The following is a 56,471-nucleotide window of genomic DNA, read 5'->3' as shown; positions in this document are numbered from 1 at the left end:
ATTGAGCATCACAAAGCAGCCCGTGCCGTAGGTGCTCTTCACCATGCCCGGCGCAAAGCAGGCCTGACCAACCGTCGCCGCCTGCTGGTCACCAATTAATGCCCCCACCGAAATTGCGGCGCCAAATAATTCCGGGCTGGTAGTACCGAAATCGTCGGCGGAGTTTTTAACTTCAGGCAACACTGCGGCAGGAATATTCAGCAACGACAGCAGCTCATCATCCCAGCAGTGTCGATGGATGTTGTATAACAGCGTACGCGATGCGTTGGTGGCGTCGGTTGCGTGAACTTTCCCCCCCGTGAGACGCCACAACAGGAAAGTGTCGATCGTACCAAAAGCCAATAGCCCGCGTTCCGCCTTTTCTCTGGCGCCGGGAATATTATCCAGCATCCAGCCCAATTTGGTGCCAGAGAAATACGGATCGAGCAATAGACCTGTACGTCGCGACACCATCGCTTCCACACCCTCTGCGCGCAAACGCTCGCATTGAGCTGCGGTGCGACGATCCTGCCAGACAATCGCCCGCCCCAAGGGTTTGCCGGTATCGCGCTCCCACAATGCTGTGGTTTCTCGCTGGTTAGTGATACCGATGGACGCGATCTGCCGCGCCTCAATGCCCGCCGCCGCCAGTGCCTGACGGCAAACCGCGAGCGTTGACGCCCAGATATCTTCCAGCTCGTGCTCAACCCAGCCATCTGCGGGAAAATGCTGGGCAAACTCCTGCTGCCCCAAGCCACAGATGGCACCCTGTTTATCAAAAACGATAGCGCGTGAGCTGGTTGTGCCCTGGTCGATAGCCAGCAGGTAGTCAGTCATTGTTGTTATCCGTGCGGTATTGATAACCGAACGATAGCACTATTGCGCGGGCGACGGGAGACACTGACCAACAGGCGCGGTCTGCTCGGAAACACACCGTACCTGCCCGACAGCGAAAACGTTAGCTCAGGACAGGGTTCCGCCGTCTACTCGGATATGCTCACCGGTAATATGCGCCCCATCTTCAGATGCCAGCATGGCAATGACACCCGCCACTACCTTGGGTTCTTTAGGCCCGGTAAGCGAACTGATTCTTCCCAGTAAGGCCATATCGGCATCTGCCGGGAAGGTGACATTTGCTGCCATATTGGTCGAAATATCACCAGGGCAAACACAGTTCGCGCGCACACCACGCTTGGCATACTCCACCGCAATTGTGCGCGTCATCGACAACACCGCACCTTTACTAGCCCCGTAAGCCGTGCCCCAAGGCAGACCACTGAGCGAAGCAGTCGAGGCGGCATTCACAATATTACCTTTGGTTTTGAGCAATTCCGGCAACGTCGCCTTACACAGTAGAAACGTGCCGGTCAGGTTGACATCAATAACCCGTTGCCAATCCGCCAGCGCAAGCTCATGGCAGTTATCAAAGCGTAACACGCCCGCCATATTGACCACCGTATCCAGCTGACCGTAGGCACAAATGCATTCGGCCACGCAGTTATTCACGTCTGTTTCTGAGCTGATATCGAGGCGATGGGCAATCGCTTCCCCACCCTGCGCCCTGATTCTTTCAGCGACTGCGCTTAGCGCTTCTTCATTGATATCCGTGCAGAAAACCTTGCCACCTTCTTCAGCAAGACGATAGGCAGCAGCTTCGCCAATTCCCGACGCCGCACCAGTCACCAAAATCACCTTGCCATCAAATCGTTTCATCAAGCCTTCTCCAGATTGTGAATAACTACCAAAAAAACGTGATCACCATGCCCCTCGCTGTGAAGCGGGTCAACCATGCTGAGTTTAATCTCTTGTACTTTTGCGCTGGCGATAACAAAAACCAAATAAAGGAGAGCCCAATGTCCCTGTCCATGCGTCTTACCCTGGCACTCAGCGCCGCGTTGCTCATGCCTGCAGCCGTTATGGCAGCAACCCCGCACTGCGCTTTTCCGGGCGCACGCGAAATACCGGCAGCCTCCCTCTATATAACGGACAGTACGGCTTTTGACTCTTACCGATTTGTATGGATTGAAGATATCTCCTTTAACAATCCCGAATCACTCAGCCATCAGGAACAAGGCACGCTGCGCAAACTTATTCGTAGCGCGATCGAACAGGAGTGGCTCGAGCGTCTCGGCTGGCGCAGCGCCAACGCACCTGGCGATGCCGTAGCCAGCCTCAGTATCAATGTTGAAGATCTGACAACCGATACTGGCCAACTCCACCTACACACGCGCCTGCGCGACAGTGTGTCTGGCGAGCAACTCATGGCACAATGTGACGCGGAGCTCGCACTCGACAGCGAACACTACCGCCACACCACAGCCACTTCTCTGGCCTGGAACGGCCTAAGGCAGCAGGTGAGCCATTGGGGCGCCGGGCTCGGCTCCCATCTCATGACCGTGTACTGACCGAAATTGCCAATAAAGCTGCCTTGATTCACCCTTGAGTTTAAGGGCCGCTCCGCTAAGCTTTCAGCATTGAATTTGTGATGATGGCATACGATCGGCCCGCGCCTTCTTTTTTCCTCAAGGTATTGATTCCCTGAGCTTTAAAAATGTAGTCGGCGGGGCGATCCCAGTAGGAGATCCCCAATGGACACGCTCGAATCCTTCCGCCAGGAAGTCCGCGAGTGGCTTGAAGCCAACTGCCCGGAATCCCAACGTAAACCGGCCAGCCGTGAAGAACAGGTATGGGCCGGACGCAATCAGACCTTTCCCAGCCAAGATGCCAAAATCTGGTTCGAGCGGATGCGCGATAAGGGTTGGACCGTACCCGATTGGCCAAAAGAGTATGGCGGCGGCGGCTTGAGCGACGCCGAAGCCAAAGTGCTCAAAGACGAGATGAAAAAGCTCGGCTGCCGCACCCCCCTGCTGGATATCGGCATCTGGATGTTGGGTCCTGCCCTGCTCGAATACGGCAACGAGGAACAGAAGCAGGAACATATTCCCAAAATTGTTCGCGGCGAGATTCGCTGGTGTCAGGGCTATTCCGAGCCGGGTGCAGGCTCTGATCTAGCCAGCCTGCAGTGCAAGGCGGAAGACAAGGGCGACCACTTTCTGGTGAATGGCACCAAGATCTGGACCACCAACGCCGACAAATCCGACTGGATTTTCTGCCTGGTACGCACTGACCCCAACGTAAAAAAGCAGGAAGGCATCAGCTTTCTCCTGATCGACATGGAAAGCGATGGGGTCAGCGCCACACCGATAGAACTTATCAGTGGTGAGTCGGAGTTCTGCCAGACTTTCTTCGATAATGTGAAGGTTCCCAAAGAAAACCTCGTCGGCGAACTGAATAAAGGCTGGTCAGTGGCTAAAGCTCTGCTCAAGCACGAGCGCAAGCTGATGTCCGAACAGGAAACGCCGGCCGGCACCCAATTGACGCCAGTGCAGGCAGCTCTGGATTACGTGGGCACAGATGCCAGCGGAAAAGTGGCCAACGCCGCCTTGCGCGAACAATTGGTTAAGCACGAAATGAAATACCGGGCTCTGGGGCTCACCCATTTCCGCTCCTTCGAAGAAAAGATGAGCGGTGCCGGGGAAGGCAACATACCTATGATCATGAAATACGTAGGCACTGAGTGCACCAAAGAACGGGAAGAAACCCTGCTGGCCATGCTGGGCACTCAAGGCTTGGGCTGGGAAGGCGAAGGCTTTAACTCGGATGAATTGCTTGCCACACGCGGCTGGCTATTTTCCAAAGCCCTGTCCATCGCCGGCGGCAGCTCGGAAGTACAGTTGAACATTATCGCCAAACGCGTATTGGGTCTGCCCGACTAAGCGCAGACAGCAGGAGTTAAAACAATGCCTCTGGTACTGAATGAAGAACAGCGTCTACTCAAAGACACTGCCAAGGAATTTCTCAATAGCAGCGCACCCGTATCCGCCCTGCGCAAGCTTCGCGACGAGAAAAACGAAACCGGTTACGACAGCGCGCTGTGGAAACAAATGGTCGAACTGGGCTGGGCCAGCATGGTCCTGCCAGAAGAGTACGACGGCCTCGACTTTGGCTATATGGGATTGGGGGCTGTCATCGAAGAGACAGGTCGCACCCTAACCGCCTCCCCTTTGTTTTCCACGGTGGTACTCGGTGCCTCAGCCATTGTGTTGGGCGGCACTAACGAGCAAAAGCAAACCCTCCTGCCCGCCGTCGCAAGTGGTGAAAAAACCCTCGCACTGGCCGTTGATGAAAACAGTCATCACCGGCCGGCCAACACTGCCCTGAAGGCCAATGCAGACGGCAATGACTTTGTACTGACCGGCACAAAAGTAACCGTGGTCGACGGCCATACGGCGGATCAGATTATCGTCGCCGCCCGCACCGCAGGAGAAGCCGGCAGTACCGACGGTATCAGCCTGTTTATCGTCGACGGAAGCGCCCCTGGACTGACACGGACCCGGCGCTGGATGGCCGACAGCCGCGCCACTGCAGAACTGGTTTTCAGCGACGTAAAAGTTCATAAAACACGGCTGCTGGGTGAGCTGAACAAGGGCTGGGATATTCTGGATCCGACCCTTGATCGTGGCCGTATATGCCTGGCAGCCGAAATGCTGGGTGGTCTGCAGGAATGCTTTGAACGCACCGTTGACTACCTGAAAGAACGCGAACAGTTCGGCGTAAAAATCGGATCGTTTCAGGCCCTGAAACACCGCGCAGCACATATGTTCACCGAAATTGAGCTAGCGAAATCCGTGGTACTCGATGCTTTCACTGCCATAGATGACGAGCGCGCCGACCTCCCCCAGATGGCCAGCTTTGCCAAAGCCACCGTCAATGATCTGTATTATCTGGTGAGCAACGAAGCCGTACAAATGCACGGCGGCATTGGTGTGACCGATGAACTGGAAATAGGCTTCTTTCTGAAGCGTGCGCGGATGGCGATTCAGTTATTAGGCGACAGCGGTTTCCATCGAGACCGCTATGCCAGTCTGAGCGGTTACTAAACGCTGAGCACCCCTTCTCTCAATTAAGAAGAAGGGGTGCGACAAATTGCATGCTAAAAACTGCGCGCCTTCAACTTTACGCGCCTGGCAAACGATAAATCGGCAAATGCCGCTGTCTGTTTTACGTCCGGCTTTATCTCGTGTTTACAGGCGCGACACTGGTAACGACTTCCCTTCAGAAAGTTAGCAAACCGCTGAGCACCAAATTCAAACTGCTGGCACCGACAGACAAACGGGTATGTCTTACGCTTACTCTGCTTGCGTACTTCTGCGCCCGTCGTATCAAAGGCTGCGGAGGCCTTCGGTGTTGCACCCAGCGCCGACGCCACCTGCTTCCATGCCTTATCATGCCCTCGCGAACGATACATCCTGCTGGCAACGATATGCGCCATTTCGTGGGCAATCGTGTCGTAGACAAAATCCCACTCGGCGTTATTAGCGAATATCACCTTGTTGATTTCAATCAGGTTTTTATGCGGAGTTGCGCGGCCCGCCATGCGTGCACTGCGTAGATCAAAAGACAGTTCAGGTTTTCCATCGCGGTATTGCAGATGAGTTACCGCTCGCGCATAAGCCTCATCAAAAGCTCGCCGAATATCGGCATGGAGTTTTTCCGGGAGCGGCTCACGGTAGTTTGCTGCGGCCATCAGAGCTGTGGCTTTTTCGGCATGTCCTGACGCAGGCGCTGCACAACCGCAGTGACCTTCCCTCCTTTTTGTGCGATCTCTTCGTCGCTAAGATCACACAGCTCATGGGGAAAAACCAACCAGTCATCGGTTTCATGCAGATAATAGTCAGGCTTGAGTTCGGTTTTATTTCGAGCGGGTTTAAACCAGGGCATAGCCACTCGAATATCGCCGTGTTGCCCAGAGCCAAAATTATTGCGAATTTCAGCCAGTACTGCTTTGATCGTCAAGCCAGTATCAAATACGTCATCCACAATTAACAGCTTGTTGTCAGTGGTGAAATTGTTAAACACGTAGTCAAGGTTGTGCACCTTTACCCGGCGCTCGCGCTGATCCACTCCACTGTAGAGCGAGGTTCGAATGGCGATATGATCCACCGCTATGCCGCAGTATTCAAACAACTCCTGCACCGCCACACCCACCGGTGTGCCGCCACGCCACAAAGCAATAATGCAGTCTGGTCGGAAATCACTCTGGATAACGCGCGCGGCCAGCTCGTAGGCATCGTCGAGCAGGCTCTGCGCACTGATAAAATGCTTGTTCATACCTATTTCCGGAACTGCTTGAAGTCCGGCTGACGCTTTTCCAGAAACGCCATAACCGACTCGATATTTTCTGGCGACCCGGCCAACCGCATCATTTCCTCCTGCTCCCGATCATTAGCTGCATGCACATTGTTCACATGCACCTGCCGCATCAGTCGCTTGGTTGCAACCAGCGACGAGATCGGCCACTGAGCAATTTCTCGTGCCTTGCACATCGCCTGGTCAAGCAGGCCGTCATCACTGACTTGCGCGGTAGCAATACCCACTTCACAGGCTCGATCTGCATTGATCCATTCAGCGGTATACATCAGTTCGGCCGCACGGCGCGCACCAATCACCTGCTGCAGGGTATAGCTACTGCCCCACTCCGGCACCAGCCCGAGTTGAACGAAAGGAAAACGCATGCGCAGGCTGTCACCAACATAGACCACATCAGCATTTAGCAACAGGGTTGCGCCGCCACCTACGGCAACGCCCTTGGCTGCGCAAATCAATGGCTTGTCAAAGTCCAGTAGTGCACGGGCGCTGGAGACAAAGGGGTGCTCACTGTCGCCATCAGCGTTAGCCATATCATTTAGATCAACACCTGATGAGAAATCCTTACCGGCACCAGTAATGACCACGCAGGCCACCTTCGGGCTATCCTTCGCGGCATTGATGGCTTCGCGAAAGGCAACCCATTGTTCTTTGTTAAAAGCATTCTTCTTTTCCGGACGATTCAGGGTAATCAGCAATACGCCGTCTTCATCCAATTGCTGTAATATCGTGTCAGACATAAGGTGTAGTTCTCGGGCTAGTCGTTAATAAAGTTTACGGCCGCGGCCAGATCAGCCCGACCGGTAACGCAGTTATTCGCAGGGTGATTCTGGTCTTCGTAGCCGAAGGAAATGCCAAACAGCAGTTTATTGCTTGAATCTACGCCCAATTCTTCTCTGATCTGGTCAGCAAAAAAGCTGAGCGCAGTTTGCGGACAGCTCGCCAATCCATGCGCTGACAGGCTCAACATCAGGTTCTGGGCATACATGCCCAGGTCAGCCGCTTCGCGAATACCAAAATGTTCCGGCAAAAACAGAAATGCCACATGTGGTGCACCAAAGAACTCAAAATTGCGGTAAAACGCTTCTCCACGGGCAGCCTTATCCTCACGCGATATTCCCAGCGCGTCGTAGAGCTGCTTAGCGGCATCATACTGACGCTCTTTGTAAACACCCTCGTATTTCCCATCATAGGGAAAGTCCATTGTCATTTTACCCTGCACAAAATCACTACTGATTCTAGCTTTGAGGCGCTCCTTGGCAGCGCCGCTGACCACCGCCACGATCCAGGGCTGAGTATTACAGTTAGACGGGGCCTGCTGGGCAGTTTCAAATACGGATGCCAACACAGTGTCTGCTACTGGCTGTTCGAGGAAAGCGCGCACTGAGCGCCGCTCACGAACCAGCGCCTGAAATTGCGCTGCAGAAAAAGTCTCACTTGGGACTGTCGCCGCCTTACTCATATCGAATGGCTCCTGCCTGTTTATAAGATTCTATGTCACCTCGACCAAGGCCGGCCTCAGCTAGAATGCTGTCTGCATCTGCACCTGCCGCACAAGGCCCTCGCTGTATCGAAGAGGGGGTGCGCGAAAACCGTGGCGCCGGCGCTGATTGCGTCACGCCGTCTATCTCGACATAGTTTTTGCGCGCCTGATTATGGGGGTAGAGAACCGCCTCGTTTGCATCAAGTACCGGCGCAAAACACACATCGGTGCCCTCCATTATGCCACACCATTGATCGCGGGTTTTGGTCTTCACCTTGTCGGCTATGCGCTGCTTGAGCAGTGGCCATTGATCCTTCTCAAACAGGTGCGAGTACCCACCTTGCCCCAGGTCCAGCTCCAGTTTTTCCGCCAATAGCGCGTAAAACTGCGGCTCAATGGCACCGATCGAAATATATTTGCCGTCAGCGCACTGATAGGTATCGTAAAAGTGCGAACCGCCGTCCAGCCAGTTGTCTTCTCGCTCCAGGCTCCAGGTGCCTCCGGCCATATAGGCCTGGGTTGGAGCCATCAGCGATATCACACCATCGGTAATGGCAGCGTCAACCACCTGCCCTTTGCCCGACGTTCTGGCTTCAAGCAACGCCGCTAACAGCCCCATAATCAGGTATAACGAACCGCCACCGTAGTCACCCACCAGATTCAATGGTGGCACCGGACCGCCTGCTTTGCGACCAATGGCTGCGAGGGCTCCAGTGACGGCAATATAGTTAATATCATGGCCAGCACTGTGTGACAGCGGGCCCTCCTGCCCCCAGCCAGTCATCCGCCCGTAGACCAATTTCGGGTTCCGCTCGAGGCATATTTCCGGCCCGAGCCCGAGCTTTTCCATTACCCCTGGCCGAAACCCTTCAAACAGTGCATCGGCGCCTGCAATCAGAGTCAAGGCGAGATCGATCGCCTCCGGCTTTTTAAGGTCAAGTGCAATACTGCGCTTCCCGCGCGCACTAATATCAGAGGGCGTCGCTGCGCCTGCCGCGCGATCGATACGAATAACATCTGCCCCCATATCTGCCAGCAGCATGCCGGCAAAAGGTCCTGGGCCAATCCCAGCCATTTCAATGATACGAATTCCCGTTAGTGGGCCAGACATGGCTTATCCTCTCTTATATCGCTGACTCCTTGGCCGGTCGCCCACACCTGAACAGCCGGTAAAGCGCGCTTGCGGTGAGCCAGGGTTTAGCGAACTAAAAAAAACGCCCGTTCCTCGCGAAACAGGCGCTCACGTTCAACAACGCAGGGGGTTATTCGCCGGTAAAGTTGGCCGGCCGTTTTTCCTTGAAAGCACGCATGCCCTCTTTCGCATCTTTCGACGCGAAAACCGGACCGGCAAGCTCGTCGGATTTCAGCATCGCCTCGTCTTCCGCCATATCTGTCTGCAGCTCGCGCAATGAGCGGGTAATGGCTTTCAGCGCCAGCGGGCCAGTTTTGCACAGCTCTTCAGCCATTTTCTTGGCTTCTGCTAACGCCTGCCCCTTGGGTACGATGCGATTGATCAAGCCCCACTCCAACGCTTCCTGGGCAGTGCAGTGACGACCCAACAACACCATTTCGGCCGCACGACAATACGGAATTTGACGCGGCAAGCGGATACTTGAACCTGCCATCGGATAAAGACCGCGCGCGACCTCAGTAACGCCGTAGATAGAATCTTCGGAACCTATACGCAAGTCAGTACCCGCGAGAATCTCAGTGCCGCCTGCCAATGCGTAGCCTTCAACAGCGAGTATCAGGGGTTTGCTTGGACGATTGTCACGCAATAGAGCTTGCCAGTGCACATTCGGTACAGTGCCCATCAGATTCATAAATTCTTCTGACGCCCCATTGTCGCCATCAGGCCCGGCTTTCAGATCCATACCGGCACAGAAGGTATCGCCAACAGCCGTCAGGATGGCGCACATCAGTGAGTCATCCTCGTCCAGACGACGCCAGGCTTTGTACATTCCAAGCAACATTTCCGGGTTAAAGGCGTTTTTTGCCTCCGGACGGTTCAGGGTGACAATCAGGGTTTTGCCTTCCTGTTCGATAATGCAGTTTTTGGTGCTGATATCGAGTTCAGCCATTGGAAATCTCCATCGTTATTCAATTACGTCTTGCGCAAGCCCGGTCGCGAAGCATTCGTATGACAGGCATACGCCTAAGCGTCTATCAGGCCACTGCGCCTTCGCCGCTGAGCGCAAACGCTTTCGCCGTCTTGTAATCTGGCTTGCCGCTGGGCGCGCGGGGAATATTCGCAATCACGTGCATGGCGCGAGGCACTTTATAGCCGGCAATATGTTTGCGGCAGTGCTCTTGCACATCCTCAAGCGTTAGGCTAACACCGCTACGCAGCTGCACAACGGCCGTTACCTTGCTACCCCAGCGCTCGTCTGGCGTGGCAACAACCAGGGCATCAAAAATACCTTCGTGGGCCTTCAGCGCGTTTTCCACTTCTTCCGGGAAGATTTTCTCACCACCACTGTTGATGCAGTTCGAACCACGACCAAACACTGTGATGGAGGTGTCTTCCTCCAGTTTTGCGGCGTCGCCTGTCAACAACCAGGTTTTACCGTCAACCTCGACAAAGGTTTTGGCCGTTTTTTCAGGGTCGTTGTAGTAGCCCTTGGGTATATAACCAGAGCGGGCAAAAATGCCGGTTTCGCCGGGTTTAGCGTGCCGGCGCGGCGTTTCGTCGTCGATGATGACGTCCATGTATTCGGTGCGGGTTACATTACCCAGGCCGGATTCCGACTTTTTCTGACCGTTATCCATTCCCATCTGACCGCCTTCAGACGAGCCAAAACTGTTGGTGATAAAGACATTCGGGAAATGCTTACGGAACCCATCCTGCTTGGCTTCTGAGAAGACCGCGCCGCCTGACCCTACATTAAAGATGGTACCCAGTTCCCAGCGACCCGGGTTTGCTTCCAACGCATCCAACAGCGGAATTGCCATTGCGTCGCCAACAATCTGAACCGCGTTGACTTTTTCGCGCTCACACAAGTCCCAGACGTGCTCACCATTAAGCGAGTGCTGATCGTTCAAGACTAGCTTATTACCCGCCAGAAGTTGGATACACGCGTACCACCAGGACGCACCATGCATCAGCGGCGCCAGCGCAATACCACACAATGGGTTTTCGGCTACGCGGGTAGCAATGTCTTGTGGTGTTTCGCATGGACCATTGGGCGAGAAGTGCCCGCCACCGCCCATCGCCGCAAAAAAGACATTCTTGTGCGGCCACATCACACCTTTTGGCATACCGGTAGTGCCGCCAGTATAGAGAATGAAGTAGTCATCGCCCGAGCGCTCTTCGAAATCGCGCGCATCGCTCTGATCAGCCATTGCCGATTCGTATTCAACGGCTGCGATGGTATTCAGGTCGGCACCACTGTCGTCATCAACAGCGACAAAAGTCTTCAGGTCCGGTGCTGCGCTGCGGATTTCCGCAATATGCGGCGCAAATTCACGGTGGTGAACACACGCCACCATGTCGGCATTGTCGAAGATATAAAGCAATTCATCTTTGACGTAACGGTAGTTGACGTTGATGGGCACTGCACGAATTTTGAAGCAAGCCAGCATCGCTTCCATGTATTCATTGCAGTTATACATGTAAAGACCCACATGATCGCCGGACTTCACGCCCTGCGACTTCAGGTAATGCGCCATGCGGTTCGCGCGCTTGTCCAACTCACCAAACGTCGTGCGGTGATCGCCGCAAACCAAGGCCTCGCGCTCGGGCACCTTGTCCGCCACCACTTCAAACATATCTGCCAGATTGAATTGCATTTTTCCCTTCCCGTTAACTGACACCGGCCACATGCGTGGCCGGTTGATGGAGCGTTATATCTACGCTTTTTCTGATCCGACAACCCACATGGCAAAGAATTGCGCACCTCCGCCGTAGGCGTGGCCCAATGCAAGCTTGGCACCGTCGACCTGATGATCGCCGGCGTCGCCGCGCACCTGCCGCGCCGCTTCGGCAAAGCGAATCATACCGGAGGCGCCGATGGGGTTACTGGATAGTACACCACCCGAGCAGTTCCAGGGGATGTCGCCATTTTCATCCAACGAGGTCGCCCCTTCCATGGTTAGCTTCCAGCCTTCACCTTTTTCGGCAAAGCCGAGGTTTTCCAGCCACATGGGTTCGTACCAAGAGAACGGCACATAGACTTCTGCACAGTCCAGATCCTTGCGCGGATTGGTAATGCCTGCCTGAGCATAAACATCCTTGGCACAATCAATACCCGCCTGCGGACTAACTTCCTCGCGGCCGGCATACATGGTTGGCTCGGAGCGCATTGCAGTACCGCGAATCCAAGCCGGTTTTTTCGGTGACTGTTTAGCCAGCTCTTCGTTTGAAATCACCAGCGCACAAGCGCCGTCAGAAGACGGACAAGACTCCAAGAAGCGCAGCGGCTCCCACAGCATGGGGCTGTCTTCGACTTCCTTCATAGTGATATTAGGCAGTTGCAAATGCGCCAGCGGGTTGCGGGCGCCGTGCAGACGATCCTTCACCGCCACTTTGATACCGGCATCGCTCGGCGCGTTGGTACGACGCATGTATTCGCGAATAATCGGCGCAAAGAAGCCTCCGGCACCGGCGTTCAGGTGAACCGAAAACGGCTGTGCGTTTGACAAGGCCCACATGGCGTTGGACTCAGACTGTTTCTCATAGGTCACCGTGAGAATGCGCTTAAACATGCCACTTTGCACATAGGATGCAGCGACGATGGCAGTTGAACCACCCACCGAACCCGCGGTGTGAACCCGCAACATCGGCTTGCCGTTACAGCCTAGCGCGTCGGTCAGATACAACTCAGGCATGATCATGCCTTCAAACATATCTGGCGCTTTACCGACGATAACCGCGTCGATATCGTCCCAAGTCAGTTCCGCATCCTGCAAGGCCTTGAGGGCCGCATCGCGCACCAATCCGGCAATGGATACTGTTTTGTGTTTGGTCTGGTACTTGGTCTGGCCAATACCGACGACTGCAGCTAATTCAGCCATTACTCTCCCTCCAATACCGCGACCAGGTTCTGTTGCAGCGCGTGACCTGAGGTCGCATGCGCTACGCCGCGTTTGATTTCACCCTTGATGATACGATTGGCCACTTCACCAACCCGTGACAGGCCAGAGGCCATCATCTGGTTGCCCGCAAGGACACCACCGGACGGATTGATCACGGTGTCATCACCCAATCCCAACGCTTTCTTCAAGATGATTTCCTGGTGACTGAAGGGAGCGTAGAGCTCTGCGACCTCAACCGGGCCGTTGGCCACACCAGCTGCCTTGGCGGCAATCTCGGTGGATACAGATTTGGTCAGGTCTCGGGCACCAAAGTGATGGGACTCGATACGATGATCGATACCCTTCAGCACGGCGTAGGGCTTGCCCCACTCCTTCGCTTTTTCAACCGTCGCGATAACCATGGCACTGGCACCGTCGGAAATCGGACAGCAGTCATGCATGCGCAGGGGAGACAGATAGGTCGGCTCCGCCAGCAGTTCATCCACACTCACATCACCCTTAAGTTGGGCGTGGGGGTTGGATTTGGCGTTTTTGCGCGAGCGTGCAACCACTTCGGCCATGTCAGCTTCAGTGATATCGCCGTTGTCGAGCATGGCGCGCGCCTGCAGGGCCGCGCTGCTGACCGTATCCAGCCAAAGCGGAGACAGGTAATAGGGATCGAGTTGCTGCGACAATACAATTGGCAGCTCACCGGGAGATGATTTTCCGAACCCATAAAGCAGGGCAGAATCAGCCTGGCCCATACGAATTTTCAGCACTGCTTCGTACAGAGCCCAGGCCGCATCCATTTCAACATGAGATTCCTTGATCGGTGGAACCGCACCCAGTGCATCCACACCCAGCACGAAGGCAAAGGCGGCACCCTGCAGGTAGTCACAGGAACCAGAACAAGTAAAGTCCACGTCTTGGGCGCTTTGAATGCCCACGTTATCCAGCACTTTGCGGATAACCGGCATGATCAGTTCCACTTCGTTCAGGGCACCGGCATCACGCACACAGTCCGACTGAACAAAAGAGACAATGGCTATATCACGCATCTTTCAGTCTCCCAATTTCTTCCGCCGGTACATCAGGCTCGTCGATCGGCGTGTAGTATTTGATGTTTTCCATCGCGAAAGTCCACTCGCTGGGATCTTTCCACTGGGCCTCTACTCGCATACCGATACGCACGTCTTCGTTCTTGCACTCACTCAGCAGATGCAGGAAAGAAATGTTTGCGCCGTCAGGTATCAGGTTGGCGATAACATAGGGCGGTTTGATGGGGTTACCAGGGATAGGTATGTGCACGATGGTAAAGGACTGTACCGTTGCCTTGTTTGACAGTTCTACTTCCTCTGTCGTGGCCACACCACAGGCAGCACAGGCGCCGCGCGGCGGGATATAGACATTGCGACAGGATGGGCAACGTTGCCCTACAAGCTTGCCCTCTTTGACCTTGGATAGGTAGCGGGCTGTCGCCGCGCCGGCGGTAAAGTTGTAGTCGAGATAAACGGGCGATTCGATGCCGGTGATCGGCTCCAGCGCCTCTTTGTTTGCGTCACTCATGGCAGTCTCCTCAAGCTGGCTCAAAGCAGGCGATATCGGTGATGAAACCCTTGGTTTCTTCAGCCCAGCGCACCTTCACTTTCATGCCGGTGCTCATTTTCGATTCGTCACCAGCGTCAACCATGTGAATCATGGGGATGTCGGAACCGTCGATCTGGATCTGGGCCCAAGCAAAGGGCTGATCCAAAAGGTGCTTGTCACGGGGATGCTTAACCCAGGCCCAAGTTCGCACCACGCCAGTATCCGGCAGGTCCACAAATTCGCTGAGTTCCTCAGCGGTAACGGGGTCATATTCCATCGGCGGTACAATCACCTTGCCATCGCTTCCCTTGATCCCGACGATCTTGCGATCGCGCAGGGCCGTGAGAAAACGTCCTACCACCGGCCCGGTGGTGCGTGTATAGGTATAGCCGAGGGTAAACGCCTGTTGCAGTACTTCCGCTTGGGCGGACATAGGCCTGTCTCCTTGCTTACTGGCTTGAATTAACAACAATCAGAGTCGCATTGAACGACTCTAATCCACTGAAAAAATTAAACTTTTTGTAATAAACCGGCAGTTAGCCGACCATGGGACAAGTATTGAGCAGGAAGGGGGATAACTCAATGACCGAATGTGGCCTATCGGTGTGACAAATCCGATCAGAGGGTATTGAAAGCGCGAGATGAGGGTGGAAAGACTACAGCGGCTTGCCCGACTCCCGCTCAAGTGCCTTGTGCATATTTGTGGCAATCTGTCCGGCTACCCGTTTCGCCCGCTCAGCCTTCTCGCCCGCGAAGTGCTCGTCGACCGTTTCAGTAAAATACGCCAGCCACTGATCAAAATCAGCGCCGCGCAGCTCCCGCTTGTCGTGGAGTTGGCGATGAATATTCATGGTGTGGCGTTTGTAATTGTTCTCACCAAGCAGAAGCTTTTCCCAATAAGCTTGGATTCGGGGAAAGTGTTCTCGAATATCGACATTGGCCACATCGAGAAAGATAGGCGCCAGACGTTCGTCCACCAGCAGCTTATCGTAGAAGGCTTGCACGAAGTCTCGGATACGCTCTGGTGTGTCGAGGTCGGGTTTTGCCATAGGGTTTTACCAATCGGGTCAGCTCGGCCGAGGCCAACCGAAGAAAAACCGGCTATTTGCCGCGCTTCTTCTTCGAATCTCGCTTCTTCACAAATTTCATCAACCGCTTTTTGCGATTCACTTGGCGAGAAGTGAGCTTGTTTTTCTTACCCTCAAAGGGGTTTTCACTGGTACGAAATTCGATACGAATCGGCGTTCCCACCATGTCCAGATGACGGCGAAAAGTCTTTTCCAGGTAACGCTGATAACTGGATGGTACTTTGTCGGTCTGATTGCCGTGAATCACGACAATCGGCGGATTCTGTCCGCCGGCGTGGGCGTAGCGCAGTTTTATGCGTCGACCATTGACCATTGGTGGAGCGTGATCAAACACAGCGCCTTCAAGGATCGTCGTCAGATGGCGAGTGGACATTTTATCTGTGGCCGAATGGTAGGCCTTATCCACCGACTCATAGAGATGACCCACCCCGGTGCCGTGTAAGGCAGAGATAAAGTGCACTTCGGCGTAATCAATAAACTGCAGCCGCCGTTCCAGCTCAAACTTGACGCGTTCTTTGTGATCAGGCTCAAGCCCGTCCCATTTATTAACCGCCAGCACCAGGGCGCGGCCGGACTCCACCACCTGACCCAACAGGTGCAGATCCTGATCGACAACACCTTCTCGAGCATCCATTACCAGAATGGTTACGTTGGAGTCATCAATGGCTTTCAGGGTTTTGACGATGGAGAATTTTTCCACCACTTCTTTTACATTTTTACGACGTCGCACCCCGGCCGTATCAATCAGCGTGTACGGCGTGCCGTCGCGCTCGTAATCAATATAAATACTGTCACGGGTTGTGCCCGGCTGATCGTAGACCACCACCCGGTCTTCGCCCAGCAAGCGATTGACCAGCGTGGATTTACCAACGTTGGGCCGCCCGACAATGGCGATTCTGGTGCCGCGGGCCGCCTTCTCATCCTCTGGCTCCTCGTCGACAACGGGAAACCCGGCAACAAGTTCATCCAGAAGCGAGCGCACACCACGACCGTGAGTGGCAGTGATCGGGTATAGCTTTTCGACACCCAGCTCATAAAACTCGGCGATGGCGGTATTGGGGTCAACGCCATCGACCTTGTTGATAACGTAGTAGAAGGGTTTGCCGGAACTGCGAAATTTGGCAGCCAGCGCGTAGTCCGACGGTGTCAGGCCTGCGCGCGCATCCAGCAGGAAGAGCACTGCATCGGCTTCGTCGATTGCCGCCAACGACTGCTCAGCCATGACGGTGTCGATGCCTTCCTCTTCGCCGGTAATACCACCCGTGTCAATCGCGATAAAACGGTTGCGCCCATGGGTTACCTCGCCGTACTTGCGATCGCGAGTAAGGCCTGGGAAGTCTGCCACCAAGGCATCGCGACTGCGTGTCAGCCGATTAAACAGTGTCGATTTGCCCACATTGGGACGCCCGACCAGGGCCACAACCGGAATCATGCTCATTTATTCGTCGGCGCCAAAAAGACGCTTGAAAAAGCCAGGCTTATCGCGCTCGAAAGTGTAGGCCACCAGCTTGCCATCGTTGCTGAATACATACAGCTTGTCATCAGCAACACTCATCGGGGCACGTACACCACTACTGTCTACCCGTACGCGGGACACCAGGTGACCGTCAATCTGTGACACAAAGTGGAGATAACCCTCGAAATCACCCACCACTAAGCTGCCACTGAGAATCGCGGGCTCGGTCAATTTACGGCGCGCCAGGATCGTCTGAGTCCAGACAACGCCCTGCCCGTTCTGCTCGAAGGCATGAATACTGCCCTGCGCGTCCGCCACATAAATATTGCCGTAGCCTTCCACTGCACCACTGTAGCTGGACAGATCGCGCTCCCATAGGGGCCGACCACTGCGAACATCAATCGCCACGAGCTTTCCCTGATACCCAACGGCATACAGCACGCCGCTGTGTAGTAACAGGCTGCCATCAACGTCTGACAGTCGCTCGATTTCGGTACTGCCTTTGGGCACCGCAACACGCTGCTCCCAGCGCAGCTCGCCAGTCTTTCGATCCAGTGCCACGACTCGGCCATTGGCCAGGCCGGCATAGACAGTCTGACCATCGAGCAGCGGCGTAGAGGTGCCGCGCAGAGTCAACCGAGGTACCGATGCCGCAAAGGCCCAAAGTTTTTCGCCGGTGAGCGCATCAAGCCCCACCACTTGACCGTCATAAGTCTGGGCGACAACGATCTCCTCATCGCTTACCGGAGGTGCCAGTATTTCACCGTTGAGCTGTGTTTCCCACAACTGTTCGCCTTTGAGATCATAGGCAACGACCTTGCCTTCGGCCGTACCCAAATAAAGGCGCTCGCTGTCTATGCCGACACCACCGCTAACGGCCAGCTCCAGATCGCGCTTCCAACGTTTTTTGCCGGTCGCGCTGTCTCTAGCCTGCAATTTTCCGTCAGCCGATACGGCATAAATGGTATCGCCCTCGATCGCTGGACGCAGCTGGTACAGACCTTTTCCCTGGCCTTTACCGATACCGGCAGACCATAACTTTTCAACGTCGCGTTCAATGACAAAGTCTGTCAATTCAGCGGGTTCGTTTTCCTCCGGAGTACCGGCACAGGCCGCAAGCATAAGCGGCGCCAGTACAATCAGATATCTGGCCAAGGGTTTCATTCAGTATCGGCTCCATCCTCGGAACTTGATTCAAGATCGCGGATTTTCATGTCCAACAAGGGGTTGGGTGAAGCGCTTTCCAGCTTGCCCAGCTCAGCTTTGGCTTCTTTATAGGCCGCCAGCGCGGCTGCCTTATCGCCTTGGGCAAGATAGATATCACCGCGAGTCTCGCCAATCAGCGCTGCATAACTGCCAAGTGCGGTGCCTGCCAGTGCCTGCTGTGCATCTTCGTATCGCTTCTGCGCAAGCAGCACATGTGCCAGCCGAACCTTCGCCTGCAGCAACAACGGCGCTTCTGGCTTTTGCTCTACAACCCAAGTCAGTTCCTGCTCAGCCGTCTGCCAGTCGCTTTCCAGAGCTGCATACTTGGCCTTGTACATCGCGCCGAAAACAGCATAGGTACTGCCATCAAATTCAGCCTTAAGCGTATCGGCAAAGTGCTTTGCACTGGACAGTTTGGTGCTGTCATTTTCAACAGCCGCGTCCGCTTCCAGCAAGCTTTGATAAGTCGCCGCCGCCTCAGCACTACGCGTGTCCTGCTGCTTCTGCCAACCCTGCCAGCCAAAAACAAGACCGATCGCTACCACAATACCCAGCGCAATCGATTTGCCGTTCTCCTGCCACCAATTCTTCAGTACTTCAATCTGTTCTTCGTCCGTGCGATACGTTTCCACACTCATACCTCTGTGTTTATTCAGTTTTTATTTAATTCACGTTGTAACAGGGCAAGCAACTCACCCTGCCCAAGTTCCTGTTGTTCGCGGGTTTCCCGCAGCCACTTGAGCTGTACTTTGCCCTGCTCGGCTTCTGTCTCGCCAATCACGACCGCCAGCCACGCTCCGGATTTGTCAGCCTTTTTGAACTGGCTTTTAAAGCTGCCGCCACCACAGTGGGTCACCACCTTTACATCGAGCGATCCGCGCAGCTGTTCCGCCAGTTTAAGGGCGGCAATTTCAGCCTGGGTGCCGGAGCTTACCAGATAGACATCGGCCTGAGCTGTTTTCTCCGGCAGATTGTCGGTTGCGTCAAGTAACAGGCACAGGCGCTCCAGTCCCATCGCAAATCCGACCGCCGGAGTGGCTTTACCACCGAGCTGTTCGACCAGCCCGTCATACCGACCACCGGCACATACCGTCCCTTGGGCGCCCAACAGATTGGTGGTCCATTCAAATACCGTCAGACCGTAATAATCCAGCCCGCGAACCAGCTTCGGATTGCGCACGTAGGCAATACCGAGCGCGTCGAGTCGCGCACAGAGCCCATCAAAATGCGTCTTGGACGCCTCATCCAGGTAATCGTCAAATACTGGCGCATTACTTAGCAGGGCCTGAGTCTGTTCACTTTTGCTGTCAAGAATTCGCAGCGGATTAGTCTCAAGGCGACGTTGACTGTCCTCATCCAACTGTCCCTTCAGCGGCGCAAGATAGGCCACCAGTGCTTCGCGATAAGCTTTTCGGTTATCGCTGCTACCCAGTGTATTGAGCTCCAGCGTCAAGCCTTCGGTGATACCCAGCTCTTCCCAGAAACGGGCACTTAGTGCAATCAGTTCGGCATCAATATCCGGACCGACCATTCCAAAGGCTTCCACACCTACCTGGTGAAACTGGCGCAGTCGGCCCTTCTGCGGGCGCTCGTGCCGAAACATGGGGCCGGTGTACCATAGACGCTGCACCTGATTGTATAACAGACCGTGCTGCTCGCAGGCTCGCACACACGACGCTGTGCCTTCCGGACGCAAGGTCAGACTATCGCCGTTCCGGTCCTCGAAGGTGTACATTTCCTTTTCGACAATATCCGTGACTTCGCCAATGGAGCGCTTGAACAGCTCCGTCTGCTCCAATATCGGAAAGCGGATTTCACTGTAGCCGTAACGCGCCAGCAAATGTTGCAATTTGCCTTCCAAATACTGCCAGAGTGGGGAGTCCTCGGGCAGCAGGTCGTTCATGCCACGGATAGATTGAATCTTTGCCAACGTGCTAAATCCTTGTCTGCGTCGACACTCAAGCCTGACGCACAATAATGTCGTTTTCCTCGGCCTGCTTTTTCGCAACCCGCTCGCGAATCAGATGCTCCAGATGATCAATCAGTTCACCGCTTTGCACTTTGTGATCTGTTTTACCGTCGATATAAATCATGTTACTGGGGCTGGCTCCGGTTACACCGATCTCCACTTCCTTGGATTCACCTGGGCCGTTGACGAAGCAACCGATAACCGCAACATTCACTGGCGTAGTGACGTCTTCCAATCTGGCTTCCAGCTCATTCATGGTGCCGATAACATCAAAGTTCTGGCGCGAACAGCTCGGGCAAGCAATAAAATTAATGCCCTTTGAGCGAAGTTTCAGACTCTTAAGAATTTCATAGCCAACCTTGATCTCTTCAACCGGGTCTGCCGCCAGCGATACCCGAATGGTGTCGCCGATACCGTCCATCAACAGCATGCCCAGACCAACCGAGCTTTTAACCGTTCCACCGCGCAGTGCGCCGGCTTCGGTAATCCCCAGATGCAGTGGTTGCTCTATCAACGTGGCGAGTTTGCGGTACGCACCCACGGCCAGAAACACGTCGGAAGCTTTGACACTGACCTTGAAATTCGGGAAATCAAACTTATCGAGAATATCGACATGCCGCATGGCTGACTCAACCAGCGCATCGGCCGTCGGCTCACCGTACTTGCGCTGCAGGTCTTTTTCCAGCGAGCCGGCATTTACACCAATACGGATAGGGATATTTTTGTCTCGCGCCGCGTCGATCACCGCGCGCACTCGATCCTCGCGACCAATATTACCCGGATTAATCCGCAGACAATCAACGCCGTACTCGGCAACTTTCAGCGCGATTTTGTAATCAAAATGAATGTCGGCAACCAGCGGTACATTTACCTGAGCACGTATATCTCGAAACGCTTCCGCAGCCTCCATCGAAGGCACGGAAACCCGAACAATATCAGCACAGGCGGTTTCAAGCTGCCGTATCTGAGCGACAGTCGCCGCCACGTCACAGGTATCGGTATTGGTCATGCTTTGCACAGAAATGGGAGCATCACCCCCAACCGGCACATTGCCTACCATTATCTGACGGGACTTGCGACGGACGATAGGAGATTCATGCAGCATGTTCAGACCTCGTTGTGCTGTTCTGTCGCATTCGCAGATTCAGGGTATGCCGTGTCTGCGTGCGCAAATATCCAGTTCGCGCCGAGCCAAAGCAGCGCGGCGACTACCAGCGATGCGATGACCTTGTGCATGGGCTTGATCGGCGATTGAACAGTAATATCGCGTGTTACCTTTCTGGCAGTCGCAGGCTTTAAATAGGGCTCGGTTGCTCTCAGCAAAGGCTCGGGTGACAGATTCAGGAAGCGTGCATAACTGCGAACATAGCCGCGCACAAATATGTCGGCGTTCATCCGCTGAAATTCGTTGGCTTCAATCGCTTCAACATGGGAAACCAATAGATTGAGGCTGTCTGCTACATCCTGCGCGGTTAATCCGGCGGCCTCTCGCGCTTCGCGCAGGCTGCTGCCCGGTTCAAGATCACTCACTTTCATCACCTCCGTTCTGCGCTGCGAGGTATGCCTTGTATTCCAGATATTCTCGAGACTTTGGGTACAGATTCTTCAATGCCAACGCATAACTTGCATGCGTATTCTGATCGCCAAAAACATCGGCCAGTCGAATCCCCAGCCACAGGCTGGCGGCAGACTGCTTATCTGACAGCCGACGGTATTCATCGTAGAAAGCCTGTGCAGAGGGGTAATCACCCAACGCGTAGTTACTTCGCGCCAGACCCAGCATCGCTGGCCTTGAGACCTTATCCATGAAGTAGGCGCGCTTGTAGGTGGTCACCGCGTCTTTAGGTCTATCGAGTTTTTCGTAACAGCGGCCCAAGTTGAGGAAGGCATTCAAGCGGCCTTCATAGAGCACATCTTCAACGACACGTTCGAACTCTTTCGCCGCTTCGTTGTAGCGCTCCAAACCAAAGAGGAAGGCCGCGTAATTATTCCGAACCCGTGAGTTTTCAGAACCGTATTTGAGTGCTGACTGGTAGTGCTTCTCAGCCAGCTCCAGCTCACCGGTATTCTGAAACACCAGCGCGAGGCCCTCGTGTGCCTCCACATTTTTTGGATCGGTCTCAATCGCGTAGCGCAAGTGGCGTTTGGCTGCATTCCACTCACCTGAGTGGATGTAGGTACGCGCTAACTGCGATGACAGTTCCAATGCTTTGGCTTCATTTTTCTTGTCACTATAGGGCGAATCGGTTGTAGTCACACAGGCGGACAACAGAGCGCTACCAAGCAGAATCAAACAGGGTTGGATCAGACTACGCACACTCATGGAATATTCATCACCTTGATTTCTTCTGGCAATCCGGGCTGCTTACCCTGAGACGCGCGCAATACATGGCGCGCATTGCGCCGCGTTCGATCTACCACTTCACCGGCCAACTGACCGCACGCTGCATCAATATCATCACCGCGAGTTGTTCGCACTGTGGTCACGAAATCCGCCTTGGTCAGAATCTCCCAAAAGCGTCGCGTCGCATTTTTGCTGGGGCGCGAGTAATCAGACAGTGAAAAGGGGTTAAAAGGGATCAGGTTAATTTTGCAGGGAAAATCCTTGAGTAGAGCCGCCAGTTCATGGGCGTGCTCGGGCTGGTCGTTAACACCGGCAATGAGCGTGTACTCAACGGTTACAACCCGATGAATATCAGGCTGACAGTCAATATAGTGACGACAGGCTTCGAGTAACTCGGCAATGGGATAGCGTTTGTTGATTGGCACCAATTCATTGCGCAGTGCATCGTTGGGCGCATGCAGAGAGACCGCCAACGACACCTGGGAAACTTTGGCCAGATCATACAGTTTGGGGACCACACCGGACGTACTGAGGGTCACTCGCCGCTTGGACAGGCCATAGCCAAAATCGTCCATCATTAAATCGGTAGCGGCAACAACGTTGTCGAAATTGAGCAGGGGTTCACCCATACCCATCATGACTACGTTGGTGACAATACGTTTTTTTGCCCCAAAGCCATCGTAGGATTTAATAGCTTGCCAAACCTGGCCAATAATTTCAGCCGCTGTCAGGTCGCGCTGAAAGCCCTGCTTACCTGTGGAGCAAAAACTGCAATCAAGGCTACAGCCAACCTGTGACGACACACACAATGTGGCGCGCTCACCGTCTGGAATCAGCACGGTTTCGACCACATTACCGCCACCGACACCGATCGCCCACTTGCGTGTACCGTCTTTGGAATCCAGCTGACGAAGTATCTCCGGCGGCCGTATTTCTGCCACCGTTTTGAGCTTGGCCCGAAGCGCCTTGCCCATATCCGTCATTTCCTCGAAATCGTCTACACCGCGATGATGCATCCATTTGAGGAGTTGCTGGGCGCGAAACGGCTTCTCGCCCAGCGACGCCATAAACTCTGCCAGGTGGGCTCGGGTCATCCCCAGCAGGTTGACCGGTTGCACCTGCCCTGGGTTCAGGGGCGGCTGGCTGGCAGATTCACTCATGGCGTTTTACCTTGCGCGCTGATCTTAGTCGCGATCGCAGATTTCGCTGGCAGCGAAAAAATATGCAATTTCACGCTCGGCAGAGGCTGCTGAATCAGATCCGTGCGCCGCATTGGCATCGATAGATTCCGCAAAGTCAGCACGAATGGTGCCGGGCTCGGCTTCTTTCGGGTTGGTGGCACCCATCAGCTCACGGTTTTTGGCAATAGCGTTTTCGCCTTCCAGCACCTGAACAGTCACGGGACCAGAGGTCATAAAGTCGACCAACGCCGGGAAGAAAGGACGGCCTTTGTGCTCTGCGTAGAAACCTTCGGCTTGCGCACGGCTCAGGCGCAGCATTTTGGCAGCAACAATACGCAAACCCGCTTTTTCAAAGCGGCTATAGATCTCGCCAACCACATTTTTCGCTACCGCGTCAGGTTTCACAATGGAAAGAGTACGTTCCACAGCCATCAGTCAATTTCTCCAATAAAAACAAAGTATTTAAAAAAACCAGCGACAGCCGCTGGTTCGTTCACAAAATCCGCTAATTATAAGCTTATCTGAGCTAAATGAATATGGCGTGACCTCAGGAATGACGGGAAGTCAGGCGGTGAATAGCCTAGTTCGCCTGCTGCGCGCTGCCGCGCAACCGACTTACCGCATCCACGACCTGATTGGCCGCACTCTCCAGCTCCCCAGCGGTGCTATAGCGACCAAAACTGAAACGCACAGAACTCAGCGCTAGCGTGTCGCTAATACCTATCGCCCGCAACACATAGCTGGGCTCCAGAGTAGCCGAAGCACAAGCCGATCCGGTAGAAACCGCCAGATTGCGCAGCGACATCAGCAAAGACTCGCCATCAACGCCGGCAAAGCTGACATTGACGATGCCGGGCCAACCGTCTCCATTAATCGTCAGGCCATCCAGCGCCCGTAGCCCAGTGAGAAACTGCTCGCGCAGCCCCGCCAGTCGCTGTCTCTCATCCTCAAGCGATTCTGCGGCCAATGCGCAAGCCTCGCCAAAGCCAACAATCTGATGCGTGGGCAATGTACCTGATCGCAACCCGCGTTCGTGGCCACCACCGTGCATCTGAGGCAGTGGCTGACACTGGCTGCGACGCTTCACATACAGTGCGCCAATGCCTTTCGGGCCATAGCATTTATGAGCGGAAATCGACATCAGATCTACTGACAGCGTCGCCAGGTCAATCGGCAGCTTACCCACACTCTGCGCCGCATCGACATGGAAGAAAGCCTGATGCTCACTCAGAACGCTACCAATAGCGGCAATATCGTTGATTGCACCGAGCTCATTGTTTACGTGCATCAGGCTGACCAGAATCGTATCGTCGCGCAGCGCCGTCGCCACAGCTTCCGGGCTGACCACACCTGCAGCGTCGGGCTCTAGGTAGGTAATAGAGAAGCCTCGGCTGGCCAGGTACTCACAAGTATCCAGCACGGCTTTGTGCTCAATGCGCGAGGTAATAATATGCTTGCCCCGCTCACTGTAAGCCTCTGCAATACCCTTGATGGCCAGGTTATCGGCCTCGGTGGCGCCTGAGGTCCAGACAATTTCCCGATTATCCGCCCCGATCAGGTCAGCGACCTGTCGGCGGGCATTTTCTACCGCCTCTTCGGCCTTCCAACCCAATAGGTGTGAGCGCGACGCCGGGTTTCCAAAGTTACCCTCAAGCGTCAGACAGGCAGCCATTTTGTCGGCAACACGCGCATCAACTGGTGTGGTTGCAGCGTAATCGAGATAGATAGGCGACTGCATTGAGCTCACTCTACCAATGTCATAGCGATATGATCGGCTTCGCGATGATTCTGGCGGCTGGCAATCTGCTGAATTTCGCTGCGCTGTACCAGACTTGCCAGGCTGATGCCGCTGAGAAAGGTATGAATCTGGTCACTGAGGTCGCTCCACAGATGGTGTGTGAGACAAACCTCTCCTTCCTGACAGTTGGCCTCTCCAGAGCAGTTGGTGGCATCAACGCTCTCATCAACGGCGTCGATAATGTCCGCCACGAAGGTCTCTTCAGTTGCTTTGTCGAGACAGTAACCACCACCCGGACCGCGAATACTTTTTACCAGACCCCGGCGGCGCAGCTTGGCAAACAGCTGCTCGAGATAGGACAGGGAAATATGCTGGCGCGAGGAAATCTCGGACAGGCTCACCGGCCCCTGATCACTGTGCAGCGCCAGATCCAGCATCGCCGTGACCGCGTAACGGCCTTTTGTGGTCAATCGCATTGTTCTCTATGACCTCCCCTCGTGCTGCATCGCACACGAGACTCCCAAGTTATCTAAGCAGAACTGCTTTCGTCGGCCGCAGCGGCCGATGGCGTGTCAGCATTTTGCTGGCGTAGCTGATACTGCGTGGAGGTAAGAATGCCACGCAGAATATTCATTTCCATCTCATCTGGCCGCGCTCTGGTATACAGACGGCGCAGCCGGGTCATCAATTGCTTGGGCGCATCCGCGCGTAGAAAGCCCAGTGCAATCAGGGTTTCTTCGAGATGCTCCATATAGCGCTCTAACGCGTCAGCCGTGGCTGGCGGCTGATCCCACTCTTCCAACGGATTGCCACTGAGCTCGCCGTCCAGCGAGGTCATGCGTAGCTCGTAGCAAAGCACCTGTACCGCCATCGCGAGATTCAGCGAGCTGTATTCCTCATTCGCCGGAATATTGACGTGTAGATTGCACTGCTGCAGCTCTTCATTGGTTAAACCGCGATCTTCACGACCAAATACCAGCGCGACTTTGTGCTTGCTGGCTTCACCGTAGGCCTGCTTCGCACAATGGCGCGGATCCAGCAGCGGCCACGGAATTCGCCGCCCTCTCGCGCTGGTACCGATCACCAAAGCGCAATCGGCAATGGCATCTTCCAGCGTTTCAAACACCGTCGCGTTGTCCAGCACATCAGTCGCGTTAGAGGCGCGCCAGGTGGCTTCGTCGTGGGGAAACTTTTTCGGTGCCACCAATGCCAGGTCACTGACACACATATTTTTCATGGCCCGCGCCACCGCACCGATATTGCCCGGATGGGAGGTGTTCACCAGAACAATGCGAATATTATCCAGTGACATGATTAACCTGCCTGCCCTGCAGCCTTATCGGCAGCAATATCGCGGATACGCTGCACCATGGCTCGCAAACCATTGCCGCGCGTGGGGCTTAGGTGGCGCAGCAAGTCCAGCTGTTCAAAATACTGTTCAATATCGAACGCTAATATCTCGTTTGCGGCTTTATTGTTGTAGGCAGCAAGGATTACCCCCAGCAGCCCTTTCACAATAAAGGCATCACTGTCTGCCTGAAACTCGAAGCTGTCGGCGTGCTTCTCAGTTTCCAGCCACACCTGACTCTGACAACCACGAATAAGACGATCATCTGTTTTCAAATCGTCGGGCATATCGGGCAATTCCTTACCCAGATCAATAATGTATTTGTAGCGGTCTTCCCAGCTGTCGAAAAACCCGAGGGTATCGACAATATCGTCTGCCGTAATACTGCGCCCAAAAGGGTTGTCGCTTACACGCGCATCCATCAGTAAAACATCCCCGTTTCCAGCTGAGCCTCTTCCGACATCATTTCCCGATTCCATGGCGGATCAAACACCAGCTCCACCGTCACAGCCCGCACATTTGGCACCTGCGCCACGCGGTACTCGACGTCGCCCACCAGCACAGGGCCCATACCGCAACCCGGCGCAGTCAGCGTCATCTCGATATCCACTGCTTTCGCGGATTGATCAATCTCCACTTTGTATATCAGCCCGAGGTTTACAAGATCTACGGGGATTTCCGGATCAAACACAGTGCGCAGAGCATCCCAAACCTGCTCCTCAAGGATGTCTTCGCCATCGGGCTGCTCGAACGCCAAAACTTCCGGTTCCAAACCGAGCGCCGCCGCATCAGTACCATCAACCCGCACCATATTGCCGTTGTAGGTTACGGTGTAATTACCTCCCAACGCCTGGGTGATAGTGACAAAGTTGTCCTTGGGGATGGTAATGGGGGTGCCCACCGGAACAATCCGCCCCGGACAATCGGTGACTGTGGTCACCATTCTGCGTTCCATGTGTTTCGCTAACCTCAATTCACACTAAAGCTTTCGCCACAGCCGCACTCATCCGATACGTTCGGATTGATAAACTTCAATGTGCGGTTAAGGCCTTCTCGGGTGTAGTCAATCGTGGTGCCACGCATCATCGCCATGGCATCCGGCGCCACATACAGGTTGACGCCGTTATCAAGAACAATCGCAATATCATCAGCCTTTTTCTGCTCGACAATATCGATCACATACTTGTAACCGGTACAGCCACTTTCCTTCACCGACAAGCGAATCGCAGCATCCGGCTTTTCGGCCAGCTGCTTGCGAAAGTGTTCCTGCGCCGCGTCGGTGACGCTCAAGGCAGGCACATCCGTTCCAGAAGGTTCTGTTCCGGGTACAAAGGTTTCTACACTCATACTCTCACTCCAACCACTGTTGACTTAGAGCAACTCAAAGCAAAAAAGTTTTGGCTTTCGCCAATCCGGCAAACAGGGCATCGATGTCCTCAAAGGTGTTATATAGGGCAAAAGAGGCCCGCACTGTGCCCGGAATTCCAAACTGTTTCATAATGGGCTGGGCACAGTGATCGCCCGTGCGCACCGCAATGCCCTGCTGATCGAGCAACATACCGACATCTGCCGGGTGCACGCCCTCAAGCAAAAATGAGAAGGCGCCAGCAATCGTCTTGGCACAGCCGATGCGCTTGAGCCCATCAAACTGACCAGCCTTATCATGAGCATATTGCATCAGAGCTGCCTCATGGGCGGCCAATGCCGTGCGATCCAACGCCTGCAGATAATCCACCGCCGCCGCGAGGGCCACGGCACCACCAATATTGGGTGTGCCCGCCTCGAACTTAAAAGGCAGTTCGTTAAAGGTCGTGCCTTCAAAACTCACGGTTTTGATCATTTCGCCACCGCCGTGATAGGGCGGCATCTGTTCCAACAATGACTCTTTGCCGTACAACACCCCAATCCCTGTGGGGGCATACATTTTGTGGCCGGAAAAAGCATAAAAATCACAGTCCAGCGCCTGCACATCCACGTCAAAGTGCGGCACACCTTGGGCGCCATCGATCAGGACTTTTGCACCGGCCTTGTGGGCCAGCTCAGTAATTTCCTTGACAGGATTAACCGTGCCCAGCGCATTCGATACATGTCCTACCGCAACCAGCTTGACCCGCTCATCGAGCAATACTTTGTATGCTTCCAGCTCAAGCTCGCCATTTTCGGATACGGGAATGGGCACAACCTCGGCGCCGCATGCCTGCGCGGCGAGTTGCCAGGGCACGATATTGGAATGATGCTCCATCGCCGACACCAGAATCCGATCGCCTTTTTTTAACACCGAACGGGCGTAACTGCTGGCGACCAGATTAATGCTTTCGGTGGTACCACGAGTCCATAACACCTCCTTCGTGCTGGAGGCGTTAATAAACTGCACCACTTTTTTGCGGGCATCTTCAAAGGCAAGCGTCGCGCGATCACTCAACGTGTGGGCACCGCGATGCACATTGGAGTTATCGTGCGAATAGTAATGAGACAGCGCATCAATCACCGACTGCGGTTTCTGCGTGGTCGCCGCATTGTCGAGATAAATCAGGGGCTGACCATTGACCTCCTGCTGCAATACTGGAAAGTCACTGCGCAGGGCACTGGCATCAAACCCCTTGATGGATGCCGCTGCCGCACTCATGCCGCAGCCCTCGCCCGGTCAAATTTTTTCTCGAACAGTTCAGACACTAGCGGTGTCAGATAATTGCGCACCGGAATATGGGCCAGCTGTTCCAACAACTCATTGATAAAACCAAAGCTGAGCATAATTTCTGCCCGTTCACGATCCACACCCCGGCTTTGCAGGTAATACAGCGCCTTTTCCTCCAACCGGGCTATGGTCGCTCCGTGGCTACATTTTACGTCATCGGCGTAAATTTCCAGCTCCGGCTTGGTATCCACTTCCGCGCTATGACTTGTCAGCAGATTTTTATTGCTGAGATCGGCAACGGTTTTCTGGGCGTCCTGATGAATATGGATACGACCATTGAATACCGCCTTGCCGTGATCGCCGATAATGCCGCGAAACACTTCATGCGTGGTGCAGTTGGGTACGGCATGTTCAATACAGGTATGAAAATCCACCGTGTGTTTGTGGTTCGGCAGGTAAATGCCATTCAAACCACAATGCGCGCCTTCGCCTTTGTGATTAACCACAACATCGGTGCGCTGCAGGTTGGCGCCCAGGCTCATCATAAAACTGTTGAGCGTGGCATCGCGCTCCAGGTTCACATGCACTCCACCGATATGAAGGGTATTCTCCTCCTCCAGATGCAGATGGTAGTGCGTCAGGCGTGCGTTAGCATCGAGCTGCACTTCGGTTACCGCATTGGTAAAGCAGTTTTGTGCTTCATCAGTGCTACTGAAATGCTCAACCACTGTCGCTTCAGCTGACGTTTCCACATGTAACAGCAAGCGCTGATTCACCGCAAAGTTCTCGGTCTCAGGCGTCGTAATATGGTGTATGTAAATGGGTGTTTTAAGCTGGGCATTTTTCGCCACATGCAGGTAAACGCCCTCTTGCAGCCAGCTGTCGTTCAGGGCCGCAAACAGGTGCTTTTCACTGTCGGCTATGCTACCGAGCTTCGCCAGAATTACCTTTTGTTGCTTGGCATTGGCTTGAGAAAAACGCACGATCTCCACGCTTTCCGGCAACTTATTGCACGACAGGTTCTCGGCAAAAACACCGTTTACGAAAACCAGCGCACAGGCATCCAGACCTTCAATGGCGTCTACCTGCTCGGAGAGTTCAGCGCCTCTTGCCTGCGACCAGCGCAAATAGCTACCGTCAGCCAACGCTTGCAAGCTAGTGTATTTCCAGCTTTCGGTTTTGCGAGTTGGAAACGGGGTGACTTTCCAGCGATCGCGGCCACGCTTGTTAAAGTCGGCCAGCCAGTCGAGTCCCGCTGGCGTTAAATCTGCCGCTTGTTGGGTAAACGCTGTCATTACGCGACCTCTTTCGTGATCCAGCCGTAGCCTTTTTCTTCCAGCTCCAGCGCCAGCGAGCGATCGCCGGATTTGATGATCCTGCCGCCGGAGAGTACGTGCACGTAGTCTGGTTGAATATAATCAAGTAGACGCTGATAGTGCGTCACCAGAACAATGGCGCGATCTTCACTGCGCATGGCATTAACACCTTCAGCAACCACTTGCAGCGCATCAATATCAAGGCCAGAGTCAGTCTCATCCATGATGCACAGCTTGGGTTCGAGCAGCATCATTTGCATCAGCTCGTTGCGCTTTTTCTCACCGCCGGAAAACCCTTCATTTACACCGCGTTTAAGAAACTGGTCATCCAGATTTACCGCTTTGCACTTTTCCCGCGCCAGTTTCATAAACTGTACGGAATCAATCGCTTCCAGACCTCGGTGTTCGCGCACTGCGTCGACGGCAGTTTTCAAGAACTCCATATTGCTCACGCCGGGGATTTCAACCGGGTACTGGAATGCCAGAAACAGGCCTTCGCGAGAGCGCTCCTCGATATCCATCTCGAGCAGATTCTTGCCATCAAATTCGACGCTGCCAGCAGTTGCTTCGTAGTTTTCCCGACCGGCCAATACGTGACCAAGGGTGCTCTTACCGGAACCGTTCGGCCCCATAATGGCGTGCACTTCACCGGCCTTCACATTCAGGCTGAGGCCTTTCAGTATTTCTTTGTCACCGACATTGGCGCGTAAATCTTTGATAGACAACATGGACTGATTTTCTCCAAAAACTTTTACAGGCTCTGATTTCGCTAACGGTGTGTTAAGCAACCGAACCCTTAAGACTGTTAACCTACAGAACCTTCCAAGCTCACTTCCAGCAGTTTGCCGGCTTCTACCGCAAACTCCATGGGAAGCTCCTTGAACACCTCTTTACAAAATCCGTTCACGATCAGCGATACCGCTTTCTCCGCATCCAACCCGCGCTGTTGGCACAGGTAAAGCTGATCTTCACTCACCTTGGACGTGGTCGCCTCGTGTTCCACCACCGCGCTCGGATTACGACTTTCGATATACGGGAAGGTATGGGCACCACAGCGATCACCGATCAACAGGGAATCGCACTGAGTGTAATTGCGAGCGCCTTCAGCGCGCTGGCTCATCCGCACCAGGCCGCGGTAGGCATTCTGACTCTGACCTGCGGAAATACCTTTGGAAATGATGGTTGAGCGGGTGTTCTTGCCCATGTGGATCATCTTGGTACCGGTATCGGCCTGCTGGAAATTATTGGTCAGCGCGACCGAATAAAATTCACCCACGCTGTTGTCACCGCGCAGTACCACACTGGGGTATTTCCAGGTAACCGCAGATCCGGTTTCTACCTGAGTCCAGGAAATCTTGGCGCTGTCGTGACACACACCGCGCTTGGTCACAAAGTTGTAGATACCGCCCTTGCCTTCCTTGTCGCCGGGATACCAGTTCTGCACAGTGGAATACTTGATCTGCGCATTATCCAGTGCCACCAGCTCAACCACAGCGGCGTGCAACTGGTTTTCATCGCGCATGGGGGCTGTACAGCCTTCAAGGTAGCTCACATGGCTGCCTTCTTCGGCGATAATCAGGGTGCGCTCGAACTGACCGGTTTTGGCTTCGTTGATTCGAAAGTAGGTGGACAACTCCATCGGGCAACGCACGCCCTTGGGTATGTAAACGAAGGATCCGTCGCTGAATACCGCGCTGTTCAGCGCCGCATAGAAATTGTCTTTTCGCGGTACCACGGACCCCAGATATTTCTTCACCAGCTCCGGATAGTCATGCACCGCCTCTGAAATCGAGCAGAAAATGACGCCCGCCTCTTTGAGTTTGCCACGGAAAGTGGTCGCCACAGACACAGAATCGAACACCGCATCCACGGCAACACCGGCCAGCATTTCCTGCTCATGTAGCGGAATGCCCAGCTTCTCGTAGGTACGCAACAGCTCTGGATCAACTTCTTCCAGGCTCTTGGGCTTGTCCGCCATGCTTTTCGGTGCAGAGAAATAAGACAAGGCCTGAAAATCGACCTTGGGGTAACGCACGTGCGCCCACTCCGGTTCGGTCATTTCCAGCCAGCCGCGATAAGCTTCAAGACGCCACTCCAGCATCCATTCGGGCTCACCCTTTTTGCCGGAAATAAAGCGGATGACGTCCTCATCCAACCCGGGAGGCAAGGTATCTGACTCGACCGAGGTATAAAAACCTGCCTCGTAGTCGTTTTTCAGCAGGGTATCGATTTGGGCCTGTTCGCCTTGTGACATAGTCTTGGACTCAATAATTCTATAGAAATCAATTAACTACAGCTCACCTACAAGACCGCCCCCGACAGCTATACGCATATCAGGGCCCGCCGTGAAAGCGCCCTATATTGTGACAAAACCTAGTAAATTACTCAACTATTATAGAGGCCTGATTTGTGGCCTGAAGTCACATACCGGCTCACGCCATATTTCAAGCATCAGCGCTGACGGAAGCAGCGCCAATAGAGGAGGGAAATCAGCGAATACTAACTTACGGGAAGCATCTATCACAGCGACCGGGAGCCAGCCCGGCGCCATGAAGATCAAAAGACAGGAAGGCGGTACGTCTGCCGTTATTCAGGCAGCCTGTTCAGCATCTCCGTGCTCGAGCCAGTGAATAGCCAGCTCCCGCTCATCCAACGTAAAGCCTTTTATTTCAACCCAGGACAGAAGGTGCCCCTCCCAATCACTCACCTTGCGCACCCAGGTTTTATCGCAGAGTACCGCGATACGCTCAAAGTGTTTATAGGCTTTGAAAAATGCACCGATGTGGGTTAACTCAAAACCGATAGCGCCCAACGACGGCCAGTGAAAGTCACTGACATTGAATACCATGTGCCCGTGCTCCATGTTTGCAGCGACCTGATGCAGCTCTTGAAGAAAGTTTTGCATCTCCTCTTTTGTGATAGAGCCCTGCATTTCAATATCAACGCGATTTTGATCAGTAGGTGTGATGGTAAGCATGGTCTTATCCTCGTGCTGTCACCTGTTACGGCCCCGGCGGGCACTACGATACGCAGAGTATAGTTAAGAGGTGAATCACGAGAAGTAACTTTAGGGGGTATATGAAGCAATATTCTAAAAGCCGTGAAAGCCCTTATTACAATGACTAAAAAGTCGCCGCTAGCACTCAGCGTAGCGCCAATGTGTTTTAGTCAAACGCAGGGGCTACGCTTCAAAACGGCGCTACACTGACTCGTAAATTTCTAGCGGCTGCCCATCTGGATCCTGGAAGAAAGTGAAGCGCTGCCCGGTGTATTCATCGACACGGATGGCTTCGGTTTCGACCCCATGCCTATTGAGATGTGCGGCGGCCTGTACTACATCATCTACCGCAAACGCGAGGTGCCGCAGGCCCTGCGCCTCAGGATAACTAGGACGTGCCGGGCTGCCCGGGAAAGAAAACAGCTCAATCTGACTGTTATCAGGCAAACACAAATCAAGCTTGTAAGAGTCCCGATCCGGCCGGTAGTTTTCGGCAAGCACCCTCAAACCCAGTATTTCAGTATAGAACCGTTTTGATACCACATAGTCTGAGCAGATGATCGCCACATGATGGATACGTTTGAACATGGTCAACACTTTCGTCGATAGTTGCACTGCCATTTCATCGCAGACACAGGTGAAAAGCAAAAAGGGCTATTAACACCGCCGCCTGCCTCTCCCGGAATTTCATCATCTAACCACATCACACGGCTCAGCCCTGTTCTATACTGACTTCATGTCCTTGATTGGATAACAGAATGTTAAAGCTAGGCCATTCTTCTTGGGCACTGCAGAGCGGCTCAGACCGGTCGTTGGAGAAATACGCCAGTGGCTTTCCGGACGATTTTTCGCCGCTGAAACTGCCCGACGTGCAGGGCGCACTTGTCGCCGCACAGCGCCGCTTTTGGGCATCGCGAAAAGCGGCATTGCTCATTATCTTTCAGGGTCTGGACACCAGCGGCAAAGACGGCTGCATTCGTGCGGTGTGCGCAGGAATGGACCCTATGGGCTTTCAGGCGGTTGGATTTGGCGTACCCAGCAGCCTTGAGCGCGCGCACGATTTTCTCTGGCGGGTACAACCCCACCTACCCTCTGTGGGCAAAGTCACGTTGATGAATCGCAGTTACTATGAGGCCGTGTTGGCGGAACGCTGTCTTACAGACGACAAGCCAGAGCCTGACAGCCATTGGATGGCACGGTACCAATCCATCCGACAGTTCGAAAAGCATCTGGCACTCAATGGCACTGCGACGTTGAAATTCTGGCTGCATATCGGACGCAAAAAGCAGCGCGAGCGCCTGAAACAGCGACTAACTGACCCGGAGCGACACTGGAAATTCGACCCCTCTGACATTCACAGCTGGCATGAACGTGCCCGGCACTTGGGTTATGCTGACGAAGCCCTGCGTCAGACACACACTGACGACGCGCCCTGGCATATTGTGCCGGCCGACGATAAAGGCCTGTGCCGTCGCGTGGTCTGCCTGCGCGTGCTGGAAGCTTTACAAAAGCTCGCCGGACCTTACCCGTCTGGCGATCAGGCAATACGACAGCAGTACCTGAACGAACTGGAGAACAAATGAGTTTCTCGATTGACTGGAGCTTGCTGGTATCTGGTCTCGGCCTGTTCATGCTGGGTATGTTTTTTCTCGAGTTGTCACTGAAATCCCTGTTGAACCGGGCCGTGGTCAAGTCCTTACGCGGTGCCACCGCCAGCCTGTGGCTGGCCGTGCCGCTGGGCGTAATTCTCACCGCACTGCTGCAAAGCAGCTCCCTGCTTGGGCTACTGGTACTGGCCTTCGTGGGAGCTGGTGTCATGCCCATGCGCAACGCACTGGGGGTAATTCTTGGCGCAAACCTGGGCACCACCATGACCGGCTGGATCGTGACCTGGCTGGGATTCAAACTCGAACTGGACGCCTTCGCGCTGCCGCTGATGGGTATCGGTGCGCTACTGAAGGTATGGCTCGACGGTCGCCTGCGCTGGGAAAGCCTGGGGCATCTAATGCTGGGGCTGGGCCTATTGCTATTTGGTCTGGACGCCATGAAAACCGGTGTTGAAGATCTGGCCAAAAACACGGACCTCAGCTTTCTGGTGGGTTGGTCTATTATCTGGTTTCTTGGCCTGGGCCTGCTACTGGCGGCCGTCATTCAGTCGTCATCGGCGGTGGTCATGCTCGTGCTGTCAGGCCTGCATGCCGGGCTGTTTGATTTCACTGCGGCAGCAGCCATGGTGATCGGCGCTGATCTGGGTACGACCAGTACCCTACTGCTGGCGGGTGCTTCAGGCGCCTCCGTAAAACGGCAGGTGTCGATGTTCCACCTGATCTACAACACCCTCACAGCGCTATTCGCCTATTTTGTCATGCTACCGCTGGCGCCCTACGTTTTTGATCGCGTCGACCTGAATGACAACCTGCTGCAACTGGTGGTATTTCACAGCAGCTTCAATTTCATCGGCATCTTTCTGGTACTGCCCATCATTCGCCGGCTGGCAGACTGGCTGGAGCAGAATGTCGGCCAGCATCACGGCGTGACGGAGATTATCCACAAGGTCCCGGTGTCAATCCCCGAAGCCGCCGCCGTCGCGCTCCATCAAGAAACCCTGCTACTGCTGGCGCGCACTTTTCAGCTGCTCGGACAGGCGTATCACAGTCAAATGCAATTTTACGCCAGCCACGGCAATCCTTTAACACCCCTTCCTCCCGGCATGGGTGTTTATCTGGATCACTATGAATCATTGAAAGAGCTGGAAGGTGAGATCGCGGCCTACGCCAACCAGATAGACGGCCTGGCGCCGGAGCAACGAAACCATCTCGAATCACTCCTGGCGAGCGTACGCAAGGCCGTGTATGCGGCCAAGTCCATCAAGGACGTGCAGGACGATATGGAACCACTGTGGAGCGACAGCGCTGACAGTGCGACAACGCTTCGAGAAGCCCTGAAACGACGAATGGAACATTTGCTGACGATGGGGCAGGCAACACTTAACGGCGAATTGAGTCACGGCTCTCTGGCGCAGGAAGACGCCATACATCGCAAGGAGATGCAAAGGCTGAGCGATGATGCATACCGCTCTGATGGCGTCGATGGGGTGGGCTTTTCCAGTTTGATGAATATTATCCGGGAAACCGATGAATGCGGCCGGGAGTTGCTGCGCGTGTTCACCAACCTCCCCCCGCCCGACGGCTTGGAGCTCGCGGCACAGCCACCTGTACTGCAGTCCGTCGGCGGCTAGCCTGCAGCTCAATGCGCGTGGCGCAGCTGGCGTAGACAACTCTATACGGTTGCCCGTCGCGGGCTTTGCGGCATATACCGTAATTTAGCCTGCAGGCTCCCAGACAAAACGCCACTCTGCCAGCCGTTCGGCGTAATCTGCGCAAACCCAAAGGTCGGCAACGGCGGCTAGCTCCCCATCCAGATATATCAGCGGCAGCCGATCACGCCGCCAAGGCGGCACATCACTTTCCTGGAGCAACTTTTTCAGTCGTTGGGAATGCGCCCTACCTGCAGGCTGACAGCGTTCACCGCCACGACGAAAATGCACCGTAAACCGCTCTGGCTGACTGCCACCGACTGCACTAAGCTTGCCTACGCCGGGAATATCCAACACCGAACCACCGTCCCATGCCAACTCAAGGCTCGGATCAAATGGTGTAAGGCTGGTGATATACAATACTTCCTTAAAACGGCGCACTTGAAACTCGCCCAGCTCGAATACGGGTTCTGCGTCTGCGGAAGACCAAAGCATGGATTTCTGTAGTGCCTGCAGTTGTGCCAGCGAAGGGGTGAGCCCGGTCTGCGACAACCACTGGCGCAGCGCAGCATTGCGACTGCCCTCATCCAGACTGCGCAGCGACTCAAGATCAAGTGCGGACCAGGTGCTTGTGCGAGTGTGAAAGGTCAAGTTGCTGATGGAATCTTCGGGCAGCGCACTTTCCGCAAGGCTGGCTAGCCTGGCCAGCGTAGCGCGGTAGGCCGGCCAGCGGGCCTCCACCTGTGGCAGCACGTTGTGGCGCAAGTAGTTTCTATCGAAGCCGGTGTCGTGGTTACTGGGGTCTTCTATCCAGCTGAGCTGGTGCTCTCTGGCATAGTCTTCAAGTTCGGCGCGAGACAGCCCGAGCAACGGCCGAACAAGTATGGCATCGCCCAGCTCGCGGGCGGTGGGAATACCTTTCAAGCCTTCAAGACCGGTGCCGCGAAACAATCGTAAAAGCAGCGTTTCCGCCTGATCATCCAAATGGTGGGCCTGCAACAGCACATCACCTGCATTCAGGGCATCACCAAAGGCTGCATAGCGTGCGCGACGCGCTGCGTCCTCGACGCTGGCGCAGTCATCAACAGACACATTCGCGGTGTGAAAAGACACACCCAGCGATTCGGCAAACTGCTTACAGTGTCGCTGCCAATCATCAGCCTGCGCCTGCAGCCCATGGTGGATGTGCAGGGCATGCAGGGAGGGATGCTCTTTTAACCGGGTAAGTGCGTGCAACAGCACCGTGGAATCCAGCCCGCCACTGAAGGCAACCACCCAGCGTGGGCGGTCGAGATATGGCTTCAGTGTGTCTAGAAGTACGGATTCCATAGCGAACCCGGCAAAGCGCCTTAGCTATTACCGTATGACATCAGGCGCTCGTAGCGTCGCGCCAGCAAATCGTCCATCGGCTGAGATTGCAATTCCTGCAGCTGTTCCAACAGGTGTTTCTTCAATCGCTCGGCCATCAGGTCGATATCCCGATGGGCACCGCCCAATGGCTCGGGAATGGTGGCATCAACAATGCCCAATTCTTCCAACACAGTGGAGGTAACCCCCATGGCTTCCGCTGCATCCGGCGCTTTCTCGCTGGTTTTCCAGATGATGTTGGCGCAGCCTTCTGGCGAGATGACAAAGTAGGTGGAATACTGAAGCATGGCCAAGTGATCACCAACGCCAATGCCAATGGCTCCACCAGAACTGCCCTCACCCACCACAACACAGATAACTTGGGTTTTCAGGCGCGACATAACCGCCAGGTTCTGGGCGATGGCCTCACTGATGCCCCGCTCTTCGCTGTCGATACCAGGATAGGCTCCGGGTGTATCAATCAACGTAATCACCGGCAATTTAAAACGCTCAGCCAGTTCCATCAGACGCAGGGCCTTGCGATAACCTTCGGGTTTAGGCATACCAAAGTTGCGCTTGACCTTCTCCTGCACGCCGCGGCCCTTCTCTTGACCAATCACCATCACCGGCTTGCCACCAAGGCGGGCAATACCCCCAACGATGGCCTTATCATCGCCAAACCGACGGTCGCCATGCAGCTCATCGAAATCATCAAAGATACGATTGATGTAGTCCAGCGAGTAGGGACGCATGGGGTGGCGCGCCACTTTGACGATATCCCATGAGGTCAACGAGCCGAAAATCTTTTCGGTGAGCTTGGTGCTCTTTTCCCGCAGTTTGTTGATTTCCTCAGTAATGTTGAGATCGTTGTCGTTGCCCACCAACTGCAATTCCTGAATCTTGGTTTCCAGTTCGGCGATGGGCTGTTCAAAGTCTAGATAGTTCGGATTCATTACTGGGCTTTCTCTGCTGAGTCTCTACTGAGTTAACACTGAACACTTTTTTTTGCTTAAAAAACAATGCGTAAGAGCACAGCATTATACGTTAATCGTAATCGATGACCACGTTATTAATGCCGCAGTCGTCACGTAAACGATGAATCAGTTCGTCACTTGGACGCACCTGCCACTCTTCCCCCAAGCGAATATCTGCGCTGCATTCTTCGCGCTGGTAGGCGATGACCACCGGGCAGGAGCCACCTTTAGCGTGATGCAGGTGGGACTTAATCCGCTGGATAAATTGCCCCATTTGCTCGGCATTCAATTGCAAGCGCAGGCGACGTGCCCGAGCTTCGCGTGCCTCGGCCAGCGTCAGCAGGCTGTCGACCGACATTTTCAGACCACCGGTGAAGTCATCCGGTGACACCTTGCCTTCCACCACCAGGATCTGATCCTTACCGAGTTTCTCCTTGCATTGCTGGAAGGCCTCGGAGTAAAGGGCCGCATCGATCCGGGCACTGCGGTCGTCGAGGGTAACCACTGCCATGTCGCCACGGCGGGTCTTTATCACCCGCATACCCACGACCAGCCCAGCCACCTTGCAGTTCTGATTGTCCGGCTTCAGATCGACAATGCGCTTGGGAACAAATTGACGAATCTCTGCTTCGTAATCATCTATCGGGTGACCGGTAACATACAGGCCCAGAGTATCCTTCTCGCCCTGCAGGCGCTCGCGGGTATTCCAGCGGCGCACATTGCGAAAATCTTCGTACACGTCGCGCTCGTCAGCAGCTAGCGTTTCACCAAACATATCGAGCATACCGGCTTCTTCGTTTTTGGCGGTCTGCTCGGCACCTTTCACCGCTTCCGGAAGGCTCGCCATCAGCACGGCGCGGTCTTCACCCAGAGAGTCGAAGGCTCCTGCGCGAATCAACGCCTCCAGTGCGCGCTTGTTAACCTTGCGCGGGTCAGTTCGGGTACAAAAATCAAACAGGTTTTTGAAAGTACCGCCGGCTTTACGCGCGGCAATCAAATTTTCCACCGGCCCTTCACCCAGCCCTTTAATTGCGCCCAGGCCGTAGATGATTTCTCCGGCATCGTTAACCGTAAACTTGTACTCACCCTGATTCACATCGGGCAACTTCAGCGGCAACTTCATCGCCCGACATTCTTCGATAAAGGTTACGATCTTGTCGGTATTGTCCAATTCCGAACTCATGACCGCAGCCATGAATTCAGCGGGGTAATGCGCCTTGAGCCAAGCGGTCTGATACGACACCAGAGCGTAGGCGGCCGAGTGAGATTTGTTAAAACCGTAGCCGGCGAATTTTTCCATCAAATCAAAGATATTGGAGGCCAGGTCCTTATCGAAACCCTTCTCCACTGCACCGGCGAGAAACAACTCCCGCTGTTTCGCCATCTCTTCCGGTTTTTTCTTACCCATCGCTCGACGCAACAGATCAGCGCCACCAAGGGAGTAGCCGCCCATTTCCTGGGCAATCTGCATCACCTGTTCCTGATACAGAATAATGCCGTAGGTTGGCTCCAGTATCGGTTTCAGGCATTCATGCTGATACTGGGGATGGGGATAAGACGGTTCTTCCCGCCCGTGTTTTCGGTTGATAAAGTCGTCAACCATACCGGACTGCAACGGCCCCGGCCGGAACAGAGCCACCAGTGCCACGATATCTTCAAAGCGGTCGGGTAGCAGGCGTTTGATCAGGTCTTTCATGCCGCGCGATTCGAGCTGGAAAACCGCTGTGGTCTCGGCGCGCTTCAACAGCGTAAAGCTGTCGGCATCGTCCAGCGGGATCGCCATGATATCCAGCGCTTCCTCGCCCGCTTTCTCGCGCTTGCCGTTGATGATTTCCAGCGCCCAATCGATGATGGTCAGGGTGCGCAAGCCAAGAAAGTCGAACTTGACCAGCCCCGCCTCTTCCACATCGTTCTTGTCGTACTGGGTGACTAGGCCGCTGCCGGTTTCATCGCAATACAACGGCGAGAAGTCCGTCAGGCGCGAGGGCGCTATCACCACCCCCCCGGCGTGCTTACCTACCCCGCGGGTAATACCCTCGAGCTTGAGGGCCATATCCCAGATTTCCTGACCGGCTTCGTCTTCAGCCAGATACTGGCGCAGCGCCTCCTCCTGTTCGTAGGCTTTTTCCAGGGTCATGCCCACTTCAAAGGGAATCAATTTGGACAGTTTATCGCCCACCATATAAGGCTTACCCTGAACCCGCGCGACATCGCGCACCACCGCCTTGGCGGCCATGGTGCCGAAAGTAATGATCTGGCTCACCGCCTCGCGGCCATAGTGATCGGCCACGTAGGAGATCACCCGGTCGCGACCCTCCATACAGAAGTCAACGTCAAAGTCGGGCATGGACACCCGCTCTGGATTGAGGAAGCGCTCAAACAGCAAATCGTATTCGATAGGATCAAGGTCTGTGATCTTCAGCGCATAGGCGACTAGAGAGCCGGCACCCGACCCCCGTCCGGGACCTACCGGAATACCGTGATCCTTGGCCCATTGGATAAAGTCCATCACGATCAGGAAGTAACCGGGAAACCCCATCTGCAGAATAATATTGAGTTCAAAATCGAGCCGGTCGCGATATTCCTTCTGCTTTTCCGGAAAATCCGGGGCGCTGGTGTCAAACAAAAACTCCAGCCGTTCATCCAACCCCTTGTGCGAAAGCTGACGGAAAAACTCATCCTGCGTCATGCCCTCAGGAATCGGGTACTCAGGCAAGTAGTAGGTGCCCAGCTCGATTTCTACATTGCAGCGTTTCGCAATTTCAACTGTGTTTTCCAGAGCTTCTGGAATGTCGGAAAACAGCTCAGCCATTTCTTCGGGCGAACGCAGGTATTGGTCCTGACTGTAGCGACGCGCACGACGCGGGTCATCCAGGGTTCTGCCGTCAGCGATACACACGCGGGTCTCATGCGCTTCGTACTCTTCGGCTTTGAGAAACTGCACATCGTTGGTCGCGACTACTGGGCAGTCCAGTTCCGCTGCGAGCTCTACTGCCGCGTGCAGGTAGTCTTCTTCATATTCCCGGTGAGTGCGCTGCAGTTCCAGGTAATAACTACCCGGGAAGTCCTGCTGCCAACCTCGCAAGCAATCAGCCGCAAGCTCACGCTTGCCCGACAGGAGGTATTGACCCACATCCCCTTCGCGGCCACCGGACAGCACAATCAGACCTTCGCCCAGCTCTCTCAACCACTGCCGCTGTATATAGGGTTTACCCTGCTGTTGGCCTTCCTGATAGGCGCGGGAGATCAACACGCGTAGATTGGCATATCCCGTATTGTTGCGAGCCAACAGCACAATCTGGCTGAAATGCTCCGGGTCATGCTCATCGCGCAGGTAAAAGTCACTGCCGTAGATTGGTTTGATACCCGCGTTGTAGCAGGCCTTGTGAAATTTGATCAGCGCATAGAAGTTACAGCGATCAGTTAGCGCTACCGCAGGCATACCCTGCTCGCCGACAGCTTTGATCAGCGGCTTGATCCGCACGATGCCGTCCGACAGGGAATATTCGGAATGCACTCGAAGATGGACAAAACCGGTCATGAAAGCTCCTCGACAATTTTGCGTACCGGCGCGTAAGAGCGACGGTGAAACGGCGTCACCCCATGTTCACGCAGAGCATCCAGATGCACTTTGGTAGGATACCCCTTATGGCTGGCGAAACCATAATGAGGGTATTGCTCAGCCAAAGCATCCATTTCAGCGTCGCGGGTTACTTTCGCCAGTATCGACGCTGCACCAATACAGGCATGCAGGCTATCGCCCTTTACGACCGCCTGTGCCGGGTAGCTCCACTTGGGCAGGCGATTGCCGTCCACTAACACATACTGCGGCTGCACCGGCAGCGCCTCGACTGCGCGCTTCATCGCCAGCAGGCTCGCCTGTAAAATATTGAGGCTGTCGATTTCGTCGATCGACGCCCGGGCAATGCTAAAGCTCAAGGCCTTTTCCCGAATTTCGTCAAACAACGCCAGCCGCTTTTTCTCGGTCAGCTTTTTGGAGTCATTCAAACCCACAATGGGATTATTCGGATCAAGGATAACTGCGGCAGTGACGACATCACCGGCCAATGGCCCACGCCCAACCTCATCCACACCCGCGGTCAGCGGCGGAAACTCGAAACTATCAAACAGATCAGCCATGTTCTGCCTCCATCAGTTGCCAAATCGCCTCGGCGGCACTGTCACTGGCATTCAGGGCAATCTCTCGATGCAGTTGGGTAAAGCGAACCTTCAGTGCATCAACAGCATCGCTTCCATCTAGCCGCTCCAGTAGTAGCGGCCCCAGCACCTCAGGCCGTACATCATTCTGAATGATTTCCGGCACCAGACTCTCTGTCGCCAGCAGGTTCGGCAGGGAGATATAAGGGGTTTTTACCAAGCGTGAAAGAATGGCATAACTAAAGCCACCCATCTTATAGGCCACGACCATTGGCCGTTTAAGCAACATAGCTTCCAGCGTAGTCGTTCCAGACGCCATAAGCACGGCATCAGCGGCCGCCATCGCCTCGCGCGATTGACCATCAAGTAATTGCACGGTCGTCGCCCGGTCGATCAGCAGCGTTTCAATTTGCCGGCGCCGCTCAGCACTGGCCGCCGGCACCAAAACCTTCAGCCCAGGGCGTTGCTGCATAAGCCAGTCCACTGTATCGAGAAAGGCAGGGGCAAGCTGCCCAACTTCTCCAGCGCGACTGCCGGGCAGCACAGCCAATACACGATCGGTGTCGCCCAGTCCCAGAGTTTTTCGCGCCGTGTCTCGCTGATCGTCGAGAGGAAATTCATCCGCTAACGGATGCCCGACAAAACGCACAGGCACACTGTGCGCTTCATAAAACGCGGCTTCAAAGGGTAGTAGCGTCAGCATCAAATCGACCGCGCGCGCGATCGTCTTGATTCTACCCTGACGCCAGGCCCAGACCGACGGACTGACGTAGTGAACCGTTTTGATGCCAACGCTTTTCAGGTCAGCTTCAATATTGAGCGTAAAATCAGGTGAATCGATCCCGATAAATACATCGGGCCGAGTTTCGCGGAAGTGCTGCTTCAGATGTTTACGCATGCCCAGCAGTTCAGGCAAGCGTTTGAGAGGCTCGGTGAAACCCATGACCGATAAGCGATCCATGGGATACAGCGAGTTAAAACCGGCAGCGATCATGCGCGGCCCACCAACCCCATCAATATGAAGTTCGATACCAATCTGAGCGGCGCGCAGCTGCAGGGCCTTAATTAATCCTGCACCAAGAATATCGCCGGAGGCCTCCCCGACGACAATACCAATGTGTAGTCTTCGTTTCGCCATGGGCTCCGGCAACATTATTGTTGTGGTAAACAGACTCGACTGCTAAGCAAAGTCGCGACGTAACGCTAGCGGACTATGCCCCGCGATGATTGTCGAATCGAATCGGATAGCAGCGTAATCTCAGGGGTTTTCTCGGCCAGCTCGTCGAGCCTGGCTAGCGCCTCTTCGGTCGTCAGCCCCTGGCGGTATATAACTTTGTAGGCACGGCGAATATCGCTGATGGCGTCACTTGAAAAGCCTCTTCGCTTGAGGCCTTCTACATTTACGCCTTTGGCTTCTGCCGGGTTACCGGTAACGGTTACATAGGCCGGCACGTCTTTACCCACCGCAGCACCCATGCCAAGAAAACTGTGGGCGCCCAGCTTGCAGTACTGATGAACCAGCGCATAGCCGCCCAGGATTGCCCAATCACCCAGCACCACGTGGCCCGCAAGCGCAGCATTATTCACCATGATGCAATGATCACCCAACACTGAATCATGCCCCACATGGGCATAGGCCATCAGCAGGTTGTGATTGCCAATGACCGTTTCAGCGCGATCCTGCACGGTTCCGCGATGAATAGTCACCCCCTCACGAATGACATTGTTGTCACCAATAGTCAGAGAGGTGCGCTCGCCTTGATATTTGAGATCAGGGGTATCTTCACCAACGGACGAAAATTGATAGATACGGTTATTTCGGCCCATTTTGGTGGGCCCCTTAAGTACCACGTGGGAGGCGATCACACAGTCATCACCGATTTCCACGTCTGGCCCAATGATTGTCCATGGGCCAATCTCGACGTTCTCACCAATTTTTGCTGAGGGATCAATAATGGCGCGAGGGTCTATCATAATCAGCGAGCCCGGTCTGCGCAGAGGATAGTGGCCGAACAGGCGAGTTTACCTTCCACATAGGCCTGGCACTCAAACTTCCAGATGCCACGTTTGTCAGAAACGTACTGCACTTTCATTTCCAGCTGATCACCGGGAACCACCTGCCGTTTAAAACGCACATTATCAACGCCGGCAAACATGTAGATCGACCCGTCCGACGGCTTTTTGTCCATGGTTTTGAAACCCAGAATACCGGCCGCCTGGGCCATGGCTTCAATAATCAATACCCCGGGGAAGATGGGAATCTCAGGAAAATGACCGGTAAAAATCGGCTCATTAATAGTGATATTTTTGATCGCTGTGATGCTTTTCCCTAGCTCAAGCTCGGTTACGCGATCCACTAACAAAAAGGGATAGCGGTGCGGGAGGTACTCCCGGATTTCGTTAACATCCATCAACATGAAACTTTAGTTCCCAGAGTTTTTGTTTAAAAGCTTTTCTATTTCGCCCAAACGCTTAGAGAGGCTATCAAGCTGCGAAAAACGCACCGCACTTTTGCGCCAATCGCTAGTTGGCATCATCGGCGTCCCAGACGAGAAAGAAGCGCCTGGCTCAGTAATCGATTTAGTCACCAAGGTACAAGCGGTAACATGCACCCGATCTGCAATCGTTAAATGGCCTACAATGCCGGCACCGCCACCCACGGTGCACTGCTTGCCAATAACTGTACTACCGGCCACAGCAGATCTTCCCGCAAAAGCCGACCCATCACCAATCACCACATTGTGCGCTATGAGTACCTGGCTATCGAAAATTACGTCGTTACCAATAATCGTATCATCCAACGCACCGCGATCGATGGTGGTGCCGGCGCCAATTTCTACCCGGTCACCTATTTGCACACCGCCAAGCTGATAAATTTTATTCCACGCACCGCCGCTTGGCGCAAAGCCAAAGCCATCGGCGCCAATAACAACGCCGGAGTGTACGCGCACATCATTGCCAATCTTGACCCGGTGATAAACCGTAACGCCGGGAAACAGCACACAGCCTTCGCCTATCTGCACGTTGTCCGACAGCACCACCCCGGGATGTAACGCAGAACCGGCACCGATACGGCAGTGTTCACCCACAACAACATTGGCGCCAATGCTTACCCCTTTGCCTAATTGTGCTGTAGCAGCGACCACAGCCGAAGGGTGTATACCCTGCGGCGAAGGCGTGTCGTCAAACAGTGCTGTGGCTCGGGCAAACGAGAGATAGGGATTATCAGACAGCAGTTTTGGAAGGTCGGTACCAGCAGCCAGATCGCGGTGCAAAATCACCGCGCCAGCTTTCGTGTCGGCGAGCTGCTTTTGGTATTTGGGGTTGGCGAGGAAAGTTAACTGATGTGAACCCGCACTCGCCAGAGTACCAAGGCCATTAATCCTGAGGGAAGGGTCCCCGACACACTCGAGCTGCAGACTTTCTGCTATTTCACCCAGGGTATAGGTCGAGGACTGGCTCATGATTTACTTGGCCTGATTGATTTTATCGGTCACTTTGGCCGTAATATTGTAGGCGTTGGTCACGTGCAGCGTTGCCTTAGCATCGATGATCATACCGATATCATCATCCTTGATCATTTTGTTGACCACTTCCTGCAACTTGGGCCCTAAATCCTGAACCACTTCTTGCACAAGTTTTTGCTCGGCGGCCTTCAATTTGCGATAAACGTGCTCGATGTCAGAACGCTTTTCGCTGATTTTCTGGGTTTGCGCCTGCAACTGCTCCTGACTCATCACCGCGCTGTCTTTCTTCAGCTTGGCGACCAGCTCGTTGTGCTCTTCCTGCAGTTTTTCAACTTCTTTGAGGTTGGCCTTGAATTCCTTTTGCTCGCGCATGGCTTTCAGGCGTTCCTGCGCTTTGTCACTATTAAGTATTGCCGCCTGCACGTCCAGCACGACAATTTTTTCCGCAGCCATTGAAGCGCTGGCTGCAATCGCCAGCAACAGCGAAAAGGCGACAGTTTTCAGTTTCAACACAATACTTCTCCCAATGTTATTTCGTTACGTTCAAGTTAGAAGGTACGTCCCAGTGAGAACTGGAACACTTCGGTCTCATCAATAGCTTCGTCGTTAAGCGCGCGCGCCAGACTGAAGGTCAACGGTCCCATGCCGGTGATCCAGGTCAGGCCGAAACCCGCGGAATAGCGCAGCTTGGACAGGTCGACACCTGAGCAATTGAGCTGACTGCTGCGACAATTGGAGCTGAACACATTGCCTGCGTCAAAGAAAAAGCCCGAGCGCACCGAGCGCTGATCTTTGACGAAAGGCAGCGGCACCAGCAGTTCGATGCTGGTTTCAATCAATACATTGCCACCGAAGGGGTCTGTATCGTTTTCGAAGGATGTAGACACAAGTTGCCCGGTCGACGGGTCAACCACGTACGCTGCGCCAGACAAACCCGTTGCCTGATTGTTAGCATCGTAACCGGTCGCGGCCTGCGAGATGCGGTAAATCTGGGCCGGTGTACTGTGCGGCCCCAGCGTATTGCTCTTGTAGCCACGAATAGACCCAAACCCACCGGCGTAAAAATTCTCGAAAAACGGCAGCTCATCAAGATCACCGTAGCCGTCGCCATAGCCTAGCTCAGTTTTAAAGCGCAGCACAAAGTCGTTGACCAGGGGAACCAGCAACTGGCCGTTATACATCAACTTGTAATATTCGGTGTCAGAACCCGGCAACGCCACTTCCAGTGACAGGGTCTGAGAGGTGCCGCGAGTCGCCAACAAACCGCGGTTGAGGGTAGATCGCCGCCAGTTGGTTGAAATGGTGTAATTGTCGAACTCGTCACCGTAGAGATCGAGGAATCCTGGCTCGCTGCTTGGCGTTGCACTGGGCGACAGCGCGGAAATTGGCAATAGGGCTTCTTTGCCATCGTTATCAGCATCGTTGTATTTGCCGGTCGCAGAATCGAACTCAGACACAAAGTACTGATTTACAAAATCAAAGAAGCGCGGGCTCGACTTGATCTCCTGAACCGCACCAATACCAGCTTCAATTTCGGTATTGGCAAAGCCAAGACTGAAGCCCAGACGCTGTATTTCAGACAGCGGATAGCTGAAGTTCAGCGCCGCACCGGCGGTATTCGTGGTGTAGCTGGCGATATTGACCTCATCGAGATCTGCCTTGCGGTAATACACGCTGAAACCACGACTGACACCATCTTCGGTGTAGTAAGGCTCCATATAGTTAAAGCTGACATTGGTCAGGAAGTTTGACCGGGACAGGCCGATACCCACCTGCTTACCGGTACCAAAAAAGTTGTTCTGCTGGATATTGGCACCGAGGATCAGGCCGCTGTCCTGAGAGAAACCCACACTGGCAGCCAGTGAGCCCGAGCTCTGTTCTTCAACCACGTATTCAAGGTCGATCATATCGTCGGTACCCGGCACCTCCCGGGTTTCGACCTTTGCTTCCTTGAAGAAACCGAGGCGTTCCAGACGAATACGTGACAATTCAATATTGGATTGCGACGCCGGCGCCGATTCCATTTGCCGCATTTCCCGACGCAGCACTTCATCAGAGGTGCGGTGGTTGCCGGAGAAATCGATACGTCGCACGTAGGTTCGCTTGCCCGGATCAATGAAGAACTTCAGATCGACCAGCTTTTCGTCGTCGTTGATTTCGGGAATAGCCGACACCCGGGCAAAGTTATAACCGTCGTTACCCAAGCGCTTGGTAAGCAGCTCTTCGGTATTGGTGACCTTCACCTGGGAGAAAGTTTCTTCTGGTTTAGGAAGCAAATAGGGGGTCAGCTGGTCTTCCGGCAGTACCACATCGCCAGACAGTTCAACCTTGCCCACATTGTAGACATCACCTTCAGAAATATTGGCGGTAATGTATACCGATTCTTTATCAGGACTGATGGCCACTTGGGTAGAATCGATATTGAATTTGATATAGCCGCGATCCAAATACCAGGAACTGAGCTTCTCCAGATCACCCTTGAGCTTTTCCCTGGCGTATTTGTCACTGCTGGTAATCCAGCTGAACATGCCTGAAGGCTTGAGCTCAAACTCGTCCAGCAGCTCATCGTCTGAGAAGGCATGATTACCGACAATATTGATATGCTTGATGGCAGCGGTGCTGCCTTCATTAACGTGAATGCTCACCGCTACCCGGTTGCGAGGCTGGGCAATAACATCGGTTTCAATGCTCGCATCATAACGCCCCTGCGACACATACTGACGGGTGAGCTCCATGCGCATCCCTTCCAGGGTAGATCGCTTGAATACCTGCCCCTCAGAAAGCCCTGCGTTTTTCAAACCATCAAGCAGCGCCTCGGACTTAATCGCCTTGTTACCGTCAATGGTGATCTCACTGATCGAAGGCCGTTCAGCCACGATAATAACCAGCACGTCGCCGTCGCGGCCGATCTTTATATCGTCGAAGTTACCGGTACGGAACAGAGAACGCGCCGCCTGGGCGAGCATATCCTCGGATACCCGATCGCCCACATTGAGCGGCAGCGCCGCAAACACCGTATCGGCAGAGATACGCTGCAGGCCCTCCACACGAATGTCAGAAACCACAATACGCTCAGCCGCAAACGCGCCCAGCGACACAGACACTAATAAGCCGACAAGAAATCGCTTCACAATCTTTGAGAACACCAACAGTCCTTGGCCACCGCGCACCTTGCGGCAGCTATTTACTCATTATTCTGAAAGCCGGTCAGCTTACAGGCGCAATACATCGTTATAGAGGGCGAACACCATCAGGCAAACCACCAGGACAATGCCCACCTGGTTGGCAACCATCTGCACTTTCTCCGTGACCGGACGACCAGAAACCAGTTCGACCAGGCCATATACAATATGACCACCGTCGAGCACCGGTACCGGTAGCAGGTTCAGAATGGCCAGACTGATGCTGAGCAAAGCCAGCAAATTCAGCCAGGCCGACAGGCCGTACTCGGCCGAAGCGCCGGCAACTTTAGCAATGGTTATGGGCCCGCTCAAGTTTTTTGGTGAGAGCAGCCCGGTGATCATCTTATAGATGGATTCCACCGTGAACACGCTCATGTGCACCGTTTTGTGTGAGGCAGCAATAAATGCCTCCACTGGCCCGTAATGGTACTCGCGGAACCAACTGTCCGGGATCGGTGGCGGCGGCACTACAGCCATCCCGACAAAGCCAATCAATTCGCCCTTTTGCTCTCGTCCGGCGGGTGTAATCGTCGTGTTTTGACGATTGCCTTCGCGCTCGTACCCCAGTTCAATCGCTTTACCGGGACGGCTTTTTACATAGTCGACCCAAGCCATCCAATCTTCGATTGGCTGGCCGTCCGCAGCAACCAGACGATCACCGGCCTGCATTCCGGCGCGCTCGGCGGCACTGTCTGCTACTACTTCCTGAATAACGGGCTCAACTTTCGGGCGGTACAGTTCAATACCCAGCCCGGCCACAGGGTTCGGCTCCGCCACGCCCTTGAGCCAACCATCCAGAACAATCGTGGATTCGTAGATCAAATCCGACTCTGGGTATTTGGCCGCTATCGACAGCTCGCCGGTTTCACCCACCCGCTCGAGCAGGCGGATATTGAGCTGCTCCCAGGTCGGGGTTTCCTTACCATCGACCGCGACAATTTCTTGCCCGGCGGCCAGTCCGGCCTGCTGCGCCAAAGACCCCTGCTCAACCTCACCAACAATAGGGGCGACACCCCGGGTTCCACCCATAAATACCAGCCAGTAGACCAGCACGGCCAATACCAGGTTAGCAACAGGGCCAGCCGCAGCAATTGCAATGCGCTTAGCCGGTGACTGCCTATTGAATGCCAGATGTACTTCTTCCGGTGCTACCTCACCCTCACGCTCGTCGAGCATTTTGACGTAGCCGCCCAAAGGGATACCCGCCAGTGAAAACTCGGTATTGTGGCGATCACGCCAGGTTAGCAGCGGTTTGCCAAAACCAATGGAAAAACGTAAAACCTTCACCCCACAGCGCCGGGCCACCCAAAAATGCCCAAACTCATGCACCGCCACCAGAATTCCCAGGGTAACGACAAAAGCGAGTATGGTTTGCAAGGCATCAAGCATCGTTGTTCTCTATCAAGTTCGAATCAGCACGATCATTTCTTCTATTAACGCCATTAGCAAGGCAGAAGGGCCTGCAATTCTGCCTCAGCAGCGGCACGCCCCTGTTGATCAGCGACTTTGACATCGTCCAGGCTGATCGGTTCAACCACCGCCACGATGGACATCACTCGTTCTATGATCTCCGGTATCGCGGTGAACGCCAGCTTGCCATCCAAAAATGCCGCCACAGCAACTTCGTTAGCCGCGTTAAGCACAGCCGCAGCGGTGCCACCGCGCGTAACCGCCTCGCGCGCCAGGCGTAGGCAGGGAAACTTGTCTTCATCCGGTGCCTGAAAATCCAAACGCCCCTGGGTAATCAGATCCAGACTACCCACTCCCGATGGAATACGCTCGGGCCAGGCCAGCGCGTGGGCAATCGGCGTGCGCATATCAGGGTTACCCAATTGTGCCAGTACCGAACCGTCGACGTATTCAACCATGGAGTGAATGATACTCTGCGGGTGAATCACCACATCAATGCTTTCGGGGGGAGTATCGAATAACCAGCAGGCTTCAATCAGTTCCAACCCTTTGTTCATCATGGTGGCCGAATCGACCGATATCTTGCGTCCCATGGACCAGTTTGGATGGGCGCAGGCCTGATCCGGCGTTACGCCTGCCAGCGCCTCAGTGGGCACCTCCCGGAACGGCCCACCAGAACCCGTCAGCAGAATACGCCTAACCCCCTGTGCGGGCAGATCACGGCGACTGCCATCGTCCAGACACTGGAAGATCGCGTTGTGTTCACTGTCGATTGGCAACAAAACGGCGTTCGCTTTCTCAACAGCCTCCATAAACAGGCGGCCGGCCATCACCAGGGCCTCTTTATTGGCGAGCAGAACTTTTTTGCCGGCATTCACCGCCGCTAGCGTTGGCTCGAGCCCTGCGGCGCCGACAATGGCAGCCATGACCACGTCCACTTCACTGGCTGAAGCCACATCGCACAGGCTTCTCTCACCGGCCAAAACCCGGGTTTCTTCAAAACCTGCATGCTTTACCTTGTCGGCCAGTTCTCTAGCGGCAGCGGCGTCGCGGAGCACCGCAAAGCGCGGCCGAACCGCTTCAATCTGAGCGAACATTTCCGCCACGCCAGTATTGGCGGTCAGAGCATAGATCTGAAAGCGCCCGGGCTCTCGCGCCAGCACGTCCAGTGTGCTGAGCCCGATTGAGCCTGTGGATCCGAGTATCGTTACATTTTCCATTTACTGCGCCCGCACTATGCCGCTTACCAGCCGATCAACATCATACCCAGCGTAAACACTGGAATCGCCGCTGTCAGACTGTCGAGCCTGTCGAGCAGGCCGCCGTGTCCCGGCAGCAAATTGCCGCTATCCTTGATTCCCCGGTGACGCTTGAACATGCTTTCCAGCAAATCGCCCAATACCGAGGCCAAGGAAGCGATACCAGACAAAACCATGAACGGAACGAGTGCGACCGGCAGCCCACCAGGCCACAGCATGGCTGCCGCCAGCGCCAGCGCCTGACTGGCCGCCAAGCCTCCCCAGAAACCCGCCCAGGATTTATTGGGGCTGACATTAACAGCCAGCTTGGATTTACCCCAGGCACGCCCGGCGAAATAGGCTCCGACATCGGCGGCAATCACCACCAGCAGCACATAGATAATCAGCAAAACACCCTGACCCTGCAGACGCAGATAACACAGCGCCAGCCAAGTAGGCAGCAATACAACAAAGCCCAGCAGCGCTCTCACCGCGAGGTTACCCCACAACCTGGCACTACCGGGATAGCCCATCACCCACAGCAAGGCAATCGCCCACCACACACCGGCTATATGCAATACATCGCGAATCACTTCGCTGTCGGGAACAACGCTGGAAAGGTTGGATTCGAGAAACAGTACGCCCATCCCCGCCGCCATCGCCAGCGTGTAAAGCGCCCGCAACACCAGCGACCCAATACCCGAGAGGTCCGACCATTCCCAGGCCGCACCCAGCACAATCGCTGCGAACAGCACCATCAGCGCTATCGGCTCCAAAACGGCGAGCAACAGCACCAGCGGAACCACGATCGCAATCGCGGTGATAATTCGTTGTTTAAGCAAGATTTTGACCTTTGGTGTTATTGTTGTCGTTCGGGGACGCGTCCAAGCGGCCTCCGAATCGACGTTCACGGTCAGCATAACTCTGTAATGCCAGTGCCACCTGATCGCGGTCAAAGTCGGGCCACAGCGCATCACAAAAGTAATACTCGGCATAGGCCAACTGCCACAGCAGGAAATTGCTGAGGCGATGCTCACCCGCAGTACGGATACACAGATCCGGGTCAGGCAGGTGCGCCAGGCTAAGTTGCTCGGCCAGCCGCTCTTCGGTGATCTCATCAGGTGCCAGCTCACCAGCCTTGACCTTTTCAGCCAGATTACGCGCAGCCTGGGTAATATCCCACTGCCCACCGTAATCGAGCGCAATATTCAGGCTTGTTTCCCGGTTAAATCGGGTCGACTGCTCGGCATAGTCCATTTTTGTTAATAAGGACTTTGACAACCGATCGCGTCGACCAATAAACCGCAGCCTGACGCCGTCCTCTTTGAGCTTGCGAATTTCACTGTCGAGGTAGTTGGAAAACAACTTCATCAGCGCATTCACTTCGGCCGTGGGGCGCCGCCAGTTTTCACTGCTAAAGGCAAACAGCGAGACCGTGCGAACCCCGGCGTCCTGAAACGCAGCCAATACCTCGCGAATGGCCTCTACGCCGGCACGGTGGCCAGCGTAATCTTTAAGTCCGCGACGTTTGGCCCAACGGTTGTTGCCATCCATAATGATGGCGACGTGACGGGGTACCGGCTGCGAAACGGTTTCAGTACTCATCAAACCGTCAGATTTCCATCAGGTCTTTTTCTTTTTCCGCCAGCTCGCGGTCAATTTCAGCGATATACTTGTCGGTCAGTTTCTGGACATCATCGGCGGCGCGACGCTCCTCATCCTCACTGATGTCCTTATCTTTCTGCAACGCTTTGAGATCAGCCAGCGCATCGCGACGGATATTACGCACCGAGACACGCGCATTCTCAGCTTCTTGACGGGCCTGCTTGATGTAGCCCTTGCGTGTTTCTTCGGTCAACATCGGCATTGGAATGCGAATATTAGCCCCAGCCGTGCTGGGATTCAGACCCAGATCCGACTTCATGATCGCCTTTTCGATTTCCGGCACCATGTTCTTTTCCCAGGGAATCACCGACAGCGTACGCGCGTCCTCAACATTGATGTTGGCCACCTGACTCAGTGGCGCATCAGACCCATAATAGGAGACCTTGATGGAGTCCAAAATGCTCGGGTGAGCGCGCCCGGTGCGAATCTTGTTGAAATTCGTTCCCAGTACGTCCACGGATTTACTCATGCGCTCAGCGGCGTCTTCTTTGATTTCGTTAATCACTTACTGTTCTCCTGACGATTCAGATACCAGCGTACCTTCTGTTCCGCCCACTACAATACTTAACAGCGCGCCTTTTTGCTCCATCGCAAAAACGCGCAGTGGCATACTGTGGTCGCGGCACAGACAGATCGCCGTCAGATCCATCACTTCCAGTTTTTTATCGAGCACCTCGTCATAACTAAGGCGATCGTATTTTACTGCATTGGGGTCTTTCATCGGATCAGCACTGTAGACACCGTCAACCTTGGTTGCCTTCAGTACCAGATTGGCTTCCATCTCAATACCGCGCAGACAGGCTGCGGAATCGGTCGTAAAGAAGGGGTTGCCCGTACCGGCTGAAAAAATCACCACCTCGCCGCGCTCCAACGAGCGAATGGCTTTGCGGCGGTCATAGTGATCTACCACACCACTCATAGGAATGGCCGACATGACACGGGATTTGATATTGCTGCGCTCCAGCGCGTCTCGCAATGCTAGCCCGTTCATGACGGTGGCCAGCATGCCCATGTGATCCCCAGTTACCCGGTCCAGGCCCGCGGCGTTCAATGCTGCACCCCGAAACAGGTTGCCGCCACCAACGACCAGGCCAACCTGCACGCCAATACCGACCAGCTGGCCAATCTCCAGCGCCATGCGATCCAGAACTTTGGGGTCAATACCAAAACCCATCTCGCCCATGAGCGCTTCGCCGCTCAGTTTCAACAATATACGCTTGTACTTTTTGTCGCGGTTTTGACTGCCCATAACCATCCGGCCCCGTTGTAAATTGCGCGTATTGTAATACGAAAATGGGGCCCGAAGGCCCCATTTTTTGGGAGAGGAATCAGCCTTTTAGCTGTGCGGCTACTTCTGCCGCAAAATCCACTTCCTCTTTTTCGATACCCTCACCTACTTCCAGGCGGACAAAACCGAGAATATCGGCGCCGGCGCCTTTAAGCAGCTTACCAACCGTTGTGTCAGGATCTTTTACAAAGGCTTGCTCAGTCAGGCTGTTTTCAGCCAGGAACTTACGAATACGGCCTTCGATCATTTTCTCAATGATTTCCGGCGGCTTGCCGCTTTCCTGGGCTTGCGCGGTGTAGATCTCACGCTCTTTCTCGATCATATCGGCAGGCATGTCGTCGGGCTTGGCAACCTGAGGGTTAACCGCCGCCACGTGCATGGCTACATCGCGCGCCACTTCAACGTCACCGCCTTTCAGCGCAACCAGTACGCCAATACGGTTGTTAGAGTGAACATAGCTGCCTACCGCACCACCTTCAGCTGTTACCACATTGATGCGACGAACAGAGATGTTCTCACCGATTTTCTGAACCAGTGCCTCACGGGCAGTTTCCAGCTCGCCAGCCATCAAGGCAGCAACGTCGTCCTGCTTGGTTTCAAAGGCTTTCTCAACAACCTTGCTCACAAATCCCATGAAGTTGTCGTCACGCGCAACAAAGTCGGTCTCGCTGTTAACTTCAACCAGCACACCGTAAGAACCGTCTTCGGCCACTTTGGCTGCAACCACACCATCCGCCGCAGTACGACCTGCTTTTTTGGCGGCTTTCATGCCACTGGACTTGCGCAGCTCTTCAATCGCCAGTTCGATATCACCACCGGCTTCTACCAGTGCCTTTTTACATTCCATCATGCCGAGCCCTGTGCGCTCGCGCAGTTCCTTAACCATGCTTGCAGATACTGCAGCCATTTGAAATTCCTCCGGAAATTGGCCCGACCAT

The 56,471-nt window shown here is 54.5% G+C and carries 57 protein-coding genes; 5 read left to right on the top strand and 52 right to left on the bottom strand.

All coding sequences use genetic code 11. The features are described from left to right. The coding region (locus tag ABYP39_RS00655; protein WP_372780759.1) for an FGGY family carbohydrate kinase at window positions 1-816 on the bottom strand (816 nt) is incomplete at its 3' end. Window positions 817-942: 126 nt separating this feature from the next. Next, complete coding sequence (locus ABYP39_RS00650; protein ID WP_372747984.1) at window positions 943-1,692, bottom strand: SDR family NAD(P)-dependent oxidoreductase; 750 nt, start codon at window positions 1,690-1,692, stop codon at window positions 943-945. Between the two features lie 140 nt (window positions 1,693-1,832). On the opposite strand from ABYP39_RS00650, the gene ABYP39_RS00645 reads away from it, so the two are divergent. The 3 genes from ABYP39_RS00645 to ABYP39_RS00635 all read left to right on the top strand — a co-directional run bounded on the left by ABYP39_RS00645 (window position 1,833) and on the right by ABYP39_RS00635 (window position 4,919). Continuing rightward, complete coding sequence (locus tag ABYP39_RS00645; protein WP_372763977.1) at window positions 1,833-2,384, top strand: hypothetical protein; 552 nt, start codon at window positions 1,833-1,835, stop codon at window positions 2,382-2,384. Window positions 2,385-2,567: 183 nt separating this feature from the next. Then, window positions 2,568-3,755 (top strand): acyl-CoA dehydrogenase family protein, encoded by a 1,188-nt coding sequence (locus ABYP39_RS00640; protein ID WP_372747986.1) that lies wholly within the window; start codon window positions 2,568-2,570, stop codon window positions 3,753-3,755. A 24-nt stretch (window positions 3,756-3,779) separates the two neighbouring features. Then, window positions 3,780-4,919, top strand: coding sequence for an acyl-CoA dehydrogenase family protein (locus tag ABYP39_RS00635; RefSeq protein ID WP_372763978.1), 1,140 nt, complete (start codon window positions 3,780-3,782; stop codon window positions 4,917-4,919). Window positions 4,920-4,972: 53 nt separating this feature from the next. On the opposite strand, the gene ABYP39_RS00630 is transcribed toward ABYP39_RS00635, so the two are convergent. The 33 genes from ABYP39_RS00630 to ABYP39_RS00470 form a co-directional block, all read right to left on the bottom strand. Next, window positions 4,973-5,566, bottom strand: coding sequence for a SprT-like domain-containing protein (locus tag ABYP39_RS00630; protein ID WP_372780758.1), 594 nt, complete (start codon window positions 5,564-5,566; stop codon window positions 4,973-4,975). After that, window positions 5,566-6,150 (bottom strand): phosphoribosyltransferase, encoded by a 585-nt coding sequence (locus ABYP39_RS00625; RefSeq protein ID WP_372747989.1) that lies wholly within the window; start codon window positions 6,148-6,150, stop codon window positions 5,566-5,568. The genes ABYP39_RS00630 and ABYP39_RS00625 overlap by 1 nt, the downstream gene beginning before the upstream one ends. A 2-nt stretch (window positions 6,151-6,152) precedes the next feature. Beyond that, window positions 6,153-6,926 carry an enoyl-CoA hydratase/isomerase family protein gene (locus ABYP39_RS00620; protein ID WP_372747990.1) on the bottom strand — a complete coding sequence of 258 codons (774 nt, stop codon included), beginning with the start codon at window positions 6,924-6,926 and terminating at the stop codon, window positions 6,153-6,155. Between the two features lie 17 nt (window positions 6,927-6,943). Next, the gene (locus ABYP39_RS00615; protein ID WP_372780757.1) at window positions 6,944-7,648 is read right to left on the bottom strand and encodes a nitroreductase; all 705 of its coding nucleotides are present in this window, start codon (window positions 7,646-7,648) and stop codon (window positions 6,944-6,946) included. Next, entirely contained in the window at window positions 7,641-8,780 is a 1,140-nt protein-coding gene (locus tag ABYP39_RS00610) for a CaiB/BaiF CoA transferase family protein (RefSeq protein ID WP_372780756.1), read from the bottom strand. Before ABYP39_RS00610 ends, ABYP39_RS00615 begins: the two co-directional genes overlap by 8 nt. Before the next feature lie 151 nt (window positions 8,781-8,931). Next, complete coding sequence (locus tag ABYP39_RS00605) at window positions 8,932-9,750, bottom strand: crotonase/enoyl-CoA hydratase family protein (RefSeq protein ID WP_372758237.1); 819 nt, start codon at window positions 9,748-9,750, stop codon at window positions 8,932-8,934. A gap of 85 nt (window positions 9,751-9,835) precedes the next feature. Then, complete coding sequence (locus ABYP39_RS00600) at window positions 9,836-11,458, bottom strand: acyl-CoA synthetase (RefSeq protein ID WP_372780755.1); 1,623 nt, start codon at window positions 11,456-11,458, stop codon at window positions 9,836-9,838. 60 nt (window positions 11,459-11,518) lie between these two features. Further along, window positions 11,519-12,682: a thiolase domain-containing protein gene (locus ABYP39_RS00595; protein WP_372748977.1), complete on the bottom strand. Its 1,164-nt coding sequence runs from the start codon at window positions 12,680-12,682 to the stop codon at window positions 11,519-11,521. Then, a complete protein-coding gene (locus ABYP39_RS00590) occupies window positions 12,682-13,740 on the bottom strand; it encodes a thiolase domain-containing protein (RefSeq protein ID WP_372748978.1) in 1,059 nt (352 codons plus the stop codon). The genes ABYP39_RS00595 and ABYP39_RS00590 overlap by 1 nt, the downstream gene beginning before the upstream one ends. Continuing rightward, window positions 13,733-14,248: a Zn-ribbon domain-containing OB-fold protein gene (locus ABYP39_RS00585; RefSeq protein ID WP_372748979.1), complete on the bottom strand. Its 516-nt coding sequence runs from the start codon at window positions 14,246-14,248 to the stop codon at window positions 13,733-13,735. The genes ABYP39_RS00590 and ABYP39_RS00585 overlap by 8 nt, the downstream gene beginning before the upstream one ends. A gap of 10 nt (window positions 14,249-14,258) precedes the next feature. Then, window positions 14,259-14,702 carry a Zn-ribbon domain-containing OB-fold protein gene (locus tag ABYP39_RS00580; protein ID WP_372748980.1) on the bottom strand — a complete coding sequence of 148 codons (444 nt, stop codon included), beginning with the start codon at window positions 14,700-14,702 and terminating at the stop codon, window positions 14,259-14,261. Between the two features lie 223 nt (window positions 14,703-14,925). Then, the gene (locus ABYP39_RS00575; protein ID WP_372748981.1) at window positions 14,926-15,318 is read right to left on the bottom strand and encodes a group III truncated hemoglobin; all 393 of its coding nucleotides are present in this window, start codon (window positions 15,316-15,318) and stop codon (window positions 14,926-14,928) included. A 52-nt stretch (window positions 15,319-15,370) separates the two neighbouring features. Continuing rightward, window positions 15,371-16,789, bottom strand: a complete 1,419-nt coding sequence (gene der / locus ABYP39_RS00570) for a ribosome biogenesis GTPase Der (RefSeq protein WP_372758242.1) — start codon at window positions 16,787-16,789, stop codon at window positions 15,371-15,373. Window positions 16,790-16,795: 6 nt separating this feature from the next. Then, the gene (gene bamB, locus ABYP39_RS00565) at window positions 16,796-17,977 is read right to left on the bottom strand and encodes an outer membrane protein assembly factor BamB (protein WP_372780754.1); all 1,182 of its coding nucleotides are present in this window, start codon (window positions 17,975-17,977) and stop codon (window positions 16,796-16,798) included. After that, window positions 17,974-18,657, bottom strand: coding sequence for a YfgM family protein (locus ABYP39_RS00560; RefSeq protein ID WP_372780753.1), 684 nt, complete (start codon window positions 18,655-18,657; stop codon window positions 17,974-17,976). The genes bamB and ABYP39_RS00560 overlap by 4 nt, the downstream gene beginning before the upstream one ends. A 14-nt stretch (window positions 18,658-18,671) precedes the next feature. Next, window positions 18,672-19,949: a histidine--tRNA ligase gene (gene hisS / locus ABYP39_RS00555; RefSeq protein ID WP_372758240.1), complete on the bottom strand. Its 1,278-nt coding sequence runs from the start codon at window positions 19,947-19,949 to the stop codon at window positions 18,672-18,674. Window positions 19,950-19,977: 28 nt separating this feature from the next. Next, a complete protein-coding gene (ispG, locus tag ABYP39_RS00550) occupies window positions 19,978-21,093 on the bottom strand; it encodes a flavodoxin-dependent (E)-4-hydroxy-3-methylbut-2-enyl-diphosphate synthase (protein WP_372748368.1) in 1,116 nt (371 codons plus the stop codon). 2 nt (window positions 21,094-21,095) lie between these two features. Next, complete coding sequence (locus tag ABYP39_RS00545; protein WP_372748367.1) at window positions 21,096-21,518, bottom strand: helix-turn-helix domain-containing protein; 423 nt, start codon at window positions 21,516-21,518, stop codon at window positions 21,096-21,098. Then, window positions 21,511-22,311 carry a type IV pilus biogenesis/stability protein PilW gene (gene pilW, locus ABYP39_RS00540; protein WP_372748366.1) on the bottom strand — a complete coding sequence of 267 codons (801 nt, stop codon included), beginning with the start codon at window positions 22,309-22,311 and terminating at the stop codon, window positions 21,511-21,513. Before pilW ends, ABYP39_RS00545 begins: the two co-directional genes overlap by 8 nt. Next, window positions 22,308-23,492 (bottom strand): 23S rRNA (adenine(2503)-C(2))-methyltransferase RlmN, encoded by a 1,185-nt coding sequence (rlmN, locus tag ABYP39_RS00535; RefSeq protein ID WP_372780752.1) that lies wholly within the window; start codon window positions 23,490-23,492, stop codon window positions 22,308-22,310. Before rlmN ends, pilW begins: the two co-directional genes overlap by 4 nt. Before the next feature lie 24 nt (window positions 23,493-23,516). Next, window positions 23,517-23,945: a nucleoside-diphosphate kinase gene (ndk, locus tag ABYP39_RS00530; RefSeq protein WP_372748364.1), complete on the bottom strand. Its 429-nt coding sequence runs from the start codon at window positions 23,943-23,945 to the stop codon at window positions 23,517-23,519. Window positions 23,946-24,093: 148 nt separating this feature from the next. Then, window positions 24,094-25,251, bottom strand: a complete 1,158-nt coding sequence (locus tag ABYP39_RS00525; protein ID WP_372748363.1) for an IscS subfamily cysteine desulfurase — start codon at window positions 25,249-25,251, stop codon at window positions 24,094-24,096. 5 nt (window positions 25,252-25,256) lie between these two features. Further along, window positions 25,257-25,727 carry a Fe-S cluster assembly transcriptional regulator IscR gene (gene iscR / locus ABYP39_RS00520; RefSeq protein ID WP_372748362.1) on the bottom strand — a complete coding sequence of 157 codons (471 nt, stop codon included), beginning with the start codon at window positions 25,725-25,727 and terminating at the stop codon, window positions 25,257-25,259. Between the two features lie 53 nt (window positions 25,728-25,780). Then, window positions 25,781-26,563: a tRNA (cytosine(32)/uridine(32)-2'-O)-methyltransferase TrmJ gene (trmJ, locus tag ABYP39_RS00515; protein ID WP_372748361.1), complete on the bottom strand. Its 783-nt coding sequence runs from the start codon at window positions 26,561-26,563 to the stop codon at window positions 25,781-25,783. Window positions 26,564-26,565: 2 nt separating this feature from the next. Then, window positions 26,566-27,021 carry a SufE family protein gene (locus tag ABYP39_RS00510; RefSeq protein WP_372748360.1) on the bottom strand — a complete coding sequence of 152 codons (456 nt, stop codon included), beginning with the start codon at window positions 27,019-27,021 and terminating at the stop codon, window positions 26,566-26,568. After that, a complete protein-coding gene (gene sufT, locus ABYP39_RS00505; RefSeq protein WP_372748359.1) occupies window positions 27,021-27,554 on the bottom strand; it encodes a putative Fe-S cluster assembly protein SufT in 534 nt (177 codons plus the stop codon). Before sufT ends, ABYP39_RS00510 begins: the two co-directional genes overlap by 1 nt. Before the next feature lie 14 nt (window positions 27,555-27,568). Next, window positions 27,569-27,946 (bottom strand): HesB/IscA family protein, encoded by a 378-nt coding sequence (locus tag ABYP39_RS00500; protein ID WP_372780751.1) that lies wholly within the window; start codon window positions 27,944-27,946, stop codon window positions 27,569-27,571. 34 nt (window positions 27,947-27,980) lie between these two features. Further along, a complete protein-coding gene (locus ABYP39_RS00495) occupies window positions 27,981-29,225 on the bottom strand; it encodes an aminotransferase class V-fold PLP-dependent enzyme (RefSeq protein ID WP_372780750.1) in 1,245 nt (414 codons plus the stop codon). Then, complete coding sequence (gene sufD, locus ABYP39_RS00490) at window positions 29,222-30,529, bottom strand: Fe-S cluster assembly protein SufD (protein ID WP_372780749.1); 1,308 nt, start codon at window positions 30,527-30,529, stop codon at window positions 29,222-29,224. Before sufD ends, ABYP39_RS00495 begins: the two co-directional genes overlap by 4 nt. Further along, window positions 30,529-31,278 carry a Fe-S cluster assembly ATPase SufC gene (sufC, locus tag ABYP39_RS00485; RefSeq protein ID WP_372748785.1) on the bottom strand — a complete coding sequence of 250 codons (750 nt, stop codon included), beginning with the start codon at window positions 31,276-31,278 and terminating at the stop codon, window positions 30,529-30,531. The genes sufD and sufC overlap by 1 nt, the downstream gene beginning before the upstream one ends. Before the next feature lie 77 nt (window positions 31,279-31,355). Further along, on the bottom strand, window positions 31,356-32,804 hold the full coding sequence (gene sufB / locus ABYP39_RS00480) for a Fe-S cluster assembly protein SufB (protein WP_372748786.1): 1,449 nt from the start codon (window positions 32,802-32,804) through the stop codon (window positions 31,356-31,358). 336 nt (window positions 32,805-33,140) lie between these two features. Next, a complete protein-coding gene (locus tag ABYP39_RS00475; protein WP_372748787.1) occupies window positions 33,141-33,527 on the bottom strand; it encodes an STAS/SEC14 domain-containing protein in 387 nt (128 codons plus the stop codon). Window positions 33,528-33,749: 222 nt separating this feature from the next. Then, window positions 33,750-34,136, bottom strand: coding sequence for a VOC family protein (locus tag ABYP39_RS00470; RefSeq protein ID WP_372748790.1), 387 nt, complete (start codon window positions 34,134-34,136; stop codon window positions 33,750-33,752). A 170-nt stretch (window positions 34,137-34,306) separates the two neighbouring features. On the opposite strand from ABYP39_RS00470, the gene ABYP39_RS00465 reads away from it, so the two are divergent. After that, window positions 34,307-35,131, top strand: a complete 825-nt coding sequence (locus ABYP39_RS00465; protein WP_372748788.1) for a polyphosphate kinase 2 family protein — start codon at window positions 34,307-34,309, stop codon at window positions 35,129-35,131. After that, the gene (locus ABYP39_RS00460; RefSeq protein ID WP_372780748.1) at window positions 35,128-36,786 is read left to right on the top strand and encodes a Na/Pi symporter; all 1,659 of its coding nucleotides are present in this window, start codon (window positions 35,128-35,130) and stop codon (window positions 36,784-36,786) included. Before ABYP39_RS00465 ends, ABYP39_RS00460 begins: the two co-directional genes overlap by 4 nt. A gap of 84 nt (window positions 36,787-36,870) precedes the next feature. On the opposite strand, the gene tilS is transcribed toward ABYP39_RS00460, so the two are convergent. The 17 genes from tilS to tsf form a co-directional block, all read right to left on the bottom strand. Next, on the bottom strand, window positions 36,871-38,133 hold the full coding sequence (gene tilS / locus ABYP39_RS00455) for a tRNA lysidine(34) synthetase TilS (protein WP_372748457.1): 1,263 nt from the start codon (window positions 38,131-38,133) through the stop codon (window positions 36,871-36,873). Between the two features lie 20 nt (window positions 38,134-38,153). After that, on the bottom strand, window positions 38,154-39,104 hold the full coding sequence (locus ABYP39_RS00450) for an acetyl-CoA carboxylase carboxyltransferase subunit alpha (protein WP_372748456.1): 951 nt from the start codon (window positions 39,102-39,104) through the stop codon (window positions 38,154-38,156). Window positions 39,105-39,195: 91 nt separating this feature from the next. Further along, window positions 39,196-42,666, bottom strand: a complete 3,471-nt coding sequence (gene dnaE / locus ABYP39_RS00445) for a DNA polymerase III subunit alpha (protein ID WP_372748455.1) — start codon at window positions 42,664-42,666, stop codon at window positions 39,196-39,198. Beyond that, entirely contained in the window at window positions 42,663-43,265 is a 603-nt protein-coding gene (gene rnhB, locus ABYP39_RS00440; protein WP_372748454.1) for a ribonuclease HII, read from the bottom strand. Before rnhB ends, dnaE begins: the two co-directional genes overlap by 4 nt. Continuing rightward, a complete protein-coding gene (gene lpxB / locus ABYP39_RS00435; RefSeq protein WP_372780747.1) occupies window positions 43,258-44,421 on the bottom strand; it encodes a lipid-A-disaccharide synthase in 1,164 nt (387 codons plus the stop codon). Before lpxB ends, rnhB begins: the two co-directional genes overlap by 8 nt. A 65-nt stretch (window positions 44,422-44,486) precedes the next feature. Then, entirely contained in the window at window positions 44,487-45,263 is a 777-nt protein-coding gene (lpxA, locus tag ABYP39_RS00430; protein ID WP_372780761.1) for an acyl-ACP--UDP-N-acetylglucosamine O-acyltransferase, read from the bottom strand. Then, on the bottom strand, window positions 45,260-45,697 hold the full coding sequence (fabZ, locus tag ABYP39_RS00425) for a 3-hydroxyacyl-ACP dehydratase FabZ (protein WP_372748458.1): 438 nt from the start codon (window positions 45,695-45,697) through the stop codon (window positions 45,260-45,262). The genes lpxA and fabZ overlap by 4 nt, the downstream gene beginning before the upstream one ends. Before the next feature lie 9 nt (window positions 45,698-45,706). Further along, window positions 45,707-46,747: a UDP-3-O-(3-hydroxymyristoyl)glucosamine N-acyltransferase gene (gene lpxD / locus ABYP39_RS00420; protein ID WP_372780746.1), complete on the bottom strand. Its 1,041-nt coding sequence runs from the start codon at window positions 46,745-46,747 to the stop codon at window positions 45,707-45,709. A 3-nt stretch (window positions 46,748-46,750) separates the two neighbouring features. Further along, window positions 46,751-47,263: an OmpH family outer membrane protein gene (locus ABYP39_RS00415; RefSeq protein WP_372750293.1), complete on the bottom strand. Its 513-nt coding sequence runs from the start codon at window positions 47,261-47,263 to the stop codon at window positions 46,751-46,753. A 35-nt stretch (window positions 47,264-47,298) separates the two neighbouring features. Continuing rightward, complete coding sequence (bamA, locus tag ABYP39_RS00410; protein ID WP_372780760.1) at window positions 47,299-49,881, bottom strand: outer membrane protein assembly factor BamA; 2,583 nt, start codon at window positions 49,879-49,881, stop codon at window positions 47,299-47,301. Between the two features lie 81 nt (window positions 49,882-49,962). Further along, complete coding sequence (rseP, locus tag ABYP39_RS00405; protein ID WP_372780745.1) at window positions 49,963-51,321, bottom strand: sigma E protease regulator RseP; 1,359 nt, start codon at window positions 51,319-51,321, stop codon at window positions 49,963-49,965. A 53-nt stretch (window positions 51,322-51,374) separates the two neighbouring features. Continuing rightward, window positions 51,375-52,562, bottom strand: coding sequence for a 1-deoxy-D-xylulose-5-phosphate reductoisomerase (gene ispC / locus ABYP39_RS00400; protein ID WP_372780744.1), 1,188 nt, complete (start codon window positions 52,560-52,562; stop codon window positions 51,375-51,377). 23 nt (window positions 52,563-52,585) lie between these two features. Continuing rightward, on the bottom strand, window positions 52,586-53,422 hold the full coding sequence (locus ABYP39_RS00395; protein WP_372747460.1) for a phosphatidate cytidylyltransferase: 837 nt from the start codon (window positions 53,420-53,422) through the stop codon (window positions 52,586-52,588). Further along, entirely contained in the window at window positions 53,415-54,185 is a 771-nt protein-coding gene (gene uppS / locus ABYP39_RS00390) for a polyprenyl diphosphate synthase (protein WP_372747459.1), read from the bottom strand. The genes ABYP39_RS00395 and uppS overlap by 8 nt, the downstream gene beginning before the upstream one ends. Window positions 54,186-54,192: 7 nt before the next feature. Next, window positions 54,193-54,750 carry a ribosome recycling factor gene (frr, locus tag ABYP39_RS00385; RefSeq protein WP_372747458.1) on the bottom strand — a complete coding sequence of 186 codons (558 nt, stop codon included), beginning with the start codon at window positions 54,748-54,750 and terminating at the stop codon, window positions 54,193-54,195. Beyond that, window positions 54,751-55,494: a UMP kinase gene (pyrH, locus tag ABYP39_RS00380; RefSeq protein WP_372747457.1), complete on the bottom strand. Its 744-nt coding sequence runs from the start codon at window positions 55,492-55,494 to the stop codon at window positions 54,751-54,753. It abuts the gene before it with no gap. A 79-nt stretch (window positions 55,495-55,573) separates the two neighbouring features. Then, window positions 55,574-56,440 carry a translation elongation factor Ts gene (gene tsf, locus ABYP39_RS00375; protein WP_372747456.1) on the bottom strand — a complete coding sequence of 289 codons (867 nt, stop codon included), beginning with the start codon at window positions 56,438-56,440 and terminating at the stop codon, window positions 55,574-55,576. Between the last annotated feature and the right edge of the window lie 31 nt (window positions 56,441-56,471).

Source organism: Litorivivens sp. (assembly GCF_041625495.1).
Taxonomy (GTDB): Bacteria; Pseudomonadota; Gammaproteobacteria; order Pseudomonadales; family Spongiibacteraceae; genus Litorivivens.
This window is presented reverse-complemented; position numbering and strand designations above follow the sequence as displayed.

Bases quoted from the DNA above. Each gene is read 5' to 3' on its own strand.
- ABYP39_RS00600 (WP_372780755.1), bottom strand. From the start codon at position 11,458: ATGCAATTCAATCTGGCAGATATGTTTGAAGTGGTGGCGGACAAGGTG.
- rlmN (WP_372780752.1), bottom strand. From the start codon at position 23,492: ATGAGTGAATCTGCCAGCCAGCCGCCCCTGAACCCAGGGCAGGTGCAA.
- ABYP39_RS00450 (WP_372748456.1), bottom strand. From the start codon at position 39,104: ATGAATCCGAACTATCTAGACTTTGAACAGCCCATCGCCGAACTGGAA.
- ABYP39_RS00650 (WP_372747984.1), bottom strand. From the start codon at position 1,692: ATGAAACGATTTGATGGCAAGGTGATTTTGGTGACTGGTGCGGCGTCG.
- ispC (WP_372780744.1), bottom strand. From the start codon at position 52,562: ATGGAAAATGTAACGATACTCGGATCCACAGGCTCAATCGGGCTCAGC.
- ABYP39_RS00585 (WP_372748979.1), bottom strand. From the start codon at position 14,248: ATGAGTGACGCAAACAAAGAGGCGCTGGAGCCGATCACCGGCATCGAA.
- ispG (WP_372748368.1), bottom strand. From the start codon at position 21,093: ATGCTGCATGAATCTCCTATCGTCCGTCGCAAGTCCCGTCAGATAATG.
- ABYP39_RS00495 (WP_372780750.1), bottom strand. From the start codon at position 29,225: ATGAGTGCGGCAGCGGCATCCATCAAGGGGTTTGATGCCAGTGCCCTG.
- ndk (WP_372748364.1), bottom strand. From the start codon at position 23,945: ATGGCTGTGGAACGTACTCTTTCCATTGTGAAACCTGACGCGGTAGCG.
- pyrH (WP_372747457.1), bottom strand. From the start codon at position 55,494: ATGGGCAGTCAAAACCGCGACAAAAAGTACAAGCGTATATTGTTGAAA.
- ABYP39_RS00510 (WP_372748360.1), bottom strand. From the start codon at position 27,021: ATGGATGCGCGTGTAAGCGACAACCCTTTTGGGCGCAGTATTACGGCA.
- rnhB (WP_372748454.1), bottom strand. From the start codon at position 43,265: ATGGCTGATCTGTTTGATAGTTTCGAGTTTCCGCCGCTGACCGCGGGT.
- ABYP39_RS00470 (WP_372748790.1), bottom strand. From the start codon at position 34,136: ATGTTCAAACGTATCCATCATGTGGCGATCATCTGCTCAGACTATGTG.
- lpxD (WP_372780746.1), bottom strand. From the start codon at position 46,747: ATGAGCCAGTCCTCGACCTATACCCTGGGTGAAATAGCAGAAAGTCTG.
- bamB (WP_372780754.1), bottom strand. From the start codon at position 17,977: ATGAAACCCTTGGCCAGATATCTGATTGTACTGGCGCCGCTTATGCTT.
- der (WP_372758242.1), bottom strand. From the start codon at position 16,789: ATGATTCCGGTTGTGGCCCTGGTCGGGCGTCCCAATGTGGGCAAATCG.
- pilW (WP_372748366.1), bottom strand. From the start codon at position 22,311: ATGAGTGTGCGTAGTCTGATCCAACCCTGTTTGATTCTGCTTGGTAGC.
- ABYP39_RS00640 (WP_372747986.1), top strand. From the start codon at position 2,568: ATGGACACGCTCGAATCCTTCCGCCAGGAAGTCCGCGAGTGGCTTGAA.
- uppS (WP_372747459.1), bottom strand. From the start codon at position 54,185: ATGAGTACTGAAACCGTTTCGCAGCCGGTACCCCGTCACGTCGCCATC.
- ABYP39_RS00575 (WP_372748981.1), bottom strand. From the start codon at position 15,318: ATGGCAAAACCCGACCTCGACACACCAGAGCGTATCCGAGACTTCGTG.
- ABYP39_RS00580 (WP_372748980.1), bottom strand. From the start codon at position 14,702: ATGTCCGCCCAAGCGGAAGTACTGCAACAGGCGTTTACCCTCGGCTAT.
- sufD (WP_372780749.1), bottom strand. From the start codon at position 30,529: ATGACAGCGTTTACCCAACAAGCGGCAGATTTAACGCCAGCGGGACTC.
- dnaE (WP_372748455.1), bottom strand. From the start codon at position 42,666: ATGACCGGTTTTGTCCATCTTCGAGTGCATTCCGAATATTCCCTGTCG.
- ABYP39_RS00625 (WP_372747989.1), bottom strand. From the start codon at position 6,150: ATGAACAAGCATTTTATCAGTGCGCAGAGCCTGCTCGACGATGCCTAC.
- sufB (WP_372748786.1), bottom strand. From the start codon at position 32,804: ATGTCACAAGGCGAACAGGCCCAAATCGATACCCTGCTGAAAAACGAC.
- ABYP39_RS00525 (WP_372748363.1), bottom strand. From the start codon at position 25,251: ATGCAGTCGCCTATCTATCTCGATTACGCTGCAACCACACCAGTTGAT.
- ABYP39_RS00500 (WP_372780751.1), bottom strand. From the start codon at position 27,946: ATGAGTGTAGAAACCTTTGTACCCGGAACAGAACCTTCTGGAACGGAT.
- tsf (WP_372747456.1), bottom strand. From the start codon at position 56,440: ATGGCTGCAGTATCTGCAAGCATGGTTAAGGAACTGCGCGAGCGCACA.
- ABYP39_RS00635 (WP_372763978.1), top strand. From the start codon at position 3,780: ATGCCTCTGGTACTGAATGAAGAACAGCGTCTACTCAAAGACACTGCC.
- iscR (WP_372748362.1), bottom strand. From the start codon at position 25,727: ATGCGATTGACCACAAAAGGCCGTTACGCGGTCACGGCGATGCTGGAT.
- ABYP39_RS00615 (WP_372780757.1), bottom strand. From the start codon at position 7,648: ATGAGTAAGGCGGCGACAGTCCCAAGTGAGACTTTTTCTGCAGCGCAA.
- ABYP39_RS00610 (WP_372780756.1), bottom strand. From the start codon at position 8,780: ATGTCTGGCCCACTAACGGGAATTCGTATCATTGAAATGGCTGGGATT.
- rseP (WP_372780745.1), bottom strand. From the start codon at position 51,321: ATGCTTGATGCCTTGCAAACCATACTCGCTTTTGTCGTTACCCTGGGA.
- sufT (WP_372748359.1), bottom strand. From the start codon at position 27,554: ATGGAACGCAGAATGGTGACCACAGTCACCGATTGTCCGGGGCGGATT.
- trmJ (WP_372748361.1), bottom strand. From the start codon at position 26,563: ATGTCACTGGATAATATTCGCATTGTTCTGGTGAACACCTCCCATCCG.
- lpxB (WP_372780747.1), bottom strand. From the start codon at position 44,421: ATGGCGAAACGAAGACTACACATTGGTATTGTCGTCGGGGAGGCCTCC.
- tilS (WP_372748457.1), bottom strand. From the start codon at position 38,133: ATGGAATCCGTACTTCTAGACACACTGAAGCCATATCTCGACCGCCCA.
- ABYP39_RS00620 (WP_372747990.1), bottom strand. From the start codon at position 6,926: ATGTCTGACACGATATTACAGCAATTGGATGAAGACGGCGTATTGCTG.
- ABYP39_RS00590 (WP_372748978.1), bottom strand. From the start codon at position 13,740: ATGCGTGATATAGCCATTGTCTCTTTTGTTCAGTCGGACTGTGTGCGT.
- ABYP39_RS00645 (WP_372763977.1), top strand. From the start codon at position 1,833: ATGTCCCTGTCCATGCGTCTTACCCTGGCACTCAGCGCCGCGTTGCTC.
- ABYP39_RS00465 (WP_372748788.1), top strand. From the start codon at position 34,307: ATGTTAAAGCTAGGCCATTCTTCTTGGGCACTGCAGAGCGGCTCAGAC.
- sufC (WP_372748785.1), bottom strand. From the start codon at position 31,278: ATGTTGTCTATCAAAGATTTACGCGCCAATGTCGGTGACAAAGAAATA.
- ABYP39_RS00460 (WP_372780748.1), top strand. From the start codon at position 35,128: ATGAGTTTCTCGATTGACTGGAGCTTGCTGGTATCTGGTCTCGGCCTG.
- ABYP39_RS00475 (WP_372748787.1), bottom strand. From the start codon at position 33,527: ATGCTTACCATCACACCTACTGATCAAAATCGCGTTGATATTGAAATG.
- ABYP39_RS00595 (WP_372748977.1), bottom strand. From the start codon at position 12,682: ATGGCTGAATTAGCTGCAGTCGTCGGTATTGGCCAGACCAAGTACCAG.
- ABYP39_RS00605 (WP_372758237.1), bottom strand. From the start codon at position 9,750: ATGGCTGAACTCGATATCAGCACCAAAAACTGCATTATCGAACAGGAA.
- ABYP39_RS00630 (WP_372780758.1), bottom strand. From the start codon at position 5,566: ATGGCCGCAGCAAACTACCGTGAGCCGCTCCCGGAAAAACTCCATGCC.
- ABYP39_RS00560 (WP_372780753.1), bottom strand. From the start codon at position 18,657: ATGAGTGTGGAAACGTATCGCACGGACGAAGAACAGATTGAAGTACTG.